The organism is Streptomyces pactum (genome assembly GCF_002005225.1).
GTDB classification, from domain to species: Bacteria; Actinomycetota; Actinomycetes; order Streptomycetales; family Streptomycetaceae; genus Streptomyces; species Streptomyces pactum_A.
In genome coordinates this window covers 6219180-6276150 of sequence record NZ_CP019724.1, presented here as the reverse complement: position 1 = coordinate 6276150, position 56971 = coordinate 6219180, and the positions used below count along the sequence as shown (strand labels likewise).

At 73.3% G+C, this 56971-nt stretch carries 52 protein-coding genes, 1 pseudogene and 1 riboswitch (2 of these 54 only partly in view); of the genes and pseudogenes, 24 read left to right on the top strand and 29 right to left on the bottom strand.

The features are described 5' to 3' along the window. The 3 genes in view from B1H29_RS26855 to B1H29_RS26845 are tightly spaced (each overlapping or abutting the next) and all read left to right on the top strand, a layout consistent with a single transcriptional unit that may run on beyond the window. Positions 1-622 carry the 3' portion of an AAA family ATPase gene (locus B1H29_RS26855; RefSeq protein WP_409350892.1) on the top strand. 449 nt of this gene lie to the left of the window's left edge, so the window shows 622 of its 1071 coding nt (coding positions 450-1071); its start codon lies off the left edge, out of view; it ends in the stop codon at positions 620-622. Beyond that, on the top strand, positions 622-1986 hold the full coding sequence (locus B1H29_RS26850; RefSeq protein ID WP_055416489.1) for a DUF58 domain-containing protein: 1365 nt from the start codon (positions 622-624) through the stop codon (positions 1984-1986). Before B1H29_RS26855 ends, B1H29_RS26850 begins: the two co-directional genes overlap by 1 nt. After that, complete coding sequence (locus B1H29_RS26845) at positions 1983-4373, top strand: transglutaminase TgpA family protein (protein WP_055416490.1); 2391 nt, start codon at positions 1983-1985, stop codon at positions 4371-4373. Before B1H29_RS26850 ends, B1H29_RS26845 begins: the two co-directional genes overlap by 4 nt. 483 nt (positions 4374-4856) lie before the next feature. On the opposite strand, the gene B1H29_RS26840 is transcribed toward B1H29_RS26845, so the two are convergent. The 3 genes and pseudogenes from B1H29_RS26840 to B1H29_RS26830 all read right to left on the bottom strand — a co-directional run. Continuing rightward, positions 4857-5258 (bottom strand): spore wall synthesis complex protein, encoded by a 402-nt coding sequence (locus B1H29_RS26840; protein WP_055416491.1) that lies wholly within the window; start codon positions 5256-5258, stop codon positions 4857-4859. Positions 5259-5537: 279 nt separating this feature from the next. Then, the gene (locus tag B1H29_RS26835) at positions 5538-6365 is read right to left on the bottom strand and encodes a methyltransferase (protein WP_055416492.1); all 828 of its coding nucleotides are present in this window, start codon (positions 6363-6365) and stop codon (positions 5538-5540) included. A 657-nt stretch (positions 6366-7022) separates the two neighbouring features. After that, positions 7023-7577, bottom strand: a pseudogene (locus tag B1H29_RS26830) (SAV_6107 family HEPN domain-containing protein); the annotation flags it as partial. A gap of 233 nt (positions 7578-7810) precedes the next feature. Here B1H29_RS26830 and B1H29_RS26825 point away from each other — a divergent pair. Further along, complete coding sequence (locus B1H29_RS26825) at positions 7811-8440, top strand: TetR/AcrR family transcriptional regulator (RefSeq protein ID WP_055416493.1); 630 nt, start codon at positions 7811-7813, stop codon at positions 8438-8440. 489 nt (positions 8441-8929) lie between these two features. Then, positions 8930-10426: a phytoene desaturase family protein gene (locus B1H29_RS26820; RefSeq protein WP_055416494.1), complete on the top strand. Its 1497-nt coding sequence runs from the start codon at positions 8930-8932 to the stop codon at positions 10424-10426. A 76-nt stretch (positions 10427-10502) separates the two neighbouring features. Here B1H29_RS26820 and B1H29_RS26815 read toward each other — a convergent pair whose 3' ends face one another. The 6 genes from B1H29_RS26815 to B1H29_RS26790 form a co-directional block, all read right to left on the bottom strand. Further along, positions 10503-11537 (bottom strand): hypothetical protein, encoded by a 1035-nt coding sequence (locus B1H29_RS26815; RefSeq protein ID WP_055416495.1) that lies wholly within the window; start codon positions 11535-11537, stop codon positions 10503-10505. A gap of 56 nt (positions 11538-11593) precedes the next feature. Continuing rightward, positions 11594-12517, bottom strand: coding sequence for a methylenetetrahydrofolate reductase [NAD(P)H] (metF, locus tag B1H29_RS26810; protein WP_055416496.1), 924 nt, complete (start codon positions 12515-12517; stop codon positions 11594-11596). A 106-nt stretch (positions 12518-12623) separates the two neighbouring features. Then, positions 12624-13280, bottom strand: coding sequence for a thiamine phosphate synthase (gene thiE, locus B1H29_RS26805; protein ID WP_055416497.1), 657 nt, complete (start codon positions 13278-13280; stop codon positions 12624-12626). A 416-nt stretch (positions 13281-13696) separates the two neighbouring features. Then, a complete protein-coding gene (locus tag B1H29_RS26800) occupies positions 13697-14062 on the bottom strand; it encodes an Rv2175c family DNA-binding protein (RefSeq protein WP_055416498.1) in 366 nt (121 codons plus the stop codon). 77 nt (positions 14063-14139) lie between these two features. Further along, a complete protein-coding gene (locus B1H29_RS26795; protein ID WP_432280063.1) occupies positions 14140-15411 on the bottom strand; it encodes an NAD(P)/FAD-dependent oxidoreductase in 1272 nt (423 codons plus the stop codon). A gap of 31 nt (positions 15412-15442) precedes the next feature. Beyond that, on the bottom strand, positions 15443-15793 hold the full coding sequence (locus B1H29_RS26790; protein WP_055416500.1) for a hypothetical protein: 351 nt from the start codon (positions 15791-15793) through the stop codon (positions 15443-15445). Positions 15794-15845: 52 nt separating this feature from the next. Continuing rightward, positions 15846-15957, top strand: a riboswitch (TPP riboswitch). Here B1H29_RS26790 and thiO point away from each other — a divergent pair. The 5 genes from thiO to B1H29_RS26765 all read left to right on the top strand — a co-directional run bounded on the left by thiO (position 15955) and on the right by B1H29_RS26765 (position 21761). Beyond that, positions 15955-17151 carry a glycine oxidase ThiO gene (thiO, locus tag B1H29_RS26785; protein WP_055416501.1) on the top strand — a complete coding sequence of 399 codons (1197 nt, stop codon included), beginning with the start codon at positions 15955-15957 and terminating at the stop codon, positions 17149-17151. Its footprint overlaps the riboswitch before it by 3 nt. Further along, positions 17148-17348 carry a sulfur carrier protein ThiS gene (thiS, locus tag B1H29_RS26780; protein WP_055416502.1) on the top strand — a complete coding sequence of 67 codons (201 nt, stop codon included), beginning with the start codon at positions 17148-17150 and terminating at the stop codon, positions 17346-17348. The genes thiO and thiS overlap by 4 nt, the downstream gene beginning before the upstream one ends. Positions 17349-17350: 2 nt before the next feature. After that, positions 17351-18145 (top strand): thiazole synthase, encoded by a 795-nt coding sequence (locus B1H29_RS26775; RefSeq protein ID WP_055416503.1) that lies wholly within the window; start codon positions 17351-17353, stop codon positions 18143-18145. A gap of 249 nt (positions 18146-18394) precedes the next feature. Next, a complete protein-coding gene (gene pknB, locus B1H29_RS26770; RefSeq protein WP_055416504.1) occupies positions 18395-20365 on the top strand; it encodes a Stk1 family PASTA domain-containing Ser/Thr kinase in 1971 nt (656 codons plus the stop codon). 514 nt (positions 20366-20879) lie between these two features. Further along, positions 20880-21761, top strand: a complete 882-nt coding sequence (locus tag B1H29_RS26765) for a deoxyribonuclease IV (RefSeq protein WP_055416505.1) — start codon at positions 20880-20882, stop codon at positions 21759-21761. A 24-nt stretch (positions 21762-21785) separates the two neighbouring features. On the opposite strand, the gene B1H29_RS26760 is transcribed toward B1H29_RS26765, so the two are convergent. Beyond that, complete coding sequence (locus tag B1H29_RS26760) at positions 21786-22433, bottom strand: sulfite oxidase-like oxidoreductase (protein ID WP_055416506.1); 648 nt, start codon at positions 22431-22433, stop codon at positions 21786-21788. Between the two features lie 182 nt (positions 22434-22615). On the opposite strand from B1H29_RS26760, the gene bfr reads away from it, so the two are divergent. Next, a complete protein-coding gene (gene bfr, locus B1H29_RS26755) occupies positions 22616-23119 on the top strand; it encodes a bacterioferritin (RefSeq protein WP_055416507.1) in 504 nt (167 codons plus the stop codon). Here bfr and B1H29_RS26750 read toward each other — a convergent pair whose 3' ends face one another. Both B1H29_RS26750 and B1H29_RS26745 read right to left on the bottom strand, forming a co-directional pair. Continuing rightward, the gene (locus tag B1H29_RS26750; RefSeq protein ID WP_055416508.1) at positions 23120-23353 is read right to left on the bottom strand and encodes a (2Fe-2S)-binding protein; all 234 of its coding nucleotides are present in this window, start codon (positions 23351-23353) and stop codon (positions 23120-23122) included. It abuts the gene before it with no gap. A gap of 196 nt (positions 23354-23549) precedes the next feature. Further along, a complete protein-coding gene (locus tag B1H29_RS26745) occupies positions 23550-24902 on the bottom strand; it encodes a class II 3-deoxy-7-phosphoheptulonate synthase (RefSeq protein ID WP_055416509.1) in 1353 nt (450 codons plus the stop codon). Between the two features lie 163 nt (positions 24903-25065). Between B1H29_RS26745 and B1H29_RS26740 the strand changes: the two genes are divergently transcribed. From B1H29_RS26740 to B1H29_RS26730, 3 genes are all read left to right on the top strand, one after another. After that, a complete protein-coding gene (locus B1H29_RS26740) occupies positions 25066-27903 on the top strand; it encodes an N-acetylmuramoyl-L-alanine amidase (protein WP_055416510.1) in 2838 nt (945 codons plus the stop codon). 60 nt (positions 27904-27963) lie between these two features. Beyond that, a complete protein-coding gene (locus tag B1H29_RS40240; protein WP_079160482.1) occupies positions 27964-28062 on the top strand; it encodes a trp operon leader peptide in 99 nt (32 codons plus the stop codon). A gap of 117 nt (positions 28063-28179) precedes the next feature. Continuing rightward, a complete protein-coding gene (locus B1H29_RS26730) occupies positions 28180-30099 on the top strand; it encodes an anthranilate synthase family protein (protein ID WP_055416511.1) in 1920 nt (639 codons plus the stop codon). On the opposite strand, the gene B1H29_RS26725 is transcribed toward B1H29_RS26730, so the two are convergent. From B1H29_RS26725 to B1H29_RS26705, 5 genes are all read right to left on the bottom strand, one after another. Beyond that, positions 30051-31046, bottom strand: coding sequence for a 2-hydroxyacid dehydrogenase (locus B1H29_RS26725; RefSeq protein ID WP_055416512.1), 996 nt, complete (start codon positions 31044-31046; stop codon positions 30051-30053). The genes B1H29_RS26730 and B1H29_RS26725 overlap by 49 nt on opposite strands. 268 nt (positions 31047-31314) lie before the next feature. Beyond that, on the bottom strand, positions 31315-32343 hold the full coding sequence (locus B1H29_RS26720) for a 6-phosphofructokinase (RefSeq protein ID WP_055416513.1): 1029 nt from the start codon (positions 32341-32343) through the stop codon (positions 31315-31317). A gap of 53 nt (positions 32344-32396) precedes the next feature. Further along, positions 32397-33074 carry a response regulator gene (locus B1H29_RS26715; RefSeq protein WP_055416514.1) on the bottom strand — a complete coding sequence of 226 codons (678 nt, stop codon included), beginning with the start codon at positions 33072-33074 and terminating at the stop codon, positions 32397-32399. Then, positions 33071-34309, bottom strand: a complete 1239-nt coding sequence (gene macS, locus B1H29_RS26710; protein WP_055416515.1) for a MacS family sensor histidine kinase — start codon at positions 34307-34309, stop codon at positions 33071-33073. The genes B1H29_RS26715 and macS overlap by 4 nt, the downstream gene beginning before the upstream one ends. Positions 34310-34355: 46 nt before the next feature. Continuing rightward, positions 34356-35144, bottom strand: a complete 789-nt coding sequence (locus tag B1H29_RS26705) for a lysophospholipid acyltransferase family protein (RefSeq protein ID WP_055417693.1) — start codon at positions 35142-35144, stop codon at positions 34356-34358. Positions 35145-35338: 194 nt separating this feature from the next. On the opposite strand from B1H29_RS26705, the gene B1H29_RS26700 reads away from it, so the two are divergent. Next, entirely contained in the window at positions 35339-36142 is an 804-nt protein-coding gene (locus B1H29_RS26700; protein WP_055416516.1) for an alpha/beta hydrolase, read from the top strand. Next, positions 36135-36833, top strand: coding sequence for a hypothetical protein (locus B1H29_RS26695; protein ID WP_055416517.1), 699 nt, complete (start codon positions 36135-36137; stop codon positions 36831-36833). The genes B1H29_RS26700 and B1H29_RS26695 overlap by 8 nt, the downstream gene beginning before the upstream one ends. A gap of 13 nt (positions 36834-36846) precedes the next feature. Here B1H29_RS26695 and B1H29_RS26690 read toward each other — a convergent pair whose 3' ends face one another. From B1H29_RS26690 to B1H29_RS26665, 6 genes are all read right to left on the bottom strand, one after another. Beyond that, entirely contained in the window at positions 36847-37611 is a 765-nt protein-coding gene (locus tag B1H29_RS26690; protein WP_055416518.1) for an endonuclease/exonuclease/phosphatase family protein, read from the bottom strand. A gap of 138 nt (positions 37612-37749) precedes the next feature. Further along, positions 37750-38703, bottom strand: coding sequence for an ROK family glucokinase (locus tag B1H29_RS26685; RefSeq protein ID WP_055416519.1), 954 nt, complete (start codon positions 38701-38703; stop codon positions 37750-37752). A gap of 55 nt (positions 38704-38758) precedes the next feature. Beyond that, a complete protein-coding gene (locus tag B1H29_RS26680; protein ID WP_055416520.1) occupies positions 38759-39301 on the bottom strand; it encodes a DUF5304 domain-containing protein in 543 nt (180 codons plus the stop codon). Positions 39302-39358: 57 nt separating this feature from the next. Next, positions 39359-40540 carry an ArsA family ATPase gene (locus B1H29_RS26675; protein WP_055416521.1) on the bottom strand — a complete coding sequence of 394 codons (1182 nt, stop codon included), beginning with the start codon at positions 40538-40540 and terminating at the stop codon, positions 39359-39361. A gap of 602 nt (positions 40541-41142) precedes the next feature. Continuing rightward, positions 41143-41583: an SRPBCC family protein gene (locus tag B1H29_RS26670; RefSeq protein WP_055416522.1), complete on the bottom strand. Its 441-nt coding sequence runs from the start codon at positions 41581-41583 to the stop codon at positions 41143-41145. A gap of 138 nt (positions 41584-41721) precedes the next feature. Further along, the gene (locus tag B1H29_RS26665) at positions 41722-42519 is read right to left on the bottom strand and encodes a metallophosphoesterase family protein (RefSeq protein WP_079160480.1); all 798 of its coding nucleotides are present in this window, start codon (positions 42517-42519) and stop codon (positions 41722-41724) included. A 332-nt stretch (positions 42520-42851) separates the two neighbouring features. Between B1H29_RS26665 and B1H29_RS26660 the strand changes: the two genes are divergently transcribed. After that, entirely contained in the window at positions 42852-44648 is a 1797-nt protein-coding gene (locus tag B1H29_RS26660; protein WP_055416524.1) for an AMP-dependent synthetase/ligase, read from the top strand. A gap of 127 nt (positions 44649-44775) precedes the next feature. Here the strand turns inward: B1H29_RS26660 and B1H29_RS26655 are convergent, their stop codons facing one another. Then, positions 44776-45918 carry a glycosyltransferase family 4 protein gene (locus tag B1H29_RS26655; RefSeq protein WP_055416525.1) on the bottom strand — a complete coding sequence of 381 codons (1143 nt, stop codon included), beginning with the start codon at positions 45916-45918 and terminating at the stop codon, positions 44776-44778. Between the two features lie 119 nt (positions 45919-46037). Between B1H29_RS26655 and B1H29_RS26650 the strand changes: the two genes are divergently transcribed. Further along, complete coding sequence (locus B1H29_RS26650) at positions 46038-47276, top strand: glycosyltransferase 87 family protein (protein ID WP_055417694.1); 1239 nt, start codon at positions 46038-46040, stop codon at positions 47274-47276. Between the two features lie 158 nt (positions 47277-47434). Here the strand turns inward: B1H29_RS26650 and B1H29_RS26645 are convergent, their stop codons facing one another. The 5 genes from B1H29_RS26645 to B1H29_RS26625 all read right to left on the bottom strand — a co-directional run bounded on the left by B1H29_RS26645 (position 47435) and on the right by B1H29_RS26625 (position 52842). Next, the gene (locus B1H29_RS26645) at positions 47435-48628 is read right to left on the bottom strand and encodes a hypothetical protein (protein ID WP_055416526.1); all 1194 of its coding nucleotides are present in this window, start codon (positions 48626-48628) and stop codon (positions 47435-47437) included. Positions 48629-48695: 67 nt separating this feature from the next. Beyond that, positions 48696-49709 (bottom strand): NlpC/P60 family protein, encoded by a 1014-nt coding sequence (locus tag B1H29_RS26640; RefSeq protein ID WP_055416527.1) that lies wholly within the window; start codon positions 49707-49709, stop codon positions 48696-48698. 215 nt (positions 49710-49924) lie between these two features. After that, positions 49925-50965, bottom strand: coding sequence for a C40 family peptidase (locus tag B1H29_RS26635; protein WP_055417695.1), 1041 nt, complete (start codon positions 50963-50965; stop codon positions 49925-49927). Positions 50966-51197: 232 nt separating this feature from the next. Then, positions 51198-52541: an NYN domain-containing protein gene (locus B1H29_RS26630; protein WP_055416528.1), complete on the bottom strand. Its 1344-nt coding sequence runs from the start codon at positions 52539-52541 to the stop codon at positions 51198-51200. Positions 52542-52602: 61 nt separating this feature from the next. Further along, on the bottom strand, positions 52603-52842 hold the full coding sequence (locus B1H29_RS26625; protein WP_055416529.1) for a hypothetical protein: 240 nt from the start codon (positions 52840-52842) through the stop codon (positions 52603-52605). Positions 52843-52997: 155 nt separating this feature from the next. Here B1H29_RS26625 and B1H29_RS26620 point away from each other — a divergent pair, with 155 nt between their 5' ends. The 6 genes from B1H29_RS26620 to B1H29_RS26595 all read left to right on the top strand — a co-directional run. Then, positions 52998-53759, top strand: a complete 762-nt coding sequence (locus tag B1H29_RS26620) for a rhomboid family intramembrane serine protease (protein WP_055416530.1) — start codon at positions 52998-53000, stop codon at positions 53757-53759. After that, complete coding sequence (locus B1H29_RS26615) at positions 53756-54037, top strand: Lrp/AsnC family transcriptional regulator (protein WP_055416531.1); 282 nt, start codon at positions 53756-53758, stop codon at positions 54035-54037. The genes B1H29_RS26620 and B1H29_RS26615 overlap by 4 nt, the downstream gene beginning before the upstream one ends. An 87-nt stretch (positions 54038-54124) precedes the next feature. Then, a complete protein-coding gene (locus B1H29_RS26610) occupies positions 54125-54439 on the top strand; it encodes a hypothetical protein (RefSeq protein ID WP_055416532.1) in 315 nt (104 codons plus the stop codon). Further along, entirely contained in the window at positions 54360-55850 is a 1491-nt protein-coding gene (locus B1H29_RS26605; RefSeq protein WP_199832274.1) for a sensor histidine kinase, read from the top strand. Before B1H29_RS26610 ends, B1H29_RS26605 begins: the two co-directional genes overlap by 80 nt. A 19-nt stretch (positions 55851-55869) precedes the next feature. Further along, positions 55870-56532, top strand: a complete 663-nt coding sequence (locus B1H29_RS26600; RefSeq protein WP_055416533.1) for a response regulator transcription factor — start codon at positions 55870-55872, stop codon at positions 56530-56532. Between the two features lie 112 nt (positions 56533-56644). Continuing rightward, positions 56645-56971 carry the 5' end (the start) of an SLC13 family permease gene (locus B1H29_RS26595; protein ID WP_055416534.1) on the top strand. 1089 nt of this gene lie beyond the right edge of the window, so the window shows 327 of its 1416 coding nt (coding positions 1-327); its start codon is at positions 56645-56647; its stop codon lies beyond the right edge, outside the window.

Below are 56971 nucleotides of genomic sequence, written 5' to 3'. Positions count from 1 at the left end.
CATCGACGGGCAGACCTACGAGCTGCCCAGCCCCTTCATGGTGGTGGCGACGCAGAACCCGGTCGAGATGGAGGGCACCTATCCGCTGCCGGAGGCCCAGCGCGACCGCTTCATGGCGCGGGTCTCCATCGGCTATCCCAGCCCGGACGCCGAGCTGCAGATGCTCGACGTGCACGGCGGGGTGAATCCGCTGGACGACCTCCAGCCGGTGGCGCACGCGCACGACATCCTGAAGCTGATCGAGGGGGTCCGGAGCGTCCACGTCGCCGACCCGGTCCGGCGGTACGCCGTGGACCTGGTCGCCGCCACCCGCACCCACCCGGACCTCAGACTCGGCGCCTCACCGCGCGCCACGCTGCACCTGCTGCGCGCGGCGAAGGCGTCCGCCGCCCTGAGCGGCCGGGAGTACGCGCTGCCGGACGACGTGCAGGCCCTCGCGGTCGCCGTGCTGGCCCACCGCCTGCTGCCCACCGCCCAGGCCCAGCTCAACCGCCGCACCGCCGAGCAGGTCGTCCAGGAGATCCTGCAGCGCACACCGGTGCCCGCGGCACCCCGGCAGACGGGCTTGGGCGTGGGCCGCGGCGCGCCGGCGTACAACCAGCAACCGCCGCGGAGGCTGTGATGGACGCCGGGGGGACGGACGGGTCGGACGACGACCGCGGCGAGGGCGGCGGCGTCCGCACCGCCCTGGCCGGTCTGACCACCCGCGGGCGCTCCTTCCTGGCCGCCGGCGTCGCCGCCGCGGTCTGCGCCTACGTCCTCGGGCAGAGCGACCTGCTCCGCGTCGGGCTGCTGCTGGGCGTGCTGCCGCTGATCTGCGCGACCGTGCTCTACCGCACGCGCTACCGGGTGGCGGGCAGCCGCCGGCTCTCTCCCGGGCGGGTGCCCGCGGGCAGTGAGGCCCGGGTCCACCTGCGCATCGACAACGTCTCGCGGCTCCCCACCGGTCTGCTGATGCTCCAGGACCGGGTGCCCTACGTTCTCGGCCCGCGCCCCCGCTTCGTGCTCGACCGGGTGGAGCCGGGCGGCCGCCGCGAGGTGTCCTACCGGGTCCGCTCGGACCTGCGCGGCCGCTATCCGCTGGGGCCGCTCCAACTGCGCCTGACCGACCCGTTCGGGCTGTGCGAGCTGACCCGGTCCTTCTCGACGTACGACACCCTGACGGTGATCCCGCGCGTGGAGGCGCTGCCGCCGGTGCGGCTGAGCGGGGAGGCGAAGGGGTACGGCGAGGGACGGCAGCGCTCGCTCGCGCTGGCGGGCGACGACGACGTGATCCCGCGCGGGTACCGCTACGGCGACGACCTGCGCCGCGTGCACTGGCGCTCCACCGCGCGCTACGGCGAGCTGATGGTGCGCCGCGAGGAGCAGCCGCAGCGCGCCCGCTGCACGGTGCTCCTGGACACCAGGGGCCTGGCCTTCGAGGGGGCGGGACCCGACTCGGCCTTCGAGTGGGCGGTGTCGGGCGCGGCGTCCGTGCTGGTGCACATGCTGGAGCGGGGCTTCTCGGTACGGCTGCTCACCGACACGGGCGACTCGGTGCCCGGCGAGGGCACCGACGGCTTCGCGGGCGCGAGCCAGGGCACGGCCGACGCGGCCGGGCTGATGATGGACACCCTCGCGGTGATCGACCACTCCGACGGCACGGGCCTGTCCAGTGCGTACGACGTGCTGCGCGGCGGGAACGAGGGGCTGCTGGTGGCGTTCTTCGGCGACCTGGACGAGGAGCAGGCCACGGTGGCCGCCAAGATGCGGCAGCGCAGCGGTGGCGCCGTCGCCTTCGTCCTGGACAGCGAGGCCTGGACGCGGGAACCGGCCGACGTGCCCGGTCCGTTGGACAGGGGCGAGGAACGGCTGCGGATGCTGCGCGAGGGGGGCTGGAGTGCCGTGAACGTGCCGCGGGGCACCGCCCTGGAGGAGATGTGGCGCCTGGCGGATCACGAACGCACCGGCCTGGCGGCGGCGAGCGGCGGGGAGGGCACGCGATGAGCGGACGGGCGCGGCTGGCGCTGTGTGCGTGGGCGGCCACCTTGATGACGGCGTGCGCGATGCTGCCCCTGGTCGACCCGGCCACCTGGATCCTGCAGGCCGCGCTCCTGCTGGCGATCCAGTCCGCGGTGGGTGCGGCGGCACGCCGGGTGCCGCTGGCCCGGCCGCTGACCATCGCCGCGCAGGCCCTGGTCACGCTGCTGCTCCTGACCCTGGTCTTCGCCCGGCAGCAGGCCCTCGCCGGTCTGATTCCCGGCCCACAGGCCTTCCAGCGCTTCGCCGACCTGCTGCAACAGGGCGGCGACGACATCGCCCGGTACGCGATCCCGGCACCGCTGGAGTCCGACGGCATCCGGCTGATGATGGTCGGCGGTGTCCTGGTCATCGGGCTGCTGGTGGACACCCTCGCGGTGACCTTCCGCAGCGCCGCCCCGGCCGGGCTGCCGCTGCTCGCGCTGTACTCGGTGGCCGCCGGGCTGTCCGAGGGCGGCGGCGACTGGCTGTGGTTCCTGATCGCGGCGGCCGGCTATCTGATGCTGCTCCTGGCCGAGGGACGGGACCGGCTCTCGCAGTGGGGCCGGGTCTTCGGCGGCGCGCCACGCTTCCCGGGCGGGGAGCAGAACGGCGTGGTCGCCCCCGTCCGCACCGGGCGGCGCATCGGCGCGTTCGCGCTGGGCATCGCCCTGGTGGTGCCGCTCGCCCTGCCGGCGATGAACGGCGGGCTGCTGGACAGCGCCAGGACGGGCGTCGGCTCGGGCACCGGGGGCGGCGGCACCATCTCCGCGGTGAACCCGCTGGTCTCCCTGCGCGACAGTCTCAACGTCGACGAGAACCGGCAGGTCCTCACCCTGGAGACGGACTCGGACGAGATATCGGACCTCTACCTGCGCATCGTGTCCCTGGACGACTTCGACGGCACCACCTGGAAGCCGTCCAAGCGGCACATCACCGCCGTGCCGAAGGGCACGTTCCCCACGCCCGCCGGCCTCGGCCCCGGCATCAAGCGCGCGGAGACCCGCACCACCATCACGGCCGCGGACTGGTACGCCCAGGACTGGCTGCCGATGCCGTACCCGCCGAGCGGCGTACGGGTCGCGGGCAACTGGCGCTACGAGCCCGTCGGCATGACACTCGTCGGCGACCACGGCCAGAACACGCGCGGGCTCACCTACGAGGTGCGGAGTCTGAACGTACAGCCGACGGCGGACCAGCTCGCCGCCGCGCCGCAGCCGTCCACGGCGCTGAAGCGGGAGTACACCAAGCTGCCGGACTCACTGCCCGAGGTGGTGTCCAGGACCGCCCGGGAGGTGACCACCGGTGCGGCGAACCCCTACGAGCAGGCGGTCAGGCTCCAGGAGTACTTCGCGATCAACGGCGGTTTCGAGTACGACACCCAGGTCAAGGTCGGCAGCGGCTCGCAGGCGATCGCCCGCTTCCTCGAGGACAAGCAGGGCTTCTGCGTCCACTTCTCCTTCGCCATGGCCGCGATGGCCCGCTCCCTGGGCATCCCGGCGAGGGTGGCGGTCGGCTTCGCGCCGGGTTCCCCGCAGGCCGACGGCTCGGTCTCGGTGGGGCTGCGGGACGCGCACGCCTGGCCCGAGGTGTACTTCGAGGGGGTGGGGTGGACCCGCTTCGAGCCGACGCCGACGCGTGGCTCGACCCCCTCGTACACCGTGACGGAGACGCCGGGCAGTTCGGTACCGGACCCCGCCCTGCCGCCCCGGAACCCGCAGGCCGAGCCGTCGGCGGCGCCCTCGACCAGCGAGAGCTGCACGGCCCAGGACAAGAAGCTGGACGCCTGCGCCGACGAGTCCGCGGCGGCCGTGCCGGTCACCGGTGGCGACGGGCCGAAGTGGTACGTGGTGCCGGCCTGGGCTCTGGGCGGGCTCGCGGTACTGCTGATCCCGCTGGCGCCGATGCTGTGGCGGCTGCGTACCCGGTCGGTACGGCTGGGGGCGCATGGTCGCGGCGAGGCGGACGCGGGCCCGCACACACTGGCGGTCTGGCAGGAGCTGACGGACACGGCATGGGACTTCGGGATCCTGCCGGAGGAGTCGCAGACCCCGCGCAGGGCGGCGGCCCGGATCGTCCGGCTCGGGCAGCTCGACGCGACGGCCGCGGCGGCGGTGCACCGGGTGGCGGACGCGGTGGAGCAGGTGCTCTACGCGCCACGGCCCCGCCTGGCGGCGGGTCTCACGGAGGACGTCCACCGGGTGAGCGCCGGTCTGCGGGGCACGGTCAGCCGCGGCACACGGCTGCGCGCACTGTTCGCCCCGCGTTCGACCGTACGGGTGGCCTGGACTGTGTCGGCCCGGTGGACGGCCCTGAAACAGCGGGTCGCGGCGGCCCGGCCGACGCTGCGGAAGCCGTCGGGACAGCGGGGCTGAACCGACGGGCGGGGGCGATGGACCCGGGCTGCTGGCAGCCGCGGTCGGCAGGGGTCGGCAGGGTTGCACCGGCGGGGCAGCGAGGCCGAGCCGACGGGGGTAGCGGGGCTGAGCCAGCGGGGGTAGCGGGGCTGAGCCGGCGGGGTAGCGGGGCTGAGCCGACGGGGGTAGCGGGGCTGAGCCGGCGGGGTAGCGAGGCCGAGCCGACGGGGGTAGCGGGGCTGAGCCGGCGGGGTAGCGAGGCTGAGCCGGCGGCCCGGAGAGCCGGTCCGGGCCGGGAGCGCACCCCAGGGCGCGGTGCTGCCCCGGCGGCCGGATGCCCGGGCTCCGGCTCCGGCTCCGGCTCCGGCTCCGGCTCCGGCTCCGGCTCCGGCTCCGGCTGAGCGAACCGATCGCCCGGCGCACAGGTACGCGTGAGGGGGTGACCACCTGCTCGGTGGTCACCCCCTCACGCGTATGTCCTGGTGAGCGGTGGCTCGGGGGCTACTGGCCGCCCTGCTGCTCATCCCTGCGCCGTTGCCAGCGCTCGTCGATGCGGTCCATCATGGAGCGCTTCTGCCGTTGCTGACGGCGCGCCTGCGGCCCGGCACCAACGGCCGGCTGCTCGCCCGGCTTCGGTGCCTTGCGCCAGCCGGTCACGGCGAGCACCGCGCAGCCCAGCATGACGAGGAAACCCACCACGCTGAGCCAGACCTGCTGGGCGACCATACCGGCCATGAGGAGCGCAATACCTACGAGGAAGCCCGCGACCGCCTGGTAGACCCGTCGCCGGGTGTACGTACGCAGCCCGCTTCCCTCGAGCGCTGTCGCGAACTTGGGATCTTCGGCGTACAGCGCTCGCTCCATCTGCTCGAGCATGCGCTGCTCGTGCTCCGAGAGCGGCACGGAGTCCTCCTCATCGTGCAGTCGCCGGGGCGACCCGGGGGGGGTCTCTTCAGGATAGGCAGGGAATCGCCCCCGTGAAACCCGCCCCTCTACGCCAATTGGCCAACCGGTCTCCGTCATGGCCGTGCCGGCTCGCTGAAGTTCCCATTCCCCAGCGGCCGACCCGTCATGCCGGGCGGTCTCCCTCGATCATACGGCGACTGGCCCCCGTTCGGGGGGCCTGTGGCGTACTCCATCTGCAGTCGCGCCCCTGATCAGCGCCTTACCCCACCGGGTGGCTCACGCCTCCGGGGTCCCCTGTGTCTCACCGAGCACGTGAAGCTGTGTGGCCACGGAATGGAAGGCGGCGAGTTCGGCCGCCGCGGCCTCCAGTTCCAGCAGCGCCTCCATGGCGCCGGGCTCGGTGTCCACCAGTACTCCCGGGACGAGATCGGCGAAGACCCGCACGCCGTGCACGGCGCCGATCCGAAGCCCCGCGGCCTCGACCAGTCCGGTGAGCTGTTCGGCGGTGAACCGGCGCGGTACGGGGTCACCCGTGCCCCAGCGGCCATCCGGGTCGTCGAGGGCCTGCCTGGCCTCCGTGAAGTGGCCGGCCAGGGCGCGCGCGAGCACGGCCCCGCCGAGCCCCGCGGCGAGCAGGCTCAGGACGCCCTCGGCGCGCAGGGCGTCCACCACGTTGCGGATGCCCTCCGCGGGGTCGTCCACGTACTCCAGGACGCCGTGGCACAGCACCACGTCGTAGCCACCGCGCTCAGCCACGTCGAAGAGGCCGTGGGCGTCTCCCTGGACGCCTCGCACGCGGTCGGCGACGTCGGCCTCGGCGGCGCGGCGCTCCAGAGCGAACAGGGCGTTGGGGCTCGGGTCGACGACGGTGACGCGGTGGCCGAGGCGGGCCGCGGGCACCGCGAAGTTGCCGCTGCCGCCCCCGGTGTCCAGGACGTCCAGCGCCTGGCGGCCCGTGGCCTTGACCCTGCGGTCGAGGGCGTCCTGGAGGACGTCCCAGACCACGGCGGTACGGAGGGCGGCTCGGGAACGCGAGGGCTCGGAGCGCGGCGACGCCGTTTGCGGGCGGGGTTGGGAGACGGGCGGGCGCATCGGGTCCGACACGGCAGTTGACTCCTCGGCGCGGCACCGCCTCGGGCACGGGCGGAGCGAACGGGCTGCCGCCCCGTCCCGGGCGCGGGAAGGGGCAGGCTTCAGGCGCCTCCCACCCTATTGCCTCCGGTGCGACGACCGGTCACCCCGTGCCACCGGCCCCGGGCACTCCGCACTCCGCGTCCCGGCCCGGCGGTGCGCGGTGGGCCGGCGCCGGTCCACCGTTCATCCCGCGTCCGGCAGGTCGCGGCCCTCACGGTCTCCGCCCGACCACTCCCTGCCCGGCCACTCCCTGCCCGACCACTCCCTGCCCGGGCGGCTCATGTCCGGGCGGCCGAGGTCGGGGCGGTCGACGCCCTGGCGGTCGAAGTCGGGGCGGCCGGGACCGGAACGGCCGGAGTCGAGGCGGCCGGGGTCGAGGCGGCCGACACCGGGACGGCCGGGGTCGGCTGGGTCCGGGCCAGAGCGATCCAGACCCGAGCGGTCCGGGTCCCGATGGTCCGGGTCTCGATGGTCCGGGTCCCGATGGTCCGGGTCCCGATGGTCCGGGTCCCGATGGTCCGGGTCCCGATGGTCCGGGTCTCCATGGTCCGGACCCGGGTGATCCGGACCCGGCCGGCCCGGACCCGGTCGGCCCGGACCCGGTTGGTCCGTGTCCGGTTGGTCCGTGTCCGGTTGGTCCGTGTCCGGTTGGTCCGTGTCCGGTTGGTCCGTGTCCGGGCGGGGCTGGGGCAGAACCGGCTGGAGGACGAGCATCCGCTCCACGAGGCGCAGGAACATCGCCACGTCGCGTATCAGGTCGTCGGCGTCCCGGCGGCTGGCCGCGCCCTCGATGCCCGCCTCGGCGCGGGCCCGGCGCCGGGCGCCCGCGGCGAACAGCGCGCTCCAGTCGGACAGCTCGGGCGCGATCTCGGGGAGCACTTCCCAGGCACTGCGGATGCGGGCCCGGGCCCGCGGCGTCGTCTCGGGGCGGCCTCGTGCCGCGAGCACCGCGGCGGCGGTGCGCAGGGCGGCGAGATGGGCCGTCGCGTAGCGCTCGTTCGGTGTCTCGAGGACGGTGGCCTCCTCCAGTCCGGCCCGGGCCTGGGCGAGCAGGTCGAGGGCGGCGGGCGGGGCGGTTGCCCGGCGGAGCACGGGGTGCACGTCGCTCGGCGGGCCGGTCAGTGAGGGTGCAGGGCCGGCTGCGCGGCGCCGCCGGGCGGCGGCTGCGGACGAGTGGGCCATGACGATCCTCCTGTCGTCTCCGACGGCACACCCTGCTACGAGGTGCCGTATGTGCCCATAGTGAGCTATGCCACTGACAATCCGTTCTGACCTGCACTTTCACTTCGATCGTGGGTTCGGATCGGTTGCTCGCGCCGACCCGGCCGTCGCCGGCGATCCGGCCGTTCGCACCCGGGGCGGAGCCGTGCACCCCGCGGTGACGTCGTCGGGGGAAGTGCTGTGACAATCGGGACATGGAAAGCAGCAGCGCCACCTCGCAGGGCAGCAGCCGCCGCGAGGCCACCCGGCAGAAGCTCTACGAGGCGGCCGTCATCCTCATCGCCGAGCAGGGTTTCTCCGCCACCACCGTGGACGAGATCGCCGAACGCGCCGGGGTCGCGAAGGGCACGGTCTATTACAACTTCGCCAGCAAGTCCGTCCTCTTCGAGGAGCTGCTGCGCCATGGTGTCGGGCTCCTCACCGCGTCGCTGCGGGAGGCGTCGGAGCGGACGGCGCGGGAGGGCCGCGGCCGGGTCGACGCCCTGGACGCGATGATCCGGGCGGGGCTCGTGTTCATCGACCGCTACCCGGCCTTCACCCAGCTCTACGTGGCCGAGCTGTGGCGTACCAACCGGGCCTGGCAGTCCACGCTCCTGGTGGTCCGGCAGGAGGCCGTCGCGGTGGTGGAGGGCGTGCTGCGCGAGGGCGTGGCCGGCGGTGAGTTCAGCGAGGAGATCGACGTGCCGCTGACCGCCGCCGCGCTGGTCGGCATGGTCCTGGTGGCCGCGCTGGACTGGAAGTCGTTCCAGCCGGAGCGCTCCCTCGACGAGGTGCACGCGGCCCTGTCGCGGCTGCTCCAGGGACGGGTGAGCGGTCGCCCCTGAGGCACCTCGCTCCGCCGGTCGGGCACGAAGAGCGCCGGTCCGTGGTGGCCGCGTCCCCCGCGGGCCGCCGTCGGACCGGCGCCTTCTTTCGCTCCCCCGTACGTCCCCCCGTTGGAACCCCCGTTCGCGGTCGTTCCCCCGGGCTCCCCCGTGCCTCGCTCCCGCCGACCGCGGCCGGCGGAAGGAGCGGATCGCGGGCCCGGCTCCGTTCCGGCGCCCCGTGTCGCCGGTTCCGGAGCCGTGCCCCTCTCCGTGTCTCCACTCTCTCGTCCACGCGGGCCGGGCCCCATCCGCGCGCGTACTCATCCGGGCGGCTAGGTACGGGTACTCAGACGTCCGCACCCCGGCTCACGGCGGCGCGCTCCCATCCGGTCACCCGCGCGCCCGTCGCGGTACTCAGGTCGGCCCCCTCACCGGCCGTTCCCGCAGGTGTACGGCCCGGCGGCCCCTGGGACCGGAGTGTCGGCGGCGGCGGATAAAGTCCCTGGCATGGCACGGATTGCGGTGATCGGCGCCGGGATGGGCGCGATGGCGGCCGCCGCCCGGCTGGCCGTCGCGGGCCACCGGGTGGCGGTGTACGAGCGGACCGGTACGTACGGCGGGGCCCTGCGCCGCGTCGAGCGGGACGGCTTCTCCTTCGACACCGGCCCCGGTCTGCTGCCGCTGCCCGCGGTCTGGCGCGATCTGTTCGTCAAGACCGGCAAGGAGCCGCTGGAGTCCTGTGTCGAGCTGGTCCAGGTCGACCCGTCGTCACGGCACGTGTTCGCGGACGGAACGGAGGTCCCCCTGCCGAACGCGTCACGGGCGGGCGTCGTCGCCGCCCTGGGCGGGGCACTCGGTCCGGCCGCCGCGCGGCGATGGGGCGACTTTCTGGTGCGGGCCCGGGAGACCTGGGACCGGACACGCCGCCCGCTCCTGGAGGAGCCGCTGTGGCCGAACTGGGGGGTGCTGGCCGAGCGCGAGCCCTACCCCGCGGTCCCGCACAAGCGGCTCCTGCGCACCCGCCGGGCCGGCACGCTCGCCGAGGTCGGTGCCTGGGAACTGCGGGACGCCCGGCTCGCCGCCCTCCTGGAGAGCCACGCGCTCGCCCACGGTCTGGACCCCCGGACCGCGCCGGCGAACACCGCCGTCCTGCCGTACATGGAGTACGCCTTCGGCATGTGGTACGTGCACGGCGGTCTGCGGGAGCTGGCGCGGGCGGTGTACGAGCGGTGCCTGGCCCGCCGGGTCGAGTTCCACTTCGACACCGAGGTCACCGGAATCGTCGAGAAGGACGGCCGGGTGGCGGGCGTGGAGCTGGCCGGCGACGGGGCGGCGGAGGCGGAGTTCGTGGTCGCCGGTGTGGCGCCCGGTGTGCTGGACCGCCTCTGCGGCGGACCGGCGGTGCGGGGCGACGGCGAGGTGCCGCCGCAGCGCGGTGGGGCGAGCCGGCTGACGGTGCTGCTTGCGCTGCGGGGCGGCCGGCCGGAGGGCACCGCCCACCGTACGGTGGTGCACGCGCCGGACCGCGAGGCCGAGTTGGAGGCGCTGTTCGGCCCGGCACCCCGTCCGCCCGCGCGCCCGACCGTCACGGTCCTGCGGCCCGAGGACCCCGCACTGGTCCCGGACGCGGACCACGAGGCGGTCACCCTCTCCTCGGTGGTGCCCGCGGGCTGCGGGGCGGACGGCGAGGACCTCGTCGAGCGCCTCGTCGAGGCCGCCGAGCGGGCGATACCGGGTCTGCGCGACCGTCTCCTGTGGCACGAGGTGCGCACCCCGGCCGATGTCGCGGCGGCGACCGGCGTGGCGGACGGCGCGATTCCGGTGCCGGCGCTGGCGGGTGCCGGCGGGCGGCTGCTGCACCCGTCGAACGGCACGCGCACGGGCGGGCTGTTCACGGTCGGCGGGTGGTCGCACCCCGGTGGAGGGCTGCCGCACGCGGGCATGTCGGGCGCGCTGGTCGCCGGACTGATCGTGGAGGGACCGGAGTTCCGGGGCTCCCAGTGAGCGGCCGAGGGCCGGTGCGCGCGGTCGGCGGCCGACGTGCGCGCTCAGGGGCCGCCGCCGAGCCCCTGAGCGGACGTCAGAAGCGGTACTGCTCGTCGTAGCCCTGGCCGCCCTGACCCTGGCCCTGCGTCTGGCCGTCGCCCTGGTACGGATACGTCTGCTCCGGCGGGAGTTCGCCGCCGTAGGGGTCGTCGGTGCTGCGCTGCTGCGGCACCCACACGCCGGCGGCCGGGGTCTCGCCGCCGTAGCCGCCGTGCGTGCCGGTGGCGTACTGGTCCTGCCCGTAGCCCTGCTGGCCGTACTGCTGGCCACCGCTCGTGTCGTAGCCGCCGGTGTCGTACGGCGCCCCGCCGTAGGTGGGGGTGCCGATGTACGGGTCGGAGTAGGCGGCGTACTGCTGCTGGGCACCGCTGTCGTAGCCGTAGCCCTGCTGCCCGTAGCCCGAGTAGTCGTAGGTGTAGGACGGGTCGGCGCCCTGCGCGGCCGCGGCCGGTGCCTGTTGGTCGTGGCCGTAGCCGGCGTCGGCGTACACGCCGTACGTGCCGGTGTCGTCCGGCATGGGCTGCGGCTCGTAGACGGCGGTGGTCTCCGCGGCCGTCGGGTCGGCGGGGCGGGCCGGAGTGAAGACGTCGTCGCGGTCGTAGTCGTCGCGGCCGTAGTCGTCGTTGCCGTAGTCGTCGCGGCCGTGGGACGGGCCGCCCTGGCCCGGTGCCCCGCCCGGTGCGTGGCCCTGCGCATGCTCGCCGTAGGCCTCGTGGTCGTCCCTGCCGCCCTCGGCCGCCTCGAGACCGGAGACCTCCAACGTCGGCTCCTGGCGGCCGCGTTCGGGACGGCCGCGCCTGCCGACGAGGCCGGCGGGGGCGTTGACCGCCCAGCCCGCCTCGAAGCCGCGGCGGAACGACAGCGTGACGTAGGTCTGGCCGACCGCGAAGGCGGCCGCGCCCAGCCCGATGACGATCACGTTCGACATGAGCACACCGGCCACGACGCCGGCGAAGCCGCCGAAGGCGAGCAGCCGCCAGCGCAGCCGCGCCTTGTACTGCAGCAGCACCTCACCGAGCAGCCACAGTGCGACGACGCCGAACGCGATGTAGAGGACCGTCCAGCCCATGTACGCCCCTCTCCCAGTGGCCGTTACGCAGTGTGTCGTAAGTATGTGCGGCCGGTCTAGGCCTGCGGCGGGTGGTGCAGGCCCAGGTTCTCGTAGATTTCCAGGGTCGCCGTGGAGTTGTTGAGCGTGATGAAGTGCAGTCCGGGCACACCCTCGGCGAGCAGCCGCGCGCAGAACTCCGTGGCGAACTCGATGCCAATGGAGCGTACAGCGGTCGGATCGTCGTTTGCTGTGAGGATCCGCTCTTTCAGCTCGGCCGGGAACGAGGCGTTGCTGAGCTTTGGCAACCTCTCCAGCATCTTCACACTGGTCACCGGCATGACCTCGGGAATGACCGGGGTCTCGCAGCCGGCCGCGGCGACCCGGTCTCGCAGACGCAGGTAGGACTCGGGCTGGAAGAACATCTGCGTGATCGCGTAGTCGGCGCCGGCCCGGCACTTGTCGACGAAGTGCGTCACGTCCGTGTCCCAGTCGGCGGAGCGCGGGTGCATCTCCGGGAAGGCCGCGACGCCGACGCAGAAGTCGCCCGATTCCTTGATGAGCCGGACGAGTTCGGCGGCGTAGGTCAGGCCCCGCGGGTGCGGGACCCAGTCGGCGGTGGGGTCGCCGGGCGGGTCGCCGCGCACGGCCAGCATGTTGCGGATCCCCGCGTCGGCGTACTGGCCGATGATGTTGCGCAGCTCGGCGACGGAGTGGTCGACCGCGGTGAGGTGGGCGACGGGGGTCAGCGTCGTGTCGGCGACGATCTGCTGGGTCTCCTTGACCGTCCCCGCGCGCGTGGAGCCGCCGGCGCCGTAGGTCACGGAGACGAAGTCCGGAGCGACCGCCTCCACCCGCCTCAGGGCGCTCCACAGGTTCTTCTCGCCCTTGGCCGTCTTCGGCGCGGAGAACTCGAACGAGTACGTCGTCTTGCCGGACGCGAGCATGTCGCGCACGGTGCGTGCGCGATCAGTCCTGGTGGATGCGGTTCCGAGGGCCATACGGGCAGGTTAGCCAGGGGGCGGCGGTCACCCAACCGGATGCGGGATATTTGTCCGCATTGTCGATTTGTTGTCCACCCCTTGGACACATGCCTCCGGCACTGGCCTACGCCCGCCGCAGCCGCTTCGCGAACTCGGCCGCGGCCGTGCCCGGGTCGTCCGCCGCGGTGATCGCCCGGACGACCACGACGCGCCGGGCACCGGCCTCCAGCACCTCGTCGAGGTTGCCGAGGTCGATGCCGCCGATGGCGAACCAGGGGCGGTCGGTGCCCAGGGACGCCGTGTGACGGACCAGGTCGAGGCCGGGAGCGTGGCGGCCGGGCTTGGTGGGGGTCGGCCAGCACGGGCCGGTGCAGAAGTAGTCCACGCCCTCCTGGGCGGCGGCAGCGGCGGCCTCGGCTGCGGCGTGCGTGGAGCGGCCGACGAGGACGTCGTCGCCGAGGATCGCGCGGGCGGCGGGCACCGGGAGGTCACCCTGCCCGAGGTGCAGCACGTCGGCGCGGGCGGCGTGGGCGACATCGGCCCGGTCGTTCACCGCGAGGAGCTTGCCGTGGCGGGCGCAGGCGTCGGCGAAGACCTCGAGGTGCTCCAGCTCCTCCCCCGCCTCCATGCCCTTGTCGCGCAACTGCACGATGTCGACGCCGCCCGCGAGCACCGCGTCCAGGAACTCGGGCAGGTCGCCCTGGCTGCGGCGGGCGTCCGTGCACAGGTAGAGCCGGGCGTCGGCGAGCCGGGCGCGGGCGGTCGCGGCGTTGTCGTGCATGCGGGTGTCCCCCAGGTCAGTGGCGTGGGCCCATGGTGGGCCGCCGGCCTTGGCTTACGGGCCGCGGCGGTGGGCCGCGGCGCTTGGCGTACAGGTCGCGGGCGCTTCGCGGCGCTCGGGATACGGGCTGCGGCCGCGACACGCTGCACGGACCGCGGGGCACGACGGCCCGGCGGTGCGCTGTGCGTCGCGCGCGGTCGGCCGCGGCGGACTGCGCCGTGGCCCGGGTTGCCGCGGCGGACCGCGCCGTGGCCCGGGTTGCCGGGCGGCGGCAGCGGATCGCGGCCGTGGCGGGCGGGCCCGGGCCGTGGCAGTGGCGGGCGGGCCCGGGCCGTGGCAGTGGCGTGCGGGCCGAGGCCGTCACGGTCGCTGAGGGCCGTGGGTCGCGGCCCGTACGCCGGGCGGTGTGTGTCAGGTCAGACGGCGAGCGCCTGGGCGCGGCGCTTCACCTCCGTGCCGCGATTCTCGCTCAGCGCCTGGGCGGGGGTGCCGGGCAGGGTCTCGTCGGGCGTGAAGAGCCACTCCAGCATCTCCTCGGCCGTGAAGCCGTCGTCCCGCAGCAGCGTCAGGGTCCCGACCAGGCCCTTGACGACCTTGTCCTCGTCGATGAAGGCCGCGGGGATGTGCAGCGCGCGGTTCTCACCGCGCCGTACGGCGATGAGCTGGCCTTCCTTGATGAGCTGGCGTACGCGGGTCACCTCGACGCCGAGCATCTCGGCGATGTCGGGGACGGTGAGCCAGGCAGGCACGAGAGCATCGATCTTTGCGTCAATCTCGGTCACGTCTCAAGCCTGCCATCTGGCACTGACAGTCGGAAGCCGGACCCGTCGGAGCCGGGCCGCCGCTTCCGGCGCGGTGGCTAGGCCGTCGCCGCTTTCAGCGGCCTCGCCGGGTCGGCCAGCAGCCGCGGGTCCATCGTCGCGCCCGCCTGGATCAGGCGTTTGCCCTGGGCCAGGTCCCGGGGGCGGCCCACCGCCAGCAGGGCGACCAGGCGGTCCTCGCGCAGCCAGCAGACCGTCCAGGCGGGTCCGGCGGGGTCGCCGCGCCACAGGGTGGTGTCGGCGGCCGTGTGGTGACCGGCGTACTGGACGAAGCGGCCGAACTGCTCGGACCAGAAGTACGGCACCGGGTCGTAGGCCGCCGGGGCCTCGCCGGTGGCGGCGCCGATGATGTCGGCGGCGACCGTGCGCGGGCCCTGGAGGGCGTTGTCCCAGTGGTGGACCAGCAGCCGCTCGCCGTAGCGGCCGGACGGGAAGGAGGCGCAGTCACCGACCGCGTAGACGTCCGGCGCGGAGGTGCGCAGGCGGTCGTCGGCCAGGACCTCGCCGTGCGCGCCGAGACCGATCCCGGAGCCGGCGAGCCACGCGGTGGCAGGCCGGGCACCGATGCCGACGACGACCGCGCCGGCGGGCAGCCGGGAGCCGTCGTCGAGCACCACGTGGCCGGGTTCCCCGGGGCCGCCGGGCTCGACGCGTTCCACGCGCGCGTGGGTGCGCAATGCGGCGCCCGCGTCGGCGTACCAGGTGGCCATCGACGCGGCGACCTCGTCGGGCAGCGCGCCGCCGAGGGGCCGGTCGGCGGCCTCCACGACGGTCACGGCGCAGCCCGCCTCCCGCGCGGCGGTGGCGAACTCGGCGCCGATCCAGCCCGCGCCGACGACCACGATGTCGTGCTGCCGGGCGAGCACCGGGCGCAGCCGTTCGGCGTCGTCCAGGGTGCGCAGCAGGTGGACGCCGGGCACGCCCTCGGCGCCGGGGAGCCGGATCGGTTCGGCGCCGGTCGCGAGGACGAGGACGTCGTAGGGCACGGGCCCGGCGGAGGTGTCGAGGACGTGTGCGCCGGGGCGGACGCCGAGGGCCTCGCAGTCGAGCCGCAGCGTGATGCCGAGTGCCTCGAAGTCGACGTCGAAGGCGGAGCCCTCGGCCGTGCCGAGCAGGACGGCCTTGGACAGCGGGGGGCGGTCGTACGGCTGGTGCGGCTCCGCGCCGATCAGTGTCACGGTGCCGGTGAAGCCCTGCTCGCGCAGGGCGACCGCGGTCTGCACACCCGCCATGCCCGCGCCCACGACGACCACGCGGCGCTCCGCGTCCGCTCCCCGTTCCCGGGTCCGCTCCTGCGTCTGCTCGCTCACCTGATCACCTTAGACACTGACCCTCCGTCAGTCAGTGCCCGTGCGCAGTGACCTGCTCCACAACGCTCGTCCCGCTGCCCCGCCGCGACTCCCACTCCCAGGTCTCGTCCAGGCGCACCCGCCCGTCCGGCAGGTCGACGACGGTCGACACGCAGTGTCCCGACGACGTGCCGCCGTCGGTCTTGAGCTGCACGTACCGGAAGTCGAGGCGGTCACCCTCCCGGGTGCCCACCAGACGGCCGCGGACGACGTCACCGCCCGCGTACTCGGCCCATACGGCACCGTCCTGTTCGTGGTAAGTGAAGCGGGTGCGCGTGCCCACCTGGCCGGGCGCCTGGTCGGCGACGGGGGCGAGGACGAGACCGTCGAGTGAACGCGCCACGGGTGGAGGCTCCCTTACGAGTGCGATGCGCTGCGGGCTAGGCTGGCCAACGTAAAGCACTCGCGGGAGCCCGGACGCACCGGGCTGAGAGGGAGGCTGGCGGCCTCCGACCGTACGAACCTGATCCGGGTCATGCCGGCGAAGGGAGGGGCTGGACGCCCATGTCGTCTCCGCCACACACGTCGTCACGTACCCCCGACGTCCTCGTCGTCGGGGGCGGGATCATCGGCCTGGTCACAGCCTGGCGGGCCGCGCAGCGCGGGCTCGTCACGGCCCTCGTGGACCCCGAACCGGGCGGCGGGGCCGCCCAGGTGGCGGCCGGGATGCTGGCCGCCGTCACGGAACTGCACTACGGCGAGCAGACGCTGCTCGCGCTGAACCTGGCCTCGGCCCGCCGTTATCCGGAGTTCGCGGCCGAGCTGACCGACCTCACCGGCCACGATCTCGGTTACCGCAGGTGCGGCACCCTGGCCGTCGCGCTGGACGCCGACGACCGCGCCCACCTGCGGGAACTGCACGCGCTCCAGCAGCGTTCGGGTCTGGAGTCCGAGTGGCTGTCGGGGCGTGAGTGCCGACGCCTGGAGCCGATGCTCGCGCCGGGCGTGCGCGGGGGGCTCCGGGTGGACGGCGACCATCAGATCGACCCCCGGCGCCTGGCCGCCGCGCTCGTGGCCGCCTGCGAACGCGTGGGCGTGGTCTTCCACCGGGTGTGGGCCGAGCAGCTCACCGTCGGAGGCGGCAAGCGGGCCACGGGGGTCGTCACCGCCGACGGCACCGTGCTGGCGGCCGGACAGGTGGTGCTGGCCGGGGGCAGCCTGAGCGGACGGCTCGGGGGCGTCCCGGACGACGTGCTGCCGCCGGTGCGGCCCGTGAAGGGGCAGGTGCTGCGGCTGACGATGCCGCGGACGCACGGGCCGCTGCTGAGCCGGACGGTGCGGGCCGTGGTGCGCGGCAACCCCCTCTACCTGGTGCCCCGGGAGAGCGGTGAGCTGGTCGTCGGCGCCACCAGCGAGGAGCTGGGCTGGGACACGACGGTCACCGCGGGCGGCGTCTACGAGCTGCTGCGCGACGCCCACGAGCTGGTCCCCGGCATCACCGAGCTGCCCCTGACGGAGACCCGGGCGGGCCTGCGCCCCGGCTCCCCGGACAACGCCCCGCTGCTCGGCCCGGCCGGGCTGGAGGGGCTGCTGCTGGCCACCGGGCACCACCGCAACGGCGTCCTGCTCACCCCGGTCACCGGCGACGCCCTGGCGCACGCCCTGACCACCGGGGAGCTGCCGGCCGAGGCCCGCCCCTTCACCCCCCGGCGCTTCGGCGCCGCCCCCGCACTCCCGGAACTCTCGGAGCAGTCCGCATGAACATCTCCGTCAACGGCGAGCCGCGCGAGGTGGCTCCCGGCACGGCCCTGGACACCCTGGTGGGCACGCTCACCGCGGCACCGTCCGGCGTGGCCGCCGCCCTGAACGAAACCGTCGTCCCGCGCGCGCGGTGGTCCGCCACCGCCCTGGCCGACGGCGACCGCGTCGAAGTCCTCACCGCCGTCCAAGGAGGCTGACCATGGCCGACGATCCCTTCGTCCTCGGCGGTACGGCGTACGGGTCCCGTCTGATCATGGGTACCGGCGGGGCGCCCAGCCTCGACGTGCTGGAGCGCGCGCTGGTGGCCTCCGGCACGGAGCTGACGACCGTCGCGATGCGGCGCGTGAACGCCTCCGTGCACGGGTCCGTGCTGTCGGTGCTGGAGAAGCTCGGTATCCGGGTGCTGCCGAACACGGCCGGCTGCTTCACCGCCGGGGAAGCGGTCCTCACCGCCCGGCTCGCGCGTGAGGCCCTCGGCACCGACCTGGTCAAGCTGGAGGTCATCGCCGACGAGCGCACCCTGCTGCCGGACCCGATCGAGCTGCTCGACGCGGCGGAGACGCTGGTCGACGACGGGTTCACGGTGCTGCCGTACACGAACGACGACCCGGTCCTCGCCCGGAAGCTGGAGGACGTCGGGTGCGCGGCGATCATGCCGCTCGGTTCGCCGATCGGGTCGGGGCTCGGCATCCGCAACCCGCACAACTTCGAGTTGATCGTGGAGCACGCGCGCGTGCCGGTGATTCTGGACGCGGGGGCCGGTACGGCGTCGGACGTGGCGTCGGCGATGGAGCTGGGGTGTGCGGGTGTGATGCTCGCCTCGGCGGTCACGCGGGCACAGGAGCCGGTGCTGATGGCGGAGGGGATGCGGTTCGCCGTGGAGGCGGGGAGGCTGGCCCGGCGGGCCGGGCGGATCCCCCGGCGGCGTTTCGCGGAGGCGTCCTCGCCGACGGACGGGATGGCCTCACTGGACCCCGAGCGGCCCGCCTTCTGACCACCGGTGCGGGGCGGGTTCCCCTGCCCGCGCTCGCATGGTGCCGCCCCCGCGCCCGGCCGCCCTCGCGGGGCGCCACCCCCGCGCCCGGCCGCGCTCGCGCGGGACGTGCCCCCACCGCCCGCCCGCTCCGCCCCCACGGCACGAGGGCCCGCGGCCCCGGTGGGGTACGTCACAGGACCGCTGCAGTACCGCCCCCGATCGTCGGCGGCGGCGCCGGGTGTCCGTGCCGGCTCGTAGACTCGCTGCGTGGACACGACCCTTCAGGACCCTCTCGTCGGGCAGGTGCTCGACGGCCGGTACCGCGTCGAGGCGCGGATCGCGGTCGGCGGGATGGCCACGGTCTACCGGGCCGTGGACACCCGCCTGGACCGCGTGCTCGCGCTGAAGGTGATGCACCCGACGCTCGCGGCCGACGCCACCTTCGTGGAGCGGTTCATCCGCGAGGCGAAGTCGGTGGCCCGGCTCGACCACCCCAACGTCGTCCAGGTGTTCGACCAGGGGGCCGAGGGGGCGTACGTCTACCTGGCCATGGAGTACGTCGCCGGCTGCACCCTGCGCGACGTGCTGCGCGAGCGCGGGGCGCTCCGGCCGCGGGCGGCGCTGGACATCCTGGAGCCGGTGCTGGCCGCGCTCGGTGCCGCGCACCGGGCCGGGTTCGTGCACCGGGACATGAAGCCGGAGAACGTCCTGATAGGCGACGACGGCCGGGTCAAGGTCGCCGACTTCGGCCTGGTCCGGGCCGTGGACACGGTCACCAGCACCACCGGAGCCGTCCTCGGCACCGTCTCCTACCTGGCGCCCGAGCAGATCGAGCACGGCACCGCCGACCCGCGGGTCGACGTGTACGCGTGCGGCGTGGTCCTGTTCGAGATGCTGACCGGCGGCAAGCCGCACGACGGGGACTCCCCCGCCCAGGTGCTCTACAAGCATCTGCACGAGGACGTGCCGCCGCCGTCGGCCGCCGTGCCGGGGATGGCGTACGAGCTGGACGAGCTGGTCGCCTCGGCGACCGCGCGCAAGCCCGAGATCCGGCCGCACGACGCGGTGGCGCTGTTCGCGCAGGCCCGTGAGACCCGCGGGGCGCTGAGCGCGGACCAACTGGACGCGGTTCCGCCGCGGGCCCTCACCTCGGAGCACGACAACGCCGAGGACCGCACCAGCGTGATCCCGCGCGCGCTGACCACCCCCGCGGGGGGATCCCCGTCCCGGCCGCTGCCTGTGAACGAGGGCGAGGACGGCGGCACGGGCGCCGGATTCCCCGCCGACGGGATCAACCGCACCAGCCGGCTGGCGGCTCCCCCGCCGGCGCCGCCCCGGCGCCGGCGGCCGGAACTGCGGCGCGGCCCGCTGGCGATCGTCGTCGCCGTCCTGCTGGTGCTCGGCCTCGGCACGGGCTTCTGGTACATCAACTCCGGCCAGTTCACCAAGGTGCCGCCGGTGCTGTCCAAGACCGAGGCGCAGGCCCGGGACCGGCTCGAGGACTCCGGGCTGGACGTCGGCAAGGTCCGGCACGCCTACAGCGACACCGTGGAGCGCGGCAAGGTCATCAGCACCGACCCCGGGGTGGGCACCCGCATCCGCAAGAACGACGCCGTGTCGTTCACCGTCTCCGACGGCCCGGACACCGTGAAGCTGCCGGACGTCCAGGGCTACAAGCTGGACCGGGCGCGGACCGTGCTCGAGGACGAGGGGCTGGAGCCGGGCATGGTGACCCGGGCGTTCAGCGAGGAGGTGCCCAAGGGCTTCGTGATCTCCACGAAGCCGAAGACGGGCACCACGGTGCGCGCGGACTCGGCGGTCGCCCTGGTCGTCAGCAAGGGCAGCCCGATCGACGTCCCGGACGTCACCGGCGACGACCTGGCCGACGCGCGGGCCGAGCTGACGGAGGCCGGCCTGAAGGTGGAGGTCGCCACCGAGCAGGTGAACTCCGAGTACGACGAGGGACAGGTCGCCCGGCAGACCCCGGACCGCGGCAGCCGAGCCGCCGAGGGCGACACGGTGACGCTCACGGTGTCCAAGGGCCCGGAGATGATCGAGGTCCCGGACGTGGTCGGCGACGGCGTGGACGACGCCAAGCGGAAGCTGAAGGACGCCGGCTTCCAGGTGGACGAGGACCGCGGTCTGCTCGGGCTGTTCGGCGACACCGTGAAGGACCAGTCCGTGGACGGCGGGGACACGGCTCCCAAGGGCTCGACCGTCACCATCACGATCCGCTGACGAGGCGGCTCGCGGGACGGGGACGGGCGGCACCGGTTCACCGCGAGCGGCGAGCGGCGAGCGGCGAGCGGCGAGCAAGCCGAGCGAGTGGTCACCGGCCACGCGCCAAGGGCTCCTGCCCTCTCCCCTTTCCCGGCGGCGACCGCCGCTGTGGCGGCCCCGCAGACGGTCGGGCCCCGCAGATGGTCGGGGCCTGCGGCGGCGGACGGGGAGGACGCCTTCGGGGCGGCCCCGGCGGCCACGCGACGGATGACGTCGAGGGCCTCGCCGAGCCCTCCTCAGGCCCCCGTGCCCCCGTGCCCCCAGGCCCCCGGGCCCCCGTGCCTCCGTCGACCGGGCTCCCGTGCGGGCCGTGGACGTTTTTGTCCGCCGGTCCGGCCCGGGGACCGGCCGCCGTCCGGCGGCGCGAAGCCGACGACGTCCCTCGTGTACGCGCCCCCCGGCTCGGCAGCACCGGTGCGGTCGTACCCTGCCCCGGGGTCCGCGCGCACGTCCTGGCATCCTTGGTCCGGACATGAGCACCGCATCTTCCCCCCGTATGCCGCGCAACCCCGTCGGCGGTCACGTCCCCGTGGCCGGCGGCCTGCACTCCGTGGGCCTGTCCTACGCCCGTGAGCTGAAGGCGGAGGCCGTGCAGGTCTTCGTCGCCAACCCGCGCGGCTGGGCCACGCCGGCCGGCAGCCCGAAACAGGACGAGGCGTTCCGGGAGGCCTGCGCCGCCGGGTCCCTCCCCGCGTACGTGCACGCGCCGTATCTGATCAACTTCGGTTCGCACACCGAGGCGACGGTGGAGCGGTCGGTCGAGTCCCTGCGGCACTCGCTGCGGCGCGGGCGGGCGATCGGGGCGCTCGGCGTGGTCGTGCACACCGGCAGCGCGACCGGCGGCCGGAAGCGGTCGGTGGCGCTGAAGCAGGTCCGGGAGTACCTGCTGCCGCTGCTCGACGAGCTCACCCACGACGACGACCCGTACCTGCTGCTGGAGTCGACCGCGGGCCAGGGCTCCTCCCTGTGCTCGCGGACCTGGGACTTCGGGCCGTACTTCGAGGCACTGGACGCCCACCCGAAGCTCGGCGTGTGCCTGGACACCTGCCACATCTTCGCCGCGGGGCACGATGTGACCGGGCCCTCCGGCATGCACCAGACCCTGGATCTGCTGGTGGACACGGTCGGCGAGGGCCGCCTCAAGCTGATCCACGCCAACGACTCCAAGGACGTGGCCGGCGCGCACAAGGACCGGCACGAGAACATCGGCGCCGGTCACATCGGCGAGGACCCGTTCCGGGCGCTGATGACGCACCCCGCGACCGAGGGCGTACCGCTGGTCATCGAGACGCCGGGCGGCAAGGAGGGGCACGCGGCGGACGTGGAGCGGCTGAAGAAGCTGCGCGACGGCTGACCCGGAGGGGACCCGTACGGCGGGTCAGAGCTCGGGGCCGTCCCCGGGCTGCTCCTGATAGGAGTAGCGCTGCTCCTGCCACGGGTCGCCGATGTTGTGGTAGCCGCGCTCCTCCCAGAAGCCGCGGCGGTCGGCGGTCATGTACTCGATGCCGCGGACCCACTTGGGGCCCTTCCAGGCGTACAGGTGCGGGACGACCAGCCGGAGCGGGAAGCCGTGCTCGGCGGTGAGCAGCTCGCCGTCCTTGTGGGTGGCGAACAGGGTGCGTCCGGCCGCGAAGTCGGACAGCCGCAGGTTCGAGCTGAATCCGTACTCCGCCCAGACCATCACATGGGTGACGGCGGGTGCGGGCGGGGCCAGGTCCAGGATCGTGGCGGCCGGAACGCCGCCCCACTCGGAGCCGAGCATGCTGAACTTCGTGACGCAGTGCAGGTCGGCGACGACCGTGGCGTACGGCAGGGCGGTGAACTCCTCGTGGGTCCAGCCGTGCTTGTCGCCGTCGGCGGTGGCGCCGAAGACCCGGAACTCCCAGCGCTCGGGACGGAACTTGGGGACCGGCCCGTAGTGCGTGACCGGCCAGCCGCGCTGCAGTCGCTGCCCCGGTGGGAGCTCGAACCGCGACGCTCCTTCCGGACCGCCTTCTCCCGATTCGTGTCCCGCCGGCTGACCCATGCCTCCATCCTGACAGACCCGGACCGATGCCCCCGACCCACCCTACTTACATTTGATCAAAACGGGACAATAGAGACTAAGCCTGCACTTACTTACTAAGTAGAGACTTACTGGACGATCTCCGGTGCCGGTGCAATCATGCGGCGCAACACGCCAGTTCCCGTTCGAAGGAGCGTCAAGCGATGCAGGGCGACCCCGAGGTCATCGAGTTCCTCAATGAGCAGCTCACCGCCGAGCTCACGGCGATCAACCAGTACTTCCTGCACGCGAAGCTGCAGGACCACAAGGGCTGGACCAAGCTCGCGAAGTACACGCGCGCGGAGTCCTTCGACGAGATGCGCCACGCCGAGGTGCTCACCGACCGCATCCTGCTCCTGGACGGCCTGCCGAACTACCAGCGGCTCTTCCACGTGCGGGTCGGTCAGAGCGTGACCGAGATGTTCCAGGCCGACCGGGAGATCGAGGTCGAGGCGATCGACCGGCTGCGCCGGGGCGTCGAGGTGATGCGGGCCAAGAACGACATCACCTCGGCCAACGTCTTCGAGGCGATCCTCGCCGACGAGGAGCACCACATCGACTACCTGGACACCCAGCTCGAGCTGATCGAGAAGCTGGGCGAGTCGCTCTACCTGTCGACGGTCATCGAGCAGTCCCAGCCGGACCCGTCCGGCCCCGGCTCGCTGTAGCTAGGCCGCTTCCGGGAAATCCGCGAGGACCGGTCCGCCCTGGTCGGCCAGTTGCCGACGGGGGCAGGCGCCGCGGCCGAGCAGCGCCTGGATGCGGCGTACGCAGCCGCCGCAGTCGGTGCCGGCCTTGCAGGCGGAGGCGATCTGCCGGGGCGTGCAGGCACCGGCTTCCGCGTGACTCTTCACCTGTTCCTCGGTGACACCGAAGCAGCTACAGACGAACACGCGGTTCACCTCCCGAGCGGTACGAGATCGTGGGGGCCAGGGTCGTGCCGTACCGACGACCGGAGGACCCGACTGGCCGGTGAGGCAAACCTAACCTTACCCATCGCGCCAGGCCGGCAAAAGTGGAGGGGGCGCGGATCGTGTGTGACCCGCGCCCCATTCCGTGCCCCTGCCGCCCGTCCGGCATCGCCCGACGGGCCGGCCGTCACTGGTCCCGGTACATCTCCGCCACCAGGAACGCCAGGTCGAGCGACTGGCTGCGGTTCAGCCGCGGGTCGCAGGCCGTCTCGTAGCGCTGGTGCAGGTCGTCGACGAAGATCTCGTCGCCGCCGCCCACGCACTCGGTGACGTCGTCACCGGTCAGCTCCACGTGGATGCCGCCCGGATGGGTGCCGAGCTCCTTGTGGACCTCGAAGAAGCCCTTGACCTCGTCGAGCACGTCGTCGAAGCGCCGGGTCTTGTGGCCGGAGGCCGCCTCGTAGGTGTTGCCGTGCATCGGGTCGGTGATCCAGGCGACGGTGGCACCGGACGCGGTCACCTTCTCCACCAGCTCGGGGAGCTTGTCGCGGATCTTGTCCGCGCCCATGCGGACGATGAAGGTCAGCCGGCCGGGCTCGCGCTCGGGGTCCAGGCGCTCGATGTACTGGAGCGCCTCCTCGGCCGTGGTGGTCGGGCCGAGCTTGATGCCGATCGGGTTGCGGATCCGCGAGGCGAACTCGATGTGCGCGTGATCCAACTGCCGGGTGCGCTCACCGATCCACACCATGTGCCCGGAGACGTCGTAGAGCTGTCCGGTGCGCGAGTCGACGCGGGTGAGGGCCGACTCGTAGTCGAGCAGCAGCGCCTCGTGCGAGGAGAAGAACTCGACGGTCTTGAACTCCTCCGGGTCGGTGCCGCAGGCCCGCATGAAGTTCAGCGCGTTGTCGATCTCCCGGGCGAGCTGCTCGTAGCGCTGCCCGGACGGGGACGACTTCACGAAGTCCTGGTTCCAGGCGTGCACCTGGCGCAGGTCGGCATAGCCGCCGGTGGTGAAGGCGCGCACCAGGTTCAGCGTGGACGCCGACGCGTGGTACATGCGCTTGAGCCGCTCGGGGTCCGGGATCCGGGCCTCTTCGGTGAAGTCGAAGCCGTTGACGGAGTCGCCGCGGTAGGTCGGCAGCGTCACGCCGTCGCGGGTCTCGGTCGGCTTGGAGCGCGGCTTGGAGTACTGGCCGGCGATCCGGCCCACCTTCACGACGGGCACGGAGGCGGCGTACGTGAGTACGGCGCCCATCTGGAGCAGCGTCTTCAGCTTGTTGCGGATGTGGTCCGCGGACACCGCGTCGAAGGCCTCGGCGCAGTCGCCGCCCTGGAGGAGGAACGCCTCTCCCTTGGCGACGGCCGCGATCCGGGCGCGCAGCATGTCGCACTCGCCCGCGAAGACGAGCGGCGGATACGACTCGAGGTCCGCGATCACTGCGCGCAGAGCCTCGGTGTCGGGGTACTCGGGCTGCTGCGCCGCGGGCAGGTCTCGCCAGGTGTTGCCAGCGCTCGGGCTGGTCTTAGCGTTCACGGTCACCCCTCAACCCTACGGGGTCGCGTCACGCGCTTTTCCCGTGGTTCGACAGGTGAGACGGCACCCCCCTGCGGGCCGCGGGACGGGGGTTGGTAACCTCACGCCCCTTTGAAGTTTGAATCACAGACATCTCACATACACACCGAGCGCATATCAGGGGTGGGACTTGAGCGCGGATCATCGCAGAGACCGCAAGAAGAAGAGACTGCTCGTCTACGGTGTCGCCTCGGTGGTCGCCGCGGCCACCACGGCCGGCACCCTGGCCCTCGCCTCGCCCGGGCTCCTCGGCTCGGACGACGCCAAGGCCGCCGCCGCCCCGGACGTCCGGCTGCAGGCCGAGTTCGAGCAGGCCGCGGAGGAGTTCGACGTCCCGCAGAGCGTGCTGATGGCGGTCTCCTACCGGCAGACCCGCTGGGAGGACCACGACGGGCTGCCGAGCACCACCGGCGCGTACAACGTCATGGGGCTCACGGACGTCGACCAGGAGAACCTCGGGGACGGCGACGCCGACGAGCGCGAGCACCAGCTCGAGCACATGAACCGCAGCGGCGACCCGGCCATCGAGAAGAACTTCGACGCCGAGAAGGCACTCGCGAGCCTGCGCGAGAAGCCCGTCGACACGAGCGACCCGCGGCTGCACACCCTGGACGAGGCCGCCGAGCTGATCGACGCCTCGTCCGAGGAGGTGCGGAGCGACCCCGGGGAGAGCATCCGGGCGGGCGCCGCCCTGCTCGCCAAGTACCAGGAGGACGCCACCGGGTCGCTGCCCGAGGACCCCGGCGCCTGGTATCCGGCCGTGGCCCGGGCCAGCCAGGCCACGGACCACAAGGGCGCGGAGCTCTTCGCCAAGCGCGTGTTCGAGTCGATCAAGACCGGTGAGCGCCGCCTCACCGTGGACGGCCAGTACCTCACGCTGCCGGCCGACCCGGCGGTCGAGCCGGACCGGGGCACCGACTTCGAGCTCGCCGGGGCCTACGCCGCCGAGGCCGCCGCGACGCCCGACTGCCCGGCCGGCCTGAACTGCGACTTCCGTCCCGCCGCGTTCAAGCAGAACAGCGACAGCCTGGACGACTGGGGCAACTACAGCATCGCCAGCCGTCCCGAGGCCGGCCACGAGATCAACTCCATCCTGCTGCACGACACCGAGGGCAGCTACGAGAGCGCCCTGGGCGTCTTCCAGAACTCCCGCACGTACGCCAGCGCGCACTACCTGATCCGGGCCTCCGACGGCCTGGTCACCCAGATGGTCGAGAACAAGAACGAGGCGTGGCACGCGGGCAACAAGTCCCTCAACATGCACTCGATCGGGATCGAGCACGAGGGCTACGCGATCAAGGACGGTAGCTGGTACACCGAGCCGCAGTACGAGTCCTCGGCCGCCCTGGTGAAGCACCTGGCCGGCAAGTACGACATCCCGCTGGACCGTGAGCACATCATCGGCCACGACGAGGTGCCGGGCGTCCTGGACGCCAAGGTCAGGGCCCAGCACTGGGACCCGGGCCCGTTCTGGGACTGGAACCACTACATGGACCTGCTGGGCGCCCCCACCGGCGCCGAGGGCCCCGGCGGCCCGTACCAGGCCGGTCAGGTCATCCGGGTCGTGCCGCCGTTCACCACGGCGAACCAGCCCAAGCTCACCAACGGCGGGTCCGCGGTCGCCAAGCAGCCCGCGAACTTCACCTACCTGTACTCCTCGCCGACCACCGGCTCGGCCACCCTCACCGACCCGTACCTGGGCAGCCAGACCTGGACCGAGGGCTGGAACTGGGCCAACAAGGTCGTCGCCGGCGGCGAGTACGTCGTCGCCGAGGCACGGCAGGACTGGACCGCGATCTGGTACGGCGGCAAGAAGGCCTGGTTCTACAACCGGGGCGGCCAGTTCGCCGCCGCCGTCGGCACCCCGGACGTGATCACGCCCAAGGCGGGCGCCGGCACGGTCCCGGTGTACGGGCGCACCTACCCCGAGGACAGCGCCTACACGGGCACCGGAGTGGACGTCCAGGACGACAACACCGCGTCGCTGACCAAGTACGGCGTCCTCGCCGGGCAGAAGTACACGCTGGCCGGGCCGGCCATCAACGGCTCCTACTACAACAGCGGCAACATCGACGGCTCGGGTGAGGGCTCCCGCACGGTGGTCGTGGGCGACACGGTCTTCTACCCGATCCGCTACAACCACCGGCTGGCCTGGGTCCGCGCCTCGGACGTCCAGGTGGTCGAGGGCGCCGCGCCCGACCCGGGCACCGACCGCTACGACATCCTCGGCCGGGACTCGTCGGGCGTGCTGTGGCAGTACCAGGGCACCGGCAGCGCGTCCGCCCCGTTCTTCGGCCGCTTCCGCATCGGCGGCGGCTGGAACACCTACGACGCGGTGACCACGCTGACGGCGCTGCGCGCGGACGGCACCGGCGACGCGGTGGCCCGGGACAAGAGCGGGGTGCTCTGGTACTACAAGGGCAGCGGCGACCTGACGGAGCCGTTCCAGAAGCGCACCCGGGTCGGCGGCGGCTGGTACGTCTACGACACCATCACCGGCGCCCGGGACCTCACGGGTGACGGCAGGCCCGACCTGGTCGCCCGCGACAAGAGCGGCGTCCTGTGGCTCTACCGGGGCACCGGCGACACCTCCGCGCCCTTCGAGAGCCGGAGCAGGATCGGCGGCGGCTGGTACGTCTACAACGCGCTGACCGGCACCGGCGACCTCACCGGTGACGGCAGGCCCGACCTGGTCGCCCGCGACAAGAGCGGCGTCCTGTGGCTCTACCGGGGCACCGGCGACGCCGCGGCGCCGTTCGAGGGCCGGACCCGGGTCGGCGGCGGCTGGTACGTCTACGACGAGCTGAACGGCCCGAGCGACCTGGACCGCGACGGGGTGCCGGACCTGGTCGCCCGCGACAAGGACGGCGTGCTCTGGCTCTACCGCGGCACCGGCAACGCCTCCGCCCCCTTCACGGGCCGGAGCAGGATCGGCGGCGGCTGGAACACGTACGACATGATCGTCTGACGCGGTCCCCGCCCACCGCTCCACGCCGCCCGCGGCCCCGCGGCCGTCCCGCATCCCGGGATGTGCCGCGGGGCCGCGGGCGGATGCGCTAGGGTCGGCGGCATGTTCGCGCACTCGATCCAGAACTGGTGGTGGACCGCTCATCCGGCGGCCCACTGACTGCGCGCGACGAAATACTTCGCGAAGGCCGCCCGAGGGGCGGCCTTCGGTGTTTTCGCGACCGGGACCGTTCCTCCCACCGAGAGTCTCGACGAGAGACCGAGAGGGACACGACCCATGACACCGCTCGACGGCCTCCTGGCCGACCCCCGCCCGTTCGCCCTGCTCCGCCGCCGCGCCCCCGGACACGACCACGACACCGTGGAACTGCTGCTCGGCCCGGTGACGGAGCACGACAGACTCGCCGACTTGCCCGACGAGGGGCTGGCGCTCGTCCCCTTCCGGCAGATCCGCGAGCGCGGCTTCGACGTCCGCGACGACGGCACACCGCTGCTGGTGCTGACTCCCGAGGAGCGGTACGGCATCCCGCTCGCCGAGGTCCTCGACCGGCTCCCCGCGCACGACGTCCGCGTCGAGGACGGCGGCTTCGACGTCGACGACGACGCGTACGCGCAGATCGTCGGGCGCGTGCTGGACGAGGAGATCGGGGGCGGCGAGGGCGCCAACTTCGTGATCCGGCGCACGTACGAGGGGCGGATCGCCGGGTTCGCGAGGACCGACGCGCTGGCGCTGTTCCGGCGGCTGCTGGAGGGCGAGCGGGGCGCGTACTGGACCTTCGTGGTGCACACCGGGGACCGGACGCTGGTCGGGGCGAGCCCCGAGGTGCACGTGCGGATGTCCGGAGGCACGGTCGTCATGAACCCGATCAGCGGAACGTACCGCTACCCCGCCGGCGGCCCGACCCCCGAGCACCTGCTGCGCTTCCTCGCCGACGGCAAGGAGATCGAGGAGCTGTCGATGGTGGTCGACGAGGAGCTCAAGATGATGTGCACCGTCGGCGACAGGGGCGGCGTGGTCGTCGGGCCCCGGCTGAAGGAGATGGCGCACCTCGCGCACACCGAGTACGAACTGCGCGGCAAGTCCTCACTGGACGTGCGGGAGGTGCTGAGGGAGACGATGTTCGCGGCGACGGTCACCGGCTCGCCGGTGCAGAACGCCTGCCGGGTCATCGAGCGGCACGAGGCCGGGGGGCGCGGCTACTACGCGGGGGCGCTGGCGCTGCTCGGCAGGGATGCCGGCGGCGCCCAGACCCTCGACTCCCCCATCCTCATCCGCACCGCCGACATCGACGCCGCCGGGCGGCTGCGGGTGCCGGTCGGCGCCACGCTGGTGCGGGGTTCGGACCCGGCGGGCGAGGTCGCGGAGACCCACGCCAAGGCGGCCGGGGTGCTGGCGGCCCTGGGCGTACGCCCGTCCCGGCCGCGTGGCCCGGCCGGGCGGCCCGGCCTGGCCGACGACCCCCGGGTGCGGGCGGCGCTGGACGGGCGCCGGGCCTCGCTGGCGCCGTTCTGGCTGCGGATGCGGGAGCCGTCGGGCACGCTCACGGGACACGCCCTGGTCGTCGACGCGGAGGACACCTTCACGGCGATGCTCGCGCACGTGCTGCGCTCGTCGGGGCTCACCGTGAGTGTGCGGCGGTACGACGAGCCGGGGGTGCGGGAGACGGTGCTCGGGCACGAGGGTCCGGTGGTGCTGGGTCCCGGCCCCGGCGACCCGTCCGACCCCGCCGACCCCAAGATGCGCTTCCTGCGCGCCCTGACCGCCGAGGTGCTCCTCCCCCACGCTCGACTTCGCTCGCGCGGGGGGACCCCCGTGAACCGGCACGGCGTCCTCGGCGTCTGCCTCGGACACGAGCTGATCGCGGCGCGGCTGGGGCTGGACCTCGTCCGCAAGGAGGTGCCGTACCAGGGGGCGCAGACGGAGATCGACCTGTTCGGGCGGCGCGAGACCGTCGGCTTCTACAACAGCTTCACCGCGCGCTGCGACGACGCGACGGCCGGTGAGCTGGCCGCGCACGGGATCGAGGTGAGCCGTTCGGCGGGCGGCGAGGTGCACGCCCTGCGGGGGCCGGGCTTCGCCGGCGTCCAGTTCCACCCCGAGTCCGTGCTGACGCTGAACGGCGCCGCGATCGTGCGGGAGCTGGTCGGTCAGCCGCGCGGTACGAGCACGTTCTCCGAGCGGCGGCCCTCGATGTAGTCGAGGACGTTGCGCGCCGTGGCGTCGACGATCTGGCCGACGGCGTCCTCGGTGTAGTACGCCTGGTGCGAGGTGACCAGGACGTTCGGGAAGGTGACGAGGCGGGCCAGCGTGTCGTCGGCGATGGCCTCCAGGGACTTGTCGAGGAAGAACAGGCCCGCCTCCGCCTCGTACACGTCCAGGCCCACGCCGGTGAAGCGGCCCGCGCGCAGCTCGCCGACGAGCGCGGCGGTGTCGATCAGGCCGCCGCGGCTGGAGTTGACGAGGATGGCGTCGTCCCGCATCGACTTCAGGGCGGCCGCGTCGATCAGGTGCCGGGTCTCGGCCATCAGCGGGACGTGCAGGGTGACCAGGTCGGACTGGGCGAGCAGCTCGTCCTTGGGGACGTAGCGCATGCCGAGTTCCATGCAGGCGGGGTTCTCGGCGATGTCCCAGCCGAGCAGCCGCATGCCGAAGCCGTGGGCGATCCGGGCGAAGGCCTCGCCGATCTTGCCGGTGCCGAGGACGCCCGCGGTGCGGCCGTGCAGGTCCCGGCCCATCAGGCCGTCCAGGCGGAAGTCGAAGTCCCGGGTGCGGGTGGAGGCGCGCACGATCCGCCGGTTGACGGCCATGGCGAGGGTCCAGGCGAACTCGGCGACCGAGTAGGGCGAGTAGGACGAGACCCGGGCCACGGTGATGCCGAGCCGCTCGGCCGTGTCGAGGTCGATGTTGTTGAAACCGGTGGAGCGCTGGGCCACCATCCGGGTGCCGCCGGCCGCGAGGATCTCCAGGACGCCGGAGCCGAGGTCGGCGTTGACGGACGTGGAGACGATCTCGTGGCCGGCCGCGATGGGGGCGGTGTCCTCGTTGAGGAAGACGTCGAGGCAGCGGACCTCGTCGTGGCCGAGGAAGGCCCGCTCGATCAGGGGCTTCTCGTCGGCCTGGACGCCGAAGACCAGGATTTCCATGACCGCTCCCGTTCTGCTGGGCTCCGGGCCGAATATACGGTGCCGGGCCCGGAGCCGCCGGTCAGCGGCCACGGGCCCGGGACAGGGGCACGGGGGCAGGGGCGCGGGGGCAGCGGGCACGGGGGCAAGGGCCCAGGGGCGGCGACCCGGGGCAGCGGGCACAGGGGCAAGGGCCCAGGGGAGGCGACCCGGGGCAGCGGGCACGGGCCCAGGGGCGGCGCGCAGGGGCCCACGGTCATGGGTCAGGGCAGGGGGCAGAGGTCACGGGTCAGCCGAAGAAGACCCCGACCTCCTCGTACAGTTCCGGGTCGACCGTCTTCAGCCGGGCCGTGGCCTCGGCGATGGGGACGCGGACGATGTCCGTGCCGCGCAGGGCGACCATCTTGCCGAAGTCGCCGTCGCGGACGCAGTCGACGGCGTGCAGGCCGAAGCGGGTGGCGAGCCAGCGGTCGGAGGCGCTGGGCGTGCCCCCGCGCTGGACGTGGCCGAGGACGGTGGTCCGGGCCTCCTTGCCGGTGCGTTTCTCGATCTCCTTCGCCAGCCACTCGCCCACCCCGGACAGCCGCACGTGCCCGTAGGAGTCCAGCGACTGGTCCTTGAGCACCATGTCGCCGTCGCGCGGCATCGCCCCCTCGGCGACCACCACGATCGGGGCGTACGACGCCCGGAACCGCGAGGTCACCCAGGCGCACACCTGCTCGGTGTCGAAGCGCTGCTCGGGGATGAGGATGACGTTGGCGCCGCCGGCCAGGCCGGAGTGGAGGGCGATCCAGCCGGCGTGCCGGCCCATGACCTCGACGACCAGCACGCGCATGTGCGACTCGGCGGTGGTGTGCAGCCGGTCGATGGCCTCGGTGGCGATGCCCACCGCCGTGTCGAAACCGAAGGTGTAGTCGGTGGCGGACAGGTCGTTGTCGATCGTCTTGGGCACCCCGACGCACGGCACGCCGTACTCGTCCGCGAGCCGGGTGGCGACGCCGAGCGTGTCCTCGCCGCCGATCGTGATGAGCGCCTCGACCTCCAGTTCGGCGAGGTTCTCCTTGATGCGCCGGATGCCGTGCTCGTGCTGGAGCGGATTGGTGCGCGAGGAGCCGAGGATGGTGCCGCCGCGGGGCAGGATGCCGCGGACGGCCGGGATGTCGAGGCGGACGGTGTCGCCCTCCAGCGGACCGCGCCAGCCGTCCCGGAAGCCGGTGAAGTCGTAGCCGTATTCCTGTACGCCCTTGCGGACGACGGCCCGGATGACGGCGTTGAGCCCGGGGCAGTCGCCGCCCCCGGTCAGTACTCCGACGCGCATGGAAACTTCCCTTCGCCGCAGATACCCGACGAAGGGTCAGTGTCGCGCGTTGCTCACTCGTCGTCGAGGCCGCGCTCTATCGCGTACCGCACGAGTTCCACCCGGTTGTGCAACTGGAGCTTGCCCAGGGTGTTCTGAACGTGGTTCTGCACGGTGCGGTGGGAGATGACGAGGCGTTCGGCGATCTGCTTGTAGCTCAGGCCCTTGGCGACCAGGCGCAGCACCTCGGTCTCGCGGTCGGTGAGCCGGGGCGCTCCGGGCCCGCCGGACTCCGCGGCCGGTGCCGGTTCGGAGGCGAGGCGGCGGTACTCGCCGAGGACCAGGCCGGCCAGCCCGGGGGTGAAGACCGGGTCGCCGAGGGCCGTGCGGCGCACCGCGTCCTGCAACTCCTCGGTGGAGGCCGACTTCAGCAGGTATCCGGTCGCGCCGGATTTCACCGCCTCCAGCACGTCGGCGTGCTCCCCGCTCGCGGAGAGCACCAGGACGCGCAGCTTCGGGTCGGCGCCGACGACCTCCTTGCAGACCTGGACGCCGGGCTTGCCGGGCAGGTTGAGGTCGAGCACGAGGACGTCGGGCCCGGTGGCCCGGGCGCGGCGGACCGCCTGGTCGCCGTCGCCGGCGGTGGCGACCACGTCGAAGCCGGACTCGGCCAGGTCCCGGGCGACGGCGTCGCGCCACATCGGGTGGTCGTCGACCACCATGACCCTGATCGGCTGCTGTCGTTCGGTCATCGGTCCGCTGCCTTCCCCCGTGCGGTGGTACTGCCGGTCTTCTTCGGCGCCTTCAGTTCGACCTCCGTGCCCTGGCCGGGCACCGAGATCAGCTCCGCCGTGCCGCCGAGCTCGCGCAGCCGGCCCCGGATCGACAGGGCCACGCCGAGGCGTCCCTCGCCCTCGGCTTCGGCGAGCCGTCCCGCCGGGATGCCGGGCCCCTCGTCGCGGACGGTGACGATCACCTCGTCCGGCTCGTCCTCGACCAGGATCCACGCGCGCGCGTGCTCACCGACGTGCTTGCGGACGTTGTCCAGGGCGGCTCCCACGGCCGCCGCGAGTTCCCGGGCCGCGAGAGGGGCCAGCAGGACCGGCGCGCCCGGCTCGGCGAGGTTCACGAGGGAGCCGGCGTACGGGGCGAGCAGGGCGCGCAGATCGACCGGACCGTCCGGTTCGTCCCGCTCCGGTTCCTCCACCGCCCGTACGACCGCGCCTTCGGCGGCGTCCTCCGACACGCGGGAGACGGGCACCAGGCCGCCGGAGACCAGGGTGCGCAGCGCGACCTCCTGCTCGCCGGCCATCCGGCCCAGCTCGGCCGCCTCGCCGCCGATGACGGCGCCGCGCCGCTGCACCATCGCCAGCACCTGGAGCACGCTGTCGTGGATGTCCCGGGCGAGCCGCTCCCGCTCCCTGGTCGCCGCCTCGATCTCCAGGGCGCGGGCGAGGGTGCGCTCGGAGGCGCGGGCGACCTCGACGACGTAGCCGATGGCGATGGAGGCGACCCAGACGAGGATGACGTTGTGGACGGTGTCGCGGGCGGGGGTGCCGCGTTCGATCAGGTTGGCGACGGCGACGAGGGTGGAGGCGACGGCCGCCCAGCGCCAGCCGCCCTTGATGGCGAAGGCCAGGACGGAACCGGCGGTCCATATCGACGGCAGGGTCGGGCCGCCGTCCATGACCCGCTCGTGCGCGTCGGCGAACGGCGTGAGGAGGATGCCGGTCAGCGCGATGGTGAGGTCGGCGGTGAGGAACCGCTTGGTGCAGCTCGCCGCGCCGGAGACCTTGGGCAGCGTCGCCAGCGTCCAGACGAAGAGGACGGCGTAGTAGGCGACTGCGAGCCAGGGGCGGTGGAAGCCGGAGTAGGCGGTGGTGAAGAAGCCGATCGCGTACAGCATGGTGAGCACGCGGTAGCCGGCGAGCGCGCGCCACAGCGGCTGCTCGACCGACATCCTCATGACTCTCTCGCGCCTGGCCATGTCCCCCCGTCCCCGGCCCCCGTACGTTCCCTCGCCCGTCCGGCGGCTACCGGTCGCCTGCGGGCCGGTCCTGCTCGGCCGCCGCCTTCTCCTTGGCCGTCTGTTCCTTCTCCGCCTGGGCGAGCGCGGCCTTCGCGGCCTTGCCCGCCTCCTTCTCGGCCTTCGCCGCGTCCGCGAGCTGCCGCTTCATGGCGGTCGCGTACATGTCGACGTACTCCTGGCCGGAGAGCTTCATGATCTCGTACATGACCTCGTCGGTCACCGCGCGGAGCACGAAGCGGTCGTGCTCCATGCCCTGGTAACGGGTGAAGTCGAGGGGCTTGCCGATGCGGATGCCGGGCCGCATCAGCTTCGGCATCACCGTGCCGGGCGGCTGGATCTTCTCGGTGTCGATCATGGCGACCGGGACGACGGGCGCGCCGGTGGCGAGCGCCACGCGCGCGAGGCCGCCCGGCTTGCCCCGGTAGAGCCGCCCGTCCGGGGAGCGGGTGCCCTCCGGGTAGATGCCGAACAGCTCGCCGCGCTCCAGTACCTCTATGCCGCTCTTGATGGCGGCCTCGCCGGCGCCGCGTGCTCCGGAGCGGTCCACCGGCAACTGGCCGACCCCTTTGAAGAAGGCGGCGGTCAGCCGGCCCTTGACCCCGGGGGTGTTGAAGTACTCGGCCTTGGCGATGAACGTCACCTTGCGGTCGAGGACGGCGGGCAGGAAGAACGAGTCGGAGAACGACAGGTGGTTGCTCGCCAGAATGGCGGGGCCGTCGGCCGGGATGTGCTCCAGGCCTTCCACCCAGGGCCGGAAGGCGAGCTTCAGCGAACCCCCGACGGTGACCTTCATCGCGCCGTACAACAAGCGAGTGCCTCCTGTGTCTGTGGGTCAGACCTTATCCCGGGGCGCCGTCAATGGCCCCGACGGCCCTGGTCGGTGTCAGTGCGGTCGCGTACGGTGAAGTACCCGCGAGTACCGCACACGCGTCTATCGCACCCGACGGTCCGGCTGTGCCGGCCCCCCTGACGACAGGAGACCGAGACGTGCCGGTCCTGCCCGGAGCCGAGCCGTTCCGCCACGAGGGCGGTGAGGTCGGCGTCCTGCTCTGCCACGGCTTCACGGGGTCTCCGCAGTCGCTGCGCCCCTGGGCCCGGTACCTCGCCGCGCGCGGCCTGACCGTCGCGCTGCCGCTGCTGCCCGGGCACGGCACGCGCTGGCAGGACATGCAGGTCACCGGCTGGCAGGACTGGTACGCGGAGGTGGACCGCGAGCTGCGCGCCCTGCGCGAGCGCTGCGCGCGCGTCTTCGTGGCCGGGCTGTCGATGGGCGGCGCGCTGGCGCTGCGGCTCGCCGCCAAGCACGGCGACGCGGTGTCCGGCGTCATGGTCGTCAACCCGGCGAACCGGATGCACGGCGTGGCCCAGCACGCCCTTCCGGTCATGCGTCATCTGCTGCCCGCGACGAAGGGCATCGCCAGCGACATCGCCAAGCCGCTCAGCTCGGAGCTGGGGTACGACAAGGTGCCGCTGCACGCGGCGCACTCGCTGCGTACGTTCTTCCGTCTCGCCGACGGCGACCTGCCGCAGGTGACCCAGCCGCTGCTGCTGCTGCGCAGTCTTCAGGACCACGTGGTGCCGCCGGCCGACTCGGCCCGCATCCTCGGCCGGGTCTCGTCGAGGGACGTGACCGAGATCCTGCTGGAACAGAGCTACCACGTGGCGACGTTGGACCACGATGCGGACCGGATTTTCATGGAGAGCGTCGCGTTCATCGGCCGGCTCGCGCCCGGTTCCGTCGGGGAGCCGGAGCCCGGTCTCGGCAAGGAAGGGACGGCCGCAGGTGGCTGAGCACGACTCCGACCGCGAGGACCGCGAGGGGCGCGAGGAGCGCGAGGAGCGGGAACCGGAGCTGGAGCGGGACTTGGAGCGGGAGCGGGAACACCGCGAGGAACAGGAGCGCGCGGCCGACCGCGGGCCCGAGGAGCAGGGCGTGGCCGTGGACGAGGACGCCGCCTGGGCGGCGATCGTCGCCGGGTACGGGGACGAGCCGCCGGACCCGCCGGGCGCGAAGCCGTTCAAGTCGGTGGAGGACCTGGCGCTCCTGGAGCCGGCGACCAACGACGACAAGCCCGAGGCGGACCCGCCCGAGGCGGACCGGCCCGGGGCCGACCGGCCTGCCTCCGCCCGGCCCCTGGGCGGCTCCGTGGCGTTCGCCCCCGGTGTCGGCCCGCGCGACCACACCCTGGCCGAGCCCTCGGACGACGGTCTCGACGAGGCCGACGGGGACGGCGAGGGCCACTTCGTGCCGCCCGAGCCGCCCCCGCTTCCCGAGGGCGACACCACCGCGAAGTTCGCCTGGCTGGGCGTGCTCGGCGGCCCGGTGCTGCTCCTGCTGGCGGTGGTGCTCGGCTGGGACATGACCTGGTGGCTGCAGACCCTCGGCGTCGGCGGCTTCCTCGGCGGCTTCGCCACGCTGGTCATGCGGATGCGGACGGGCGACGAGGACGACGACGATCCGGGGCGGGGCGCGGTGGTCTAGGGCTGTCGTCCGTTCAGGTCGCGGACGCGGGTACGCGGAGGGCGGTCAGGACCGGGAGGTGGTCCGTGGCCGCCCTCAGGTCGTCCTCGGCCACCCCGGGGAGCCCCAGCGGCACCCCGCAGCCCAGTACCTCGATGCCCTCCGTGACGAAGACGGCGTCGATGCGCCGGTCGGGGACGGTGGCGGAGAAGGTGTACTCGCTGCCCCAGGGCGCGGCCGTCCAGCAGTCCCGCAGCCCGTCGCCGAGCCGCCGGAAGGTGCGGCCGCCGGGGCGCTCGTTCAGGTCGCCGCCCGCCACCGCGTGCGTCACGCCCAGGCCGGCGACCCGGTCGAGGAGCAGACCGGCCTGCTCGTACCGCTCCTCCGCCTCCAGTGACAGGTGGCAGCTCAGGACGCCGAGGCGGGCCCCGCCGATGCGGACGACGGCGGTGGCGAGGCCGCGGCGGTGCCGGCCGGGGGTGAGCGGGAGCAGCACGTCCTCGGTGCGCTCGACGGTGGCCCGCAGGGAGCACAGCAGCGCGGGCCCGGCGGCGGTGCCGCCCCCGGAGAGGAGGACCAGCCCGGACGCGGCGGCGAGCCGGGTGAGCTTCTTGCGCCAGCGGAAGAAGCGGGGGGCCTCCTGGAGGAGGACGAGGTCCGGGGCGCAGGCGGCGATGACCCGGGCGAGGGCGTCGGTGTCGTCGCGCATCGAGCGGATGTTGTAGCTGAGGACCCGGATGACGGCGGAACCGTCGGGTTCGGTACGTGAGTTGGGGAGCGGCTGGAGCGACGTTGCCATGTGGATCAATCTACGCCGCGCGCATCGGGGTGCGGCACCTTACGGCTCGGGGCGCGAGGTACGTGGGCGACCGCCGGTGGTACGTGGCTTGTCGCGCAGTTCCCCGCGCCCCTTCGGAGACGTCCGAGCTCCGTACGTCTACATGATCGGGTCGGGCTCCCGGGCCAGGTCCGCCGCGCCGACCAGGCCGGCCTTGTTGCCGAGCTGGGCGGCGATCACGTCGGCGACCGGGCGCCAGTTGCCGCCGACCAGCCACCGCTTGTAGGACTTGCGGATCGGGTCGAGGACCAGGTCGCCCTCGTCGGAGAGGCCGCCGCCGACGATGAAGGCCGACGGGTCGAACAGGGAGGCCAGGTCGGCGAGGCCGGCACCGGCCCAGCGGGCCAGCTCGCGGTAGGAGTCGACGGCGACCGGGCAGCCCTGGCGGGCGGCGACGGAGATGTGCTTGCCCTCGATGCCGTCGGGCGTGCCGTCGCCGAGCGCGAGCAGCACCTCGGCGCGCTCGGGAGTGGCGTTGGCGCGCTGCTTGGCGTAGCGCACGAGGGCCCGGCCGGAGGCGTACTGCTCCCAGCAGCCCTGGGAGCCGCAGCCGCACAGCAGGCCGTCCGGCACCATGCGGATGTGGCCGAACTCGGCGGCCACGCCGAAGTGGCCGCGGCGCAGCTTGTTGCCGATGATGATGCCGCCGCCGAGACCGGTGCCGAGGGTGATGCAGATGACGTTGCGGTGGCCCTTGCCGCCACCGAACTTGTACTCGCCCCAGGCGGCGGCGTTGGCGTCGTTCTCCACGACGACCGGGAGGCCGACGCGGGCCTCGACCTTCTCCTCGAGCGGCTCCTGGCGCCAGTCGATGTTGGGCGCGAAGTAGACCGTGGAGCGCTGGCGGTTGACGTATCCGGCGGCGCCGATGCCGACGCCGACGATCTCGTGCCCCACACGCGCGCCCTCCACCGCGGAGGCGATGGCGTCCACGATGGCCTCGGGCGTGCCCGGGGTCGGCACCTTGTGGGTCGAGAGGATGTTGCCTTCCTCGTCGACCACGCCCGCCGCGATCTTCGTGCCGCCGATATCGACGCCGATGGTGAGTCCCATGAATCCCTCAGTTTCGGTCGAGCCCCGCTATGGCCAACCGTACCCGAGGGCGGTGTCAGTCCAAGTCGATGCGCTGGCCCGGGCCGGTGCCCTCGTCGCCGTCGTCGCGTCCGGTGCCGCTTCCGTCGTCGCGCGGCTCGTCGCGGGGGCCCGGGCGCGCGTCGTCCGCGGAGGCCCCGGCGGTCCAGCGGCGCTCCTGGTTCTGGACGGCGGAGCGGTAGGCGGCGAGGAGTTCACCGCCGGCGGCCGCGAGGTGGTCGAAGACGTCCGGGTTGCGCTCGAGGACCGGTTCGACGGCGGCCTTGGCCTGCTGGACGACCTGGCGGACCACCTGCTGGGCGGCCGGTCCGGCGACCTGGCCGAGCAGCGGGGCCTGGAGGCCGGACAGCTTGTCCGCGACGGTGTCGACCAGCCTGCGCAGCTCCTCGGCGGCCGATCCGGGCGGCGGCCCGTACTCGGCCCGGCGGCGGGCCTTCTCCGCCTCCAGGTCCTCGGCGCACGCCGTCGCCCAGGCGTCGGCGTCGGCCGGTCGCGTTGCGTCGGCCCCGTCGGCCTCGTCGGGGCGGGGGGCCTCGGACGGGGGGAGCTCTTCGCTCATGACGGACTCCTGACTACGGTTCGTCCCTACGACGTTACCCGAACGGGTGCGGCGCGTTCAGCGGCTCCGCGGCCACAGCTTCGGGTCCGGCGCGAACCGGACGGCGAGCGTGCCCTCCCGCAGGGCGGCCCCGTCGACCGTGCAGCGGCGCAGCGCGGACGGCAGCGGGACGATCCGGCGGAACGGCCCGGCGGTGACGACCAGTTCGTCACCGCGGCGGATCAGGTCCAGTTCGTCGCGTATGGCGCCGGGCAGCGGGATGTGCCAGACCAGCACGCCGTCCTCGGCCAGCCGGTCGGTGACGGGCCACTCGACCGGGGAGGGGTCCGGGTTGACGCCCGGCACGTCGAGCGCCGCGAGGTCGTCCGTGCCGCGCGGGTCGCGTCCGAGGTGGGCGACGGTACGGACGTCGTGCGTGCCCTGCCACTCCTCCAGCGCCTTGCGCTGCTGGGTGAGGGGACCGGTGAGCCAACTGTCCGCCGGGGTGTCCTCGGACAGGACGCGGTTGGCGACCAGCAGGTCGGTGCGCAGGCCGCGCAGGGCGAGACCGAGGGCGGCGGAGCGGACGGCGTCGGCCCCGGCCGGGCCCGGCTCGGCGACCAGCCGGACGACGGTGTTCCGGTCGGCGAGGACGGCCTCGGCGGCGGCGAGTTCCAGGTCCCAGCGGGCGGCGGCCTCGTACAGCGCCTCGGCGGGCATGGGGACGCCGGCGAGGCGGCCGAGAACGGGGCGCAGGGCGCGGGCCGCCTGGCGCTCGGGCGGCAGGAGACGGCGCAGGTAGCGGCGCAGTTCCTCCGGGAGGGCGAGCAGCGCGAGGGCACGGGGTGCGGGCGGGAGGTCGACGACGAGGAGATCGTGCTGGTCAGGACCCTCGGCCAGGGCGGCGTCGCGCAGGGCGCGCAGCAGGGCGAGTTCGTCCGCGCCGGGCAGCGGGGTGGCTTCCTCCGGGTCGAGGCGGCCGGCGCCGAGCAGGTCGAGCGCGGAGGCGGCGCGGTCCTGGAGGGCGGCGAGGCCGGTGCGGAAACCCTGCGCGGCGTCGGGCCGCCAGGCGGTGAGGCGGGGCTCGACGGTGATCGGTGCGGGACCCGTGGCCGTCCCGAGCACGGCGCCGAGGGTGTCGTCGCGGTCGGCGCCGAGGAGGAGGGTGCGGGTGCCCTGCCGGGCGGCGGCGAGCGCGGTGGCGGCGGCGACGGTGGTACGGCCGCTGCCGCCGGGGCCCGTGATCAGGAGGGTGCGCATGAGGCTGAACGGTACCTGCGTGCGCGGGCGGCAAGGCGCGGGCGATTCTCCGGGCGCGGTTCTCCCGGGGCGGGGGCCCGGCGCAGAGGCCCGACGCCGTTGGGTGCCGGTACGCAAGCCCGACGCGGAAGCCCGGCGCGGAAGCCCGACGCCGTTGGGTGCCGGTACGCAAGCCCGACGCGGAAGCCCGACGCGGAAGCCCGACGCCGTTGGGTGCCGGTACGCAAGCCCGACGCGGAAGCCCGACGCGGAAGCCCGACGCCGTTGGGTGCCGGTACGCAAGCCCGACGCGGAAGCCCGACGCGGAAGCCCGACGCCGTTGGGTGCCGGTACGCAAGCCCGACGCGGAAGCCCGACGCCGTTGGGTGCCGGTACGCAAGCCCGACGCCGCCGGATACCAGCGCGCAAACCCGACGCGGAAGCCCGACGCCGCCGGATACCGGTGCTCTGGCGCACCGCGCGGCGTGACGTCGCCCGGCGCCGCGGGGTGCCTGCCCGGAAGGGAGGCCCGGCGCCCTCCCGTGCCGCCCGAGCAGCACGACTGCCCACGGCCGCGGCGGGGAGGGGGAGCTGCTTCCGCCCCCGGCTACGGGGCGGGAACGCTACTTCGGCCCCGACTCCACTCGCTTCTTCAGCCCCGCCAGTGCCCGGTCGATGATGACCTTCTCGGCCTTGCGCTTGATCATGCCGAGCATCGGGATCTTGACGTCGACCGTGAGCCGGTAGGTGACCTCCGTGCCCGTGCCCGCCGGCCGGAGCAGGTAGGAGCCGTCCAGGGAACGCAGCATCTGGGACTTCACCAGCGTCCAGGACACCTCGTGCCCGCCCGTCCAGGTGTACCCCAGTGTCTGGTCGTCCTTGATCGCCCCGGCGTCCATGACGAGCCGGACCTGTTCGGCACGCCCCTGCGCGTCGGTCGCGAGGACCTCGGCCTCCTTCACCTCGCCGGTCCAGTCCGGGTAGCGGGCGAAGTCGGCGATCACCGCCATGACGTCGGCCGGTGCCGCCTCGATGGTGATGCTCGAGCTGGTGTGTTCCGCCATCGCCGTGGCTCCTCCAGATGCGGGCCGGTACTGAGGTCGTCGTGCGCCCGTGGCGCGCACGTGTGTGCCGCGTGAAGGCTATCGCGCACGGGCGGGGCGTACGTCACCACCTGCCCGCGCAGGTCCGGCGGCGGACGATCACCACTCCAGCGCCCACGGCCGCCCCGTCGACGCGAAGTGCCCTACGTTCACGCACTCGGTCGCCCCGATCCGCATCCGCCGCACCAGCGGCTGGTGCACGTGCCCGAACAGGGCGTAGCGGGGACGCGTGCGGCGGATCGCGTCCAGCAGCGCGCGGCTGCCCCGCTCGAAGCGCCGCGCCACCGTGTCGTAGACCAGCTCCGGGACCTCCGGCGGGATGTGCGTGCACAGCACGTCCACCTCGCCGACGGCCTCGATCTTCGCGGCGTACTCCTCGTCACCGATCTCGTACGGCGTGCGCATCGGCGTGCGCAGGCCGCCGCCGACGAAGCCGAAGACCCGGCCGCCGATCTCCACCCGCTCGCCGTCGAGGACCGTGGTGCCGGGCCCGGCGTACTCGCGCCACAGGGGCGGCATGTCGACGTTGCCGTAGGTGGCGTACGTCGGGGTGGGAAAGGCGGCGAACATCTCGGCGTACTGCTTGCGCACCGCGCCCTCGATCAACGCCGCCCGGTCCCCGCCGGCCTCCGCCCACAGCCGGGCCCCGAACTCCCGTGCCTCCGCGAAGCGGCGGGCGGTGCGCAGCTCGACGATGCGGTCGGCGTTCGCGGCGCCGAACAGGTCGGGGAAGATGCCGCGCGTGTGGTCGGCGTAGTCGAGGAAGAGGACCAGGTCCCCGAGGCAGACCAGGGCGTCGGCGCCCTCGCCGGCCCTGACCAGGTCGCGGGCGTTGCCATGGACGTCGCTGATCACATGGACGCGCGTCCTCTTGTTACCGGGCGGTGTGGGTGCCATGGCGATCAAGCGTAAGCAGCGCGCGCCTCAGGTGAACAGCGGCGGCCGGACCTGCGGTTACTGGCTGGTCGGTTGATCCGTCGACTACTGTGCGCAAAGGAAACCCCATCCGTGTGACGCAGCGAACATCTCGCGGGGACCCCCTGTCGGAGAAGGCATACCGGCGGGTAACGTCCGGGCAGTCCAGTCGTGCTCTGGATTTCAACATGTGAATCGTCATGTGCTTCCGACATGTGATCGGCATGTGATGTCCGAGCACTTGCCCGAGCCTTGGACCGCACCGTCGCATCGCACAACGTCGTGGCGCCGGCGCCTTATGAGGAGCAGCAGTCTTGCGCGAGTTCAGCCTTCCGGCTTTGTACGAGGTCCCTGCGGACGGAAATCTGACCGACATCGTCCGCAGAAACGCCGCGCAGCACCCGGACGTCGCCGTCATCTCCCGCAAGGTGGCCGGCGCGTGGCAGGACGTGACCGCCCGCGACTTCCTCACCGAGGTGCGGGCCGCCGCCAAGGGCCTGATCGCCTCCGGCGTCCAGCCGGGCGACCGGGTCGGCCTGATGTCCCGCACGCGCTACGAGTGGACGCTGCTGGACTTCGCGATCTGGTGCGCGGGCGCGATCACCGTGCCGGTGTACGAGACCAGCTCGCCGGAGCAGGTGCGGTGGATCCTCAGCGACTCGGGTGCCACGGCGTGCGTCGTGGAGTCGGCCGGGCACGCCGCCGCGGTCGAGTCGGTGCGCGAGCGGTTGCCCGCCCTCAAGCACGTCTGGCAGATCGACGCGGGGGCCGTGGAGGAACTGGGGCGGCTGGGCCAGGACGTCACGGACCGCACCGTCGAGGAGCGCGGCTCGATCGCGAAGGCCGACGATCCGGCGACCATCGTCTACACCTCCGGCACCACCGGCCGGCCCAAGGGCTGTGTGCTCACCCACCGCAGCTTCTTCGCCGAGTGCGGCAACGTCGTCGAGCGGCTGCGCCCGCTGTTCCGCACGGGCGAGTGCTCCGTCCTCCTCTTCCTCCCCCTCGCGCACGTCTTCGGGCGCCTGGTGCAGGTCGCGCCGATGATCGCGCCGATCAAGCTGGGCTGCGTCCCCGACATCAAGAACCTCACCGACGAGCTGGCCGCGTTCCGGCCCACGCTGATCCTCGGCGTGCCGCGCGTCTTCGAGAAGGTCTACAACTCGGCGCGCGCCAAGGCGCAGGCCGACGGCAAGGGCGGGATCTTCGACAAGGCCGCCGACACGGCGATCGCGTACAGCAAGGCCCTGGACACCCCGTCGGGCCCGTCCGTCGGCCTGAAGATCAAGCACAAGGTCTTCGACAAGCTCGTCTACGGCAAGCTCCGCACGGTCCTCGGCGGACGCGGCGAGTACGCCATCTCCGGCGGCGCCCCGCTCGGCGAACGCCTCGGTCACTTCTTCCGCGGCATCGGCTTCACGGTCCTGGAGGGCTACGGCCTGACCGAGTCCTGCGCGGCCACCGCCTTCAACCCCTGGGACCGGCAGAAGATCGGCACGGTCGGCCAGCCGCTGCCCGGCTCCGTGGTGCGCATCGCGGACGACGGCGAGGTGCTGCTGCACGGCGAGCACCTGTTCAAGGAGTACTGGAACAACCCGGACGCGACCGCCGAGGCGCTGGCCGACGGCTGGTTCCACACCGGCGACATCGGCACCCTCGACGAGGACGGCTATCTGCGGATCACCGGCCGCAAGAAGGAGATCATCGTCACCGCCGGCGGCAAGAACGTCGCCCCGGCCGTGATCGAGGACCGCATCCGCGCGCACGCGCTGGTCGCGGAGTGCATGGTGGTCGGCGACGGGCGCCCGTTCGTGGGCGCGCTGGTCACCATCGACGAGGAGTTCCTCGGCCGCTGGTGCGCGGACCACGGCAAGCCGGCCGGTTCGACGGCGGCGTCGCTGCGGGACGATCCGGATCTGCTCGCCGCGGTCCAGTCGGCGATCGACGACGGCAACTCGGCGGTCTCCAAGGCGGAGTCGGTGCGGAAGTTCCGTGTGCTGTCGGCGCAGTTCACGGAGGACTCGGGGCATCTGACGCCGTCGCTGAAGCTGAAGCGGAACGTGGTGGCGAAGGACTACGTGGACGAGATCGAGGCGATCTACGCGAAGTAGCCGGCGGGGAGCGCCCGTTGGGGTGCCCCTTCGTCGCCGTTGGCGGGTGCGGGTTCGTTGTGGTTTCGCGCGCGGTTCCCCGCGCCCCTGGCGGCATGAGGCGACCCGCGTCCCCGGACGCCCCGCGCTACAGCAACGCCTTCAGGTGCTCCGCCAGTAGGTCCCAGCGCCACTTCTCCTCGACCCAGGCCCGGCCCCGCTCCCCCATCCGGTGGCGCAGCCCGGCGTCGCCGAGGAGGGTGACGACGCGGTCGGCCACCTGCTCCTCGGAGTCACCCCGCACCACCCAGCCGGTCTCACCGTCGAGTACGGCGTCGGGGGCGCCGCCGGAGTCGCCGGCGACGACGGGCAGGCCGGTCGCGGAGGCCTCCAGGTAGACGATGCCGAGGCCCTCGACGTCCAGCCCGCCCCGGCGGGTACGGCACGGCATCGCGAAGACGTCGCCGGCGCCGTAGTGCGCGGGCAGCTCGGACCAGGGGACGGCGCCGGTGAAGTGCACGGAGGCGGCGACGCCGGTCTCGGCGGCGAGGCGGCGCAGGTCCTTCTCGTAGGGGCCGCCGCCGACGATCAGCAGTACGGCGTCGGGCTCGGCGGCGAGGACGCGGGGCATCGCCCGGATCAGCGTGTCCTGGCCCTTGCGCGGCACCAGCCGCGAGACGCACGTCACGACCGGCCGCTCGGTCAGTCCGAGCCGGGCCCGCACCTCGTCGCCGCCGCTGCCCGGATGGAAGGTCTTCTCGTCCACGCCCGGCGGCAACCGCGTCATCCGCGCGGCGGCCCCGGGGGTGAGCGCGCCCGCGATCCGCGAGCGCGTGTACTCCCCGAGGTAGGTGATCGTGTCCGTCGACTCCCCGATCCGGCGCAGCAGTTGCCGGGCCGCGGGCAACTGGGCCCACCCGGCCTCGTGGCCGTGGGTGGTGGCGACGATCCGCTCGGCCCCCGCCCTCCGCAGCGCCGGCGCCATCAGGCCGAGGGGCGCCGCCGCCCCGAACCACACCGACGCGCACCCGTGCTCACGCAGCAGCCCGACGGCCCGCCGGGTCGCGCCCGGCGTCGGCAGCAGCATCGTCGTACGGTCCCGTACGACGGTGAAGGGCTGCTCGGCGTCGAAGGCCTCGGTGGCCTCGATGCCCTCCCGGCTCCGCTTCCAGGTGGAGGCGTAGACGACGAGCCGCTCCGGGTCCAGCCGTAGCGCCATGTTGTGCAGGAAGGCCTGGATGCCGCCCGGGCGGGGCGGAAAGTCGTTCGTCACGATCAAGGTCTTGCGCACGCCGCCGACCCTACCGAACCCGCCGCGCGGGGCGTGGGCCGGCCGCGTCCGGTGGCAGACGCCCAGGTGTCCGGGTCATCATGGCCGCGAAGCACGGCACGCGGACGGGCAGGGAGCACGTGGAGACGACGGACGCGAGGCGGCCCGCGGCGCGGCTGCTGACGGCCTGGGGCGCCACGCGGCTGGTGCTGCTGCTGTTCGTGCTCAAGGTGCTGGTCTTCCCCGGTCCGGACGTCACCGGCGACGTGTCCGTGATCTACCGGGACTGGTACGACGTCCTGCGCACCGGAACGTTTCCGCTGGACGACACCACCTGGCAGTACCCGCCCGCGGCGGCCTTCGCGATCCTCTCCCCCGCGCTGCTGCCCTTCCTGGAGTACGCGACGGCCTTCTTCGTCCTGGCCTGTGCCGCGGACCTGGCCGTCCTCGCGCTGCTGTGGCGCGCGGGCCGGGGTTCCGGCCGCTCGCCGCGCGGCGCGTGGGTGTGGGTGGCGGGCGTACCGCTGCTCGGCCCGACGGTGTACGCCCGCTACGACGTGATGGTCGCCGCCGTGGCGGTAGCGGCGCTGCTCGCCGCCGGCCGGCATCCGCGCGTCGCGGGAGCCCTGGCCGCGCTCGGGGCGCTGCTGAAGGTGTGGCCGGCGCTGGTGCTCCTCGGGATGCGCGGACGGGCGCCGTGGGCCGCCGCGGCCCTGAGCGGGGCCGGGCTGGCGGCGCTGTTCGCCGCGACGATGCCGGGCGCGTTCGCCTTCCTGACGTTCCAGCGCGAGAGGGGCACCGAGGTGGAGTCGCTGGGCTCGCTGGTCTTCCACGTCGCCCGGCACTTCGGCTGGAACGGCGAGGTGCTGCTCAACTACGGCTCGGTCGAGTTCCTCGGCCCGTACGTGGGCGCGGTGAGCACGGTCGCCCTCGTGCTGACCGCCCTGGCGTTCGGCTGGCTGCTGCTGTGGCGGCTGGCGGCCTCGCGCTTCGCGGCGCACACGGCGGCGGACGCGGCCTTCGCGGCGGTGCTGATGTTCACGGTCACCAGCCGGGTGATCAGCCCGCAGTACATGGTGTGGCTGATCGGCCTCGCCGCGGTCTGCCGGTGCTTCCGGGCGAGCCGTATGCGGGTGCCGGTCGCCCTGGTGCTGGCGGCGAGCCTGGTGACGGTGCTGGAGTTCCCGGTCTACTTCGCCGAGGTCGTCGCGAGCGATCCGCTCGGCGTCGCGCTGCTGTTCGTCCGCAACGGCCTGCTGGTCGCCGCGGCGCTCCTCGCGGCCCGCGCCCTGTGGCGCGACACGGTGCCGCGCGGGACACCCGCGCTGTCGCCGCCGCCCCGCACCGCCCACGCCGACGAGGCACCGGCCCCGTCCTGACCCCCGCCCGCCTCGGCCTCCAGCGCCACGGCCGCGGCCGCCCGCCTCGGCCACCCACGCCACACCCGCCCGCCTCGGCCTCCAGCGCACGCCCGCCCTTCCTCGACGGACCGGCGCGAGCGCCGACGCGGCCCGCGGCCACCGCGCGCCCCACCGCCTCAGTCGAACTCCGCCCGCAGATACTCCCGCCACCGTGCCGTGAACTCCCGCGGCGTCGTCCCGAGCACCTCGTCCATCGCGTCCTCGACCGCGCCCGCGCGCTCCTCGTGCGCGCCCACGGCGCGGTAGAAGCCGTCCAGGCGGTCCTCGCCCCACTGGTCGGCGATCATGCGGCAGGCCAGCCAGCCGCCCTCGTAGGCGCGGGCCAGTCGGTCCGCGTCGGCGGTGAAGCCGAAGTCCTCGTCCGTGGGGAGGTTCGCGGGCACGCGGCCCCCGGAGACCGCGCCGGCCGTCTCGGGGGCCACCTGGCCGGGGGCCCGGCCGCTGTCGCGGTAACCGACCCAGTCGGCGTAGCCCTCGGACAGCCACAGCGGGGTGGCGGCGGTGGTGTCGGCGCGGGTGGCGACGTGGGTGGTCTCGTGGGTGAGCACGACCTGCTTGCCGAGGGTGCCGAGCAGCCCGTACGCGTCGGGGTTGACGATGATCCGGTCCGCCGGGGCCTGCTCCCGGCCGCCGGTCTCGCCGGTGGTGACCGCGGCGATGCCCCGGTAGGACGAGGCGGGGGAACCGAGCAGGCCGGCCATCCCCTCCAGCGACTTCGGGACGAGTACGACGACGCTGCGGGCCCACTGCCCCTCCCAGGCGTCCGACACGGCCGGCACCGCCCGGTCGGCCAGGTCCGCGTAGCCGCGCAGCGCCCCGGTGGACTGCCCGACGCCGAGCACGAGGCTGTGCGTACCCCTAACAACCCTGACCGCGCCCTGGTCCCAAGGCTGCGGGCCGGACTGCCGCGCGGGCCGGTCGGAGTCGACGGACCAGCGCCCGTCCGCTCCGTCCCGGCTCAGCCGCACGGTGCGGCCGGCGGTGACGGGGCCCCGGTCGTGACCGTCGAGGCGGTAGCGCAGCTCGACGTCGGCGGTGGCGGTGTCGCCGGTGCGGTCCACGCCGGTCACGCGGTACGACCACGCGGCCAGCGGCACCTCGCTCAGGTTGTCGAAGCCGGCCCCGCCGCCCGTGCGCGCGTAGGCGGCCCGGTCGTGGTCGAGGACGGCGGCCGCCCGCCGGTCCAGTACCCGCTGCACCTCGGCCCGCACGGGGTCGGCGGCGGTCCGGCCGCCGCAGGCCACGAGGGAGACGAGCAGCAGGCACAGCGCCACCACCGAGGAACCCGACACCCGCCTTCGACCGGCCACCTTCCCGATCGTACGGGCGGCGGGCCGAAGGCGGCAGCGGGCGAAGGGGCCCGAACGGCCGCGAAGGTCAGACCCGGGTGACCGAGGAGACCGGCATCATACCGACCGGGTCGTAGCGCACGGGGGCGCCGGGGTAGGGGGCGTGGATCACCTGGCCGTCGCCGACGTACATGCCGATGTGGCTGGCGTCGTCCCGGTAGGCCACCAGGTCGCCGGGCCGCGCCTGGGCCAGGGGCACCCGCTGCCCGGCGCCGGACTGCGCCTGCGAGGTGCGCGGCAGACCGACCCCGGCCTGTGCGTACGACCACTGGGTCAGGCCCGAGCAGTCGAAGCCGGTGGGCCCGTTGGCGCCCCAGACGTACGGCTTGCCGAGGGCGGAGCGGGCGGCGGCGACGGCGGCCGCCGCGCGGCCGGAGACGGGTCCGGCCGCGCCCGGGACGGGCAGGTCCGAGCGGCCGGAGCGGGAGCCGCGGTCATAGGCGGCGCGTTCGCCGTCCGGAAGGGAGTTGAGCAGCTCGCGGGCCTTGGCGAGCTTCCGTTCCACGGTCTTCTTGTGGGCGGCGACGGCCTTGCGGCCCTTCTCCAGTTCGGCGAGTTTCCGGCCGGCCTCGGCGCGGTCCTGGGCGAGGTCGCGCAGGGCGCCCTGGAGCTCCCTCAGCTCACCGGCCTGGTGGGTGGTGATCCGGTCGAGCACGGAGGCCTTGTCCAGGTAGTCGTCCGGGTCGGCGGCGAGCAGCAGCGCCAGCGACGGGTCGATGCCGCCGGAGCGGTACTGGGCGCCGGCCAGCGAACCGAGCGCGTCCCGCATGGTGTTGACCCGCTCCTGCTGCCGGGCGATCGCGTCGCGCGCGGTGCCGACCTCCGCACGCAGGGCGTCGGTGCGCGCGTCGGCCTTGTTGTAGGCCTCGGTCGCCTGCTCCGCCTCCGCGTAGAGGCGGTCCACCTCCGCCCGCCGGTCGTCCTGCGGGGCGGCCGTGGCCGGTACGGCGCCCAGCACTGCGGCGGCGACGGAGAGCAGGCCGACGGCGGCGGTGGCGCCGCGGTCGAACCCGGTTGCTGCATGGCGGCGATGGGACCCCACGGGAAGCCGCACTCCTTCCGCTGGCGGACAGGGAAACGCGGCAGACAGTAACCCCGTGGCGGCGCACCGGCCAACGACCTGAAGGGGGCGCGCAGCACGGCGCCCCGCCGCTGACGCAGGTCACCGGCGGGGCGGGGGCTCAAACCGCCCTGCCGTGATTCGCCCGAACGGGCGGCACGGCGAGGGCGGCTGAAGGGTTCGCGAGGGGCGTCGGGTCAGACGCGCACGCCGAACATGAACGGGCCGCCGATGGTGCTCATCGACTCGTAGCGGACGACCGTGCCGGTGCGCGGCGCGTGCAGGACCTGGCCGTTGCCGGCGTAGAGGCCGACGTGGTGCAGGTCGTTGAAGAAGAAGACCAGGTCGCCGACCTGCAACTGGCTCATCGAGGAGATGCGGGTGCCCGCGCCGGTCTGCGCCTCGGAGGTGCGCGGGATGCCGACGCCGGCCTGGGCGTAGGCCCAGGACGTCAGGCCCGAGCAGTCGAAGGAGGACGGGCCGGTGGCGCCGTAGACGTACGGCGTGCCTATCTTGCTCTGGGCGGCCGCGAAGGCGGCGGCGGCCCGGCCGGAGGCGGGGGTGGACTTGCCCGACAGGACCTGGCGCTCGCTGCTGCGGGTGGAGCGCTGCTCCTCCTTCTGGAGGGCGGCCTTCTCCTGCGCGGTGAGCGTGTTGAGCAGCTTCTGCGCGGAGGAGAGCTTGCCCTGGACTTCCTTCTTCTTCTTGCCCAGCTCGGTGCGGGTGGAGGCGAGGTCCTCGAGCTTCTCGGTGGCCTCGGAACGCTGCTGGGCGAGGTCGCGCTGCTTGTCCTGGATCTTCTTCAGCGCCTCGACCTGCTGACCGCTGAGCTGGTCGAGGGTGGAGGCCTTGTCCAGGTAGTCGTCCGGGTCGGCCGAGAGGAAGAGCTGGAGGGAGGGGTCGATGCCGCCGGAGCGGTACTGGGCGCTGGCCATCGAACCGAGGCCGTCGCGCAGCTCGTTGAGCTCCTCCTGGCCGCGGGCGACGTTGTCCTGGATCGTGGAGATCTCCTTCTGGAGCTTCTCCTGCTTCTCCTTGGCGCCGTTGTACTTCTCGGTGGCCTGCTCGGCCTCTTCGTACAGCTTGTCGACCTTGGCCTTGACCTCGTCCTTGCTCGGCTTCTCGCTCGGGGCGGCGTTGGCGGCCTGCGAGCTGAGAGCGACAGCGGCGGCGGCAGCGGTGGTGAGCACGGTCACGCGCGTGCGGCTCGGCTGCTTGGGACGACGGTGGGACGCCACGGAGACGAGCTCCTTCTTGAGAGGGATCACCCGTGCGAGGGTTCGATGGCTGACCCTAGTGACCCACTCGTGATCAGTTCAAATCCTCAGCCGAAAAATCCCGGTTACGCACCGCATTCTTTGCCGCAACTCACCTGCAGTAACCCCCACTTGACGCTACGTTGCGTGACGGTTCCGTCAATTCGGGCATAGGTCGCCTACGTTGCGGTTGACACGAAAGTGAAGCAGGGGGCTAGGAAAGCCGCTTGAGGAGCACCGCGGACGCCACCGGCCTGGCGCCCGCCCGGGCCACGCCGTCGGCGACCTCGCGGTCGGTGGAGACGACGATGACCGGCCGGCCCGGCGGCTCGGCCCGCACCAGTTGGCGGATCAGCTCGTCGGCCGTGACCCCGGGCTTGGAGAACAGCACCCGCACCCCGCGCGGCGGCGCGAGCAGCACCGGCGCCACCAGCTCGGCCCCGTCGAAGACGCAGGTCATCTCGGCGCCGGTCTGCGCGGCGAGCTGGGAGAGCTGGCCGAGCAGCCGCAGCCGCTGCTTCTCCAGCGGCATCTGCGGATAGCCGGTCTTGGTGACGTTGTAGCCGTCGACGACCAGGTGCGCCTGGGGCAGCGCGAGCAACTGGTCGAGGATGGCGGGGTCGTTGTCGGACAGGGCGCGGGCGGCGATGTCCTTGGGCGTCATCCGGCCGGGTTCCACCGCGTCCACCGTCTCCGCGGGCCGCACCGACACCGGGGGCAGCGCGAGCTCCCGGCGCAGCCCCTGCGTCGCGTCCAGCAGGGTGTCCAGCAGCAGCCGCACCCGCATGTCCTCGACGCTGCGCCCCTCCCGGGCCGCCTTGCGGGTGGCCTCCAGGGCCGCCTCCGCCTCCCCGAGCCGGGTCTTGAGCCGCCGGGTCTCGCTCTCGGCGGCGGACACCTGGGCGTGCCCCTCGGCGCGGACGGCGTCCATCTCCGCTCGCATCTTGCGCAGCGCCGCCTCGCCGCGCTTGACGTCGCTGAGGGCCGAGCGCAGCTTGCGGTGCAGCGCATCGGCCTCCTTCTTCGCCGCGTCCAGCTCGGCACGCAGCCGCTCGGTCTCGGACCTGGTGTGCTCCCGGGCCCGGGCCAGCTCCTCGTGCAGCCGCTCCAGCTCCGCGCGGCCCTCCTCGTCGGCACGCTCGGCGTCCGCGCGCTGCACCTCCTCGCCGGCGGCGGTCACCAGCTTCACCCAGCCGTGCGGCCGCAGCACATAGGCGGCGGCCGCCACGTCGAGGGGGTCCGCGGCCGGGGGCGGGGAGCCGGCGTCCAGGGCCCCGGCCAGTTCCGGCTGGGCCTCCCTGAACGCCTCACCGATGCGCTGGCGGAACAGGGGGTCGGTCTCGACGGCGGCGGCCATGGCGTTGCCGGCGAACTTGGCCCTGCGGTTCGGGGCGAACCGGGCGTACTGTCTGAGCTGCGCCGGCAGTTCACCGAGGGTGAGTCCACCGAAGCCGTCGGACACGATCTGCACGACCCTGCGGCGCACACCGTCGGGCAGCGGCCGGTCGAGCACCTCAGCGGCGCCGTCGCCCGGCCCCCCGCCGTGTGTCTCCACCATCCGTCACCCCAATGCCTCTGCGTGACCCCGCGCGGGATCACCTCATGCGGGGCCGCTCCGGTCAGGAGGCGGCACCCGGCCTGTCCACGAGTTCCACCTGGTCCACGGCGTTGCACCAGCGGCACCGCACCGACTCGATGGTCTCACTGAGTACCTCGCGCTCCTCGACGTTCGGCTCACCGGCCAGATCGAGGTGCACGTACTCGACGACCTTCGAGGCCCGGGTCACGTCGAAGCGGGTGAGGTTGCCGCAGAGGGTGCAGCGCCACCGCGTCGTGTCGGTCGGCAGGGGAACCGTCATCGTGGCTGTTCGCTCTCTTCCGGTGTCGGCCGCGCCGGGCTCCCCCGGCGCGTTTGGCTCGTAACCCTACGGCCTGGCGGGTACCCGACGCCCGCGTGTCCACGGCGGCGAGGCGGTCCGGGCGGTTGCGTCCCGTTACGTCATGCTCTGTGTCCATGATCCGCAACTGGAGCACGGCGGCCCTCAGGACGGTCAGGACACCCGGCACGCCCCGTACGACCCGGGGCCGGTCCGCGCCGGTGACGTACGGGCTGATCGTCCTGTGCTGCCTGCTCTTCCTGATCAGCCCGGCGGCGGGCCTGAATCCGGTGTACGGCACCGGGGAGGAACTGCTCGCGGCGCAGCGCGCGTACTTCCGGCGCTGGGGCGTAATCCCCGCAGAACTGTTCGAGGACTCCCCCGGGTCCGCCCTCACCCCCGCCACGGCGCTGTTCGTCCACGGGAGCTGGGTGCACCTGCTGGGCAACATGCTCTTCCTCTACGTCTTCGGCGCGATGACCGAGGAACGGATGGGCCGGCTCCAGTTCGCCCTGTTCTACCTCGGCTGCGGCTACCTGGCCCTGCTCGGCTACGCGGGGGCCAACGCCCACTCCCCGCAGTCCCTGGTCGGCGCCTCGGGGGCGATCTCCGCGACCCTCGGCGCCTTCCTCTTCCTCTTCCCGCACGCCCGGGTGACCAGCCTCCTGCCCTTCCTCTTCTTCCTGCCGCTGCGCTTCCCGGCCTGGGTCGTCCTGCCCTTCTGGGCCGCTCTCCAGTGGACGGCGGCGGGGCGGGCCGGCGACGGGCCGGGAGTGGCGTACCTCGCGCACCTGGTCGGCTTCGGGCTGGGCTTCGTCTTCGCCTGGGTGCGGTTCGGGCGTACGACTAGAGTGAAGAGCGTTCCAGTGACGGCCCCCGAGGGAGAGAAACAGCCGTGATCAGCGCGATCGTCCTCATCAAGACCAGCGTGGACCGGATCCCCGAGATCGCGGAGCAGATCGCCGCGCTGGAGAACGTCAGCGAGGTCTTCTCCGTCACCGGCACCTACGACCTGATCGCCATGGTGCGGGTGAACGAGCACGAGGACCTGGCAGAGGTCATCCCCGGCCGGATCAGCAAGATCCCGGGCGTGGAGGGCACGGACACGCACGTGGCGTTCCGGACGTACTCGCAGCACGACCTGGAGGCGGCGTTCGCCATCGGGCTCGACAACTGAGCCCGCGACCCGGTCCCCGTACCTGATGAAGAGTTCTTCATCGCGGACTCATCCGGGACGACGGGTACCGGGCGCAGGATCAAGGACATGGTCTTCTCTCGCCGGATGGCGGCCCTGGCGGCCGTCGTCCTGATCCCGCTCGGCATCGCCGCGACCAGCTTCGCCCTCACCGACAGCCCGCAGGAACCCAAGGTTCCGGCCAAGGTGGAGCTGGAGAGCGGCTCCCCGACGCCGGCACCCACCTCCTCCTCGCCCGAGCCGACGCCCAGCGACCAGGTGGTGACCCGGCCACCGGTGACCGACAGCCCTCCGGATGACGACGATGACGACGACCGAGGCCAGGAGTCCGACGACGGAGCCTCCGGCGGGGGCGCCGACGACGGAGCCGGCGACGACGGCTGACCGCGAGCGCCGCCGGATCTCGGCCCGGGTCCGCATCCTCCTGTGGCTGCTGCTCGTGATGGCGGTCGCCCTCGCCTCGGTGGCCGCGACCACCCGCTCGATCCTGCTGCGCGACACCGACCAGCGGATCAACGGCCTGCTCGCGCAGGAAGCCGGCGAGTTCGCCAACTTCGAGGAGCAGGGCTTCGACCCGGAGACCGGCCGCCCGTTCACCGACCCGGGCCGGCTGCTGCGGGTCTTTTTGGAACGCCAGTACGCCGACCTGGACGAGGAACTGATCGGCCTGGTGGGCGAGAAGGGCAGCAAGCCCGCGCAGATCATCCAGCAGCGCGAGATCCCGGTCGCCCTGCCCCTGCACGAGGACGCGGACGCCAGGCGCCGCATCTACGCCTCGCCCGACTCCACCGGCACCCTGCACCGGCCCCAGGGCGACATCCGCTGGGCCAAGGTCACCGTCGCCCGGTACGGCGGCGAGCCGGCGGCCGCCTTCGTGGTCGCCTTCCACCCCGGGCGGGAACAGGCCCGCGCGAACGAGGTGTTCCGCGTCCTGCTCGCCATCTCCGGCGTCGCCCTGCTGATGACGACCGGCATCGCCTGGGTGGTCGCGGGCCGGATCCTCAAACCGGTGCGGCTGGTGCGCACCACGGCCGCGCAGCTCACCGAGCAGGACCTGACCCGGCGCATCCCGGTGCACGGACACGACGACGTGGCCGCGCTCGCCGAGACCTTCAACGCAATGCTCGACCGGCTGGAACGCGCCTTCGCCACCCAGCGCCGGTTCGTCGACGACGCGAGCCACGAACTGCGCACCCCGATCACCATCGTGCGCGGCCACCTGGAACTGATGGGCGACGACCCGGCGGAACGCGAGGAGACCGTCCGCCTCGTCACCGACGAGCTGGACCGGATGAGCCGCATCGTCGAGGACCTGCTGCTGCTCGCCAAGGCCGAACGCCCCGACTTCGTCACCCCCGAGCCGGTCCAGCTCGCCGAACTCACCGCCGACGTCTACGTCAAGGCCCGCACCCTCGGCGACCGGGACTGGGTGCTGGACGGGGTCGCCGACCGCGAGGCCCGGCTGGACCCTCAGCGCATCACCCAGGCCATGGTGCAGCTCGCGCAGAACGCCGTGCAGCACACCACCGCCGGCCAGACCATCCGCATAGGCTCCCGCGCCGACGACACCCGCGTCGAGCTCTACGTCGCCGACTCCGGACCCGGGGTCCAGCCGCAAGACGCCGAGGTCGTCTTCGAGCGCTTCCGGCGCGGCACGGCCCGGCGCGGGGTGCGCGGAACCGGCGCCGGACTCGGGCTGTCGATCGTCAAGGCGATCGCCGAGGGCCACGGCGGGCGGGTCGCCCTGCGCACCACCGAGGGCGGCGGCGCCACCTTCGTACTGACACTGGACTGATTCCGGAAGAGGCACGCCCATGAACCGCATCCTCATCGTCGAGGACGAGGAGCGCATCGCCTCCTTCGTCGAGAAGGGCCTGCGCGCCAACGGCTTCACCACCACCGCCGTGGCCGACGGCGACGCCGCCTACGAGTACGCCCTCACCGGCGGCTTCGACCTGGTCGTCCTGGACATCGGGCTGCCCGGCCGGGACGGCTTCACGGTCCTGCGCGAACTGCGCGAGTCCCGGGTGACGACCCCGGTGATCGTGCTGACCGCCCGGGACTCCGTACGGGACACGGTGGCCGGCCTGGAGGGCGGCGCGGACGACTGGATGACCAAGCCGTTCCGCTTCGAGGAACTGCTCGCCCGGGTACGGCTGCGGCTGCGGACGGCGGCCAGGGCACCGGAGGTGACGGTGCTGAGGTCCGGCGACCTCTCCCTCGACCTGCGCACCCGCCGGGCCCGTGCCGGGGAGCGGACCGTGGACCTGACGGCCCGTGAGTTCGTGCTGCTCGAACTGTTCCTGCGGCACCCGGGGCAGGTCCTGTCCCGGGAGCAGATCCTGTCCCACGTGTGGGGCTACGACTTCGACCCGGGCTCCAACATCGTGGACGTGTACGTGCGGGCGCTGCGCAAGAAGCTGGGGGCGCAGCGGGTGGAGACGGTACGGGGCATGGGGTACCGGCTGCCGGGCTGACGCACCCGGCCCACCGGCGGCCGGTCGGCCGCCGGGCTGACCGGCTTTTTGGTGAGGTTTCCTTCATGTCGGACTCATTGAGGGCTCACCGCCCGGGAGAACCCTCGATGACGTGACGTTGAACCTCCGCCTCGCGGCGGCCCTCTGCGTGGCGCTGTCCCTGTGCGCGCTGCTGGCGGTTCCCGCCAACTTCCCCGCCCTCAGTGGCGACGCGCGCCTCACCCTCGCCGTGTTCGCGCTGGCCACCTGCGCCTGGATCGGTACGCCGATCGACGACACCTACATCGCGCTGGGCGCCGGACTCGCGCTGACCGCGACCGGCGTCATCAGCAGCGACACCCTCTTCGGCACCCTCGGCGACGACACGGTGTGGCTGCTGATCTGCGCCTTCGTGCTGGCGGCGGCGGTGGCCCGGACCGGGCTGGCCGGGCGGGCGGCG

Bases quoted from the DNA above. Each gene is read 5' to 3' on its own strand.
- metF (WP_055416496.1), bottom strand. From the start codon at position 12,517: ATGGCCCTCGGAACCGCATCCACCAGGACTGATCGCGCACGCACCGTG.
- B1H29_RS26845 (WP_055416490.1), top strand. From the start codon at position 1,983: ATGAGCGGACGGGCGCGGCTGGCGCTGTGTGCGTGGGCGGCCACCTTG.
- thiS (WP_055416502.1), top strand. From the start codon at position 17,148: ATGAACATCTCCGTCAACGGCGAGCCGCGCGAGGTGGCTCCCGGCACG.
- B1H29_RS26730 (WP_055416511.1), top strand. From the start codon at position 28,180: ATGACACCGCTCGACGGCCTCCTGGCCGACCCCCGCCCGTTCGCCCTG.
- B1H29_RS26765 (WP_055416505.1), top strand. From the start codon at position 20,880: ATGAGCACCGCATCTTCCCCCCGTATGCCGCGCAACCCCGTCGGCGGT.
- macS (WP_055416515.1), bottom strand. From the start codon at position 34,309: ATGGCCAGGCGCGAGAGAGTCATGAGGATGTCGGTCGAGCAGCCGCTG.
- B1H29_RS26715 (WP_055416514.1), bottom strand. From the start codon at position 33,074: ATGACCGAACGACAGCAGCCGATCAGGGTCATGGTGGTCGACGACCAC.
- thiE (WP_055416497.1), bottom strand. From the start codon at position 13,280: ATGCACGACAACGCCGCGACCGCCCGCGCCCGGCTCGCCGACGCCCGG.
- B1H29_RS26690 (WP_055416518.1), bottom strand. From the start codon at position 37,611: ATGGCAACGTCGCTCCAGCCGCTCCCCAACTCACGTACCGAACCCGAC.
- thiO (WP_055416501.1), top strand. From the start codon at position 15,955: ATGTCGTCTCCGCCACACACGTCGTCACGTACCCCCGACGTCCTCGTC.
- B1H29_RS26665 (WP_079160480.1), bottom strand. From the start codon at position 42,519: ATGGCACCCACACCGCCCGGTAACAAGAGGACGCGCGTCCATGTGATC.
- B1H29_RS26720 (WP_055416513.1), bottom strand. From the start codon at position 32,343: ATGCGCGTCGGAGTACTGACCGGGGGCGGCGACTGCCCCGGGCTCAAC.
- B1H29_RS26705 (WP_055417693.1), bottom strand. From the start codon at position 35,144: ATGAAGGTCACCGTCGGGGGTTCGCTGAAGCTCGCCTTCCGGCCCTGG.
- B1H29_RS40240 (WP_079160482.1), top strand. From the start codon at position 27,964: ATGTGCCGCGGGGCCGCGGGCGGATGCGCTAGGGTCGGCGGCATGTTC.
- B1H29_RS26775 (WP_055416503.1), top strand. From the start codon at position 17,351: ATGGCCGACGATCCCTTCGTCCTCGGCGGTACGGCGTACGGGTCCCGT.
- B1H29_RS26620 (WP_055416530.1), top strand. From the start codon at position 52,998: ATGATCCGCAACTGGAGCACGGCGGCCCTCAGGACGGTCAGGACACCC.
- B1H29_RS26625 (WP_055416529.1), bottom strand. From the start codon at position 52,842: ATGACGGTTCCCCTGCCGACCGACACGACGCGGTGGCGCTGCACCCTC.
- B1H29_RS26820 (WP_055416494.1), top strand. From the start codon at position 8,930: ATGGCACGGATTGCGGTGATCGGCGCCGGGATGGGCGCGATGGCGGCC.
- B1H29_RS26725 (WP_055416512.1), bottom strand. From the start codon at position 31,046: ATGGAAATCCTGGTCTTCGGCGTCCAGGCCGACGAGAAGCCCCTGATC.
- B1H29_RS26670 (WP_055416522.1), bottom strand. From the start codon at position 41,583: ATGGCGGAACACACCAGCTCGAGCATCACCATCGAGGCGGCACCGGCC.
- B1H29_RS26760 (WP_055416506.1), bottom strand. From the start codon at position 22,433: ATGGGTCAGCCGGCGGGACACGAATCGGGAGAAGGCGGTCCGGAAGGA.
- bfr (WP_055416507.1), top strand. From the start codon at position 22,616: ATGCAGGGCGACCCCGAGGTCATCGAGTTCCTCAATGAGCAGCTCACC.
- B1H29_RS26825 (WP_055416493.1), top strand. From the start codon at position 7,811: ATGGAAAGCAGCAGCGCCACCTCGCAGGGCAGCAGCCGCCGCGAGGCC.
- B1H29_RS26605 (WP_199832274.1), top strand. From the start codon at position 54,360: ATGACGACGACCGAGGCCAGGAGTCCGACGACGGAGCCTCCGGCGGGG.
- B1H29_RS26675 (WP_055416521.1), bottom strand. From the start codon at position 40,540: ATGCGCACCCTCCTGATCACGGGCCCCGGCGGCAGCGGCCGTACCACC.
- B1H29_RS26815 (WP_055416495.1), bottom strand. From the start codon at position 11,537: ATGGGCTGGACGGTCCTCTACATCGCGTTCGGCGTCGTCGCACTGTGG.
- B1H29_RS26600 (WP_055416533.1), top strand. From the start codon at position 55,870: ATGAACCGCATCCTCATCGTCGAGGACGAGGAGCGCATCGCCTCCTTC.
- B1H29_RS26685 (WP_055416519.1), bottom strand. From the start codon at position 38,703: ATGGGACTCACCATCGGCGTCGATATCGGCGGCACGAAGATCGCGGCG.
- B1H29_RS26610 (WP_055416532.1), top strand. From the start codon at position 54,125: ATGGTCTTCTCTCGCCGGATGGCGGCCCTGGCGGCCGTCGTCCTGATC.
- B1H29_RS26630 (WP_055416528.1), bottom strand. From the start codon at position 52,541: ATGGTGGAGACACACGGCGGGGGGCCGGGCGACGGCGCCGCTGAGGTG.
- B1H29_RS26850 (WP_055416489.1), top strand. From the start codon at position 622: ATGGACGCCGGGGGGACGGACGGGTCGGACGACGACCGCGGCGAGGGC.
- B1H29_RS26680 (WP_055416520.1), bottom strand. From the start codon at position 39,301: ATGAGCGAAGAGCTCCCCCCGTCCGAGGCCCCCCGCCCCGACGAGGCC.